The organism is Phyllobacterium sp. 01N428, from assembly GCF_056399405.1.
Genome location: NZ_JBFTRH010000011.1, coordinates 1 through 53,978 on the forward strand (window position 1 = coordinate 1; position 53,978 = coordinate 53,978).

A 53,978-nucleotide genomic window follows, 5' to 3' on the forward strand; every position below is an offset into this window, starting at 1 on the left:
GACGTGACGGGTGTTGTGACGCTGCCGGAAGGCACGGAAATGGTCATGCCCGGCGACAACATCGCAGTCGATGTGACGCTGATCGTGCCGATCGCCATGGAAGAGAAGCTCCGCTTCGCTATCCGTGAAGGCGGCCGCACCGTTGGTGCCGGCATCGTCTCGTCGATCATTGAGTAAAATTAAGGTTTTATGCAGAGGCGCCTGTTACATGGCGTCTCCGCTAAACAAGGAAAAGATGAAATGAACGGTCAAAACATCCGCATTCGCCTCAAGGCGTTTGATCATCGGATCCTTGACGATTCGACGCGGGAAATCGTGTCGACTGCCAAGCGTACCGGTGCCAACGTGCGCGGACCGATCCCGCTTCCTACACGGATCGAGAAGTTCACTGTTAACCGGTCGCCGCACATCGACAAGAAGAGCCGCGAACAGTTCGAGATGCGCACTCATAAGCGTCTTCTCGATATCGTAGACCCAACGCCGCAGACCGTAGACGCGCTGATGAAGCTCGATCTCTCCGCTGGTGTTGATGTCGAGATCAAGCTGTAAGGCTTGAGGACGGAAGGACGAACCGATGCGTTCAGGTGTAATTGCACAGAAGCTGGGCATGACTCGCGTCTATAACGACGCAGGTGAGCATGTGCCGGTGACAGTACTCCGGATGGAGAATTGTCAGGTTGTGGCTCAGCGTACAGTCGAGAAGAATGGCTACACTGCCGTTCAGCTCGGTGTTGGTCTGGCCAAGGTTAAGAATACGACGAAGGGCCTGCGCGGCCATTTCGCGACTGCCTCGGTCGAGCCGAAGGCCAAGGTCGCGGAGTTCCGCGTCTCTGCCGATAATCTGCTTGATGTCGGCGTCGAGATCACTGCGGAGCATTACGTTGCCGGCCAGAAGGTCGACGTGACCGGTACTTCGATCGGCAAGGGTTTTGCCGGTTCGATGAAGCGGCACAACTTCGGCGGTCACCGCGCTTCGCACGGTAACTCCGTTACCCACCGGGCACACGGTTCAACTGGTCAGCGCCAGGATCCGGGCAAGGTGTTCAAGGGCAAGAAGATGGCCGGTCACATGGGTCAGACCCGCGTGACGACGCAGAATATCGAAGTCGTTTCGACCGATCTCGATCGCGGGCTCATTCTGGTTCGTGGTGCGGTTCCGGGTTCGAAGGGTGCTTGGATCCTGGTACGCGATGCCGTCAAGGTAGCGCTGCCGGACAACGCTCCGAAGCCGGCTGGTCTCCGCCAGGCAGCAAACGCGACAGCCGCTGTGTCTGATGCAGAAGTGGCGCAGACAACTGAGGGAGCCGAATAATGGACCTTTCGATTACAACACTTGAAGGCAAGGACGCCGGCAAGGTGGAACTCTCCGAGGAGATTTTCGGCCTTGAACCGCGCGACGACATCCTTCAGCGCATGGTCCGTTACCAGCTCGCCAAGAAGCAGCAGGGAACGCACAAGGCAAAGGGCCGTTCGGAAATCGCACGCACCGGCGCCAAGATGTACAAGCAGAAGGGTACGGGCCGCGCCCGTCACCATTCGGCACGTGCACCGCAGTTCCGCGGCGGCGGCAAGGCTCATGGTCCGGTTGTTCACAGCCACGAACATGCATTGCCGAAGAAGGTCCGCGCGCTTGCGCTTCGTCATGCCCTGTCTGCCAAGGTCAAGGCTTCCGACCTGATCATCGTCGATGATCTGGCCGCAGCCGAAGGCAAGACCAAGGTTCTTGTTTCGCAGTTCGCCAAGCTTGGCCTCGAAAATGCGCTTCTCATCGGCGGTGCCGAGATCGATGCGAATTTCCGTCGCGCTGCTTCGAACATTCCGAACATCGACGTCCTGCCGATCCAGGGCATCAATGTTTACGACATCCTGCGCCGCGGCAAGCTCGTGCTTTCCAAGGCAGCGGTTGAAGCTCTCGAGGAGCGTTTCAAATGACTGATCTTCGCCATTACGACGTGATCGTCAGCCCGGTCATCACCGAGAAGTCGACCCTGGTTTCTGAAAACAACCAGGTCGTCTTCAACGTAGCCCGCAAGGCAACGAAGCCGGAAATCAAGGCCGCAGTCGAAGCGCTGTTCCGCGTGAAGGTCACTGCAGTCAATACAGCTGTGCGCAAAGGCAAGGTGAAGCGGTTCCGCGGCATCGTCGGGCGCCAGAGTGATGTCAAGAAAGCAGTCGTGACGCTCGCCGAAGGGCAGTCGATCGATGTTTCGACTGGTCTCTGAGGGGCAGTGGAGTAAAGACAATGGCACTCAAGAATTATAATCCAACCACACCAAGTCAGCGTCAGCTGGTGATCGTGGACCGTTCGGAGCTCTACAAGGGCAAGCCTGTAAAGGCTTTGACCGAAGGTCTCGTATCGAAGGGTGGTCGCAACAACACGGGTCGCGTCACTGCACGCTACCAGGGTGGCGGGCACAAGCGCACCTATCGCTTCGTCGACTTCAAGCGTCGCAAGCATGACGTCGCTGCCAAGGTTGAACGGCTTGAATACGATCCGAACCGGACCGCATTCATCGCGCTCATCCGTTACGAAGATGGCGAGCTGAGCTATATCCTGGCGCCGCAGCGCCTGGCCGTTGGCGACAGCGTCATCGCCGGTGCGCAGACCGACGTCAAGCCGGGCAATGCAATGCCCCTGTCGGCAATCCCGGTCGGCACCATCATCCACAATGTGGAGATGAAGCCGGGCAAGGGTGGCCAGATCGCCCGTTCGGCTGGCACCTATGCACAGCTCGTCGGCCGCGACCAGGGCATGGCGATCCTTCGCCTGAACTCGGGTGAACAGCGCCTCGTTCACGGCTCGTGCTTTGCAACGGTCGGTGCGGTTTCGAACCCGGACCATGGCAATATCAGCCTCGGCAAGGCAGGTCGCAGCCGCTGGCTGGGCAAGCGCCCGCATGTTCGCGGCGTCGCCATGAACCCGGTCGATCACCCGCACGGTGGTGGTGAAGGTCGTACGTCCGGTGGTCGTCATCCGGTTTCTCCGTGGGGCAAGCCCACGAAGGGCAAGAAGACGCGCTCCAACAAGTCGACGGACAAGTTCATCGCTCGTTCGCGTCATCAGCGCAAGAAGTAAGAGAGGTAGTCTGAAATGGCTCGTTCAGTTTGGAAAGGCCCGTTCATCGATGGCTATCTTCTCAAGAAGGCTGAGAAGGTACGTGAGGGCGGTCGCAGCGAAGTTATCAAGATCTGGAGCCGTCGCTCCACGATCCTGCCGCAGTTCGTCGGTCTGACGTTCGGCGTCTACAACGGTAACAAGCATGTTCCCGTTTCGGTCAACGAAGAGATGATCGGACACAAGTTTGGTGAATTCGCTCCGACGCGGACCTATTACGGTCACGGCGCGGACAAGAAGGCGAAGAGGAAATAACGATGGGCAAGGCTAAGGCTCCGCGCCAGCTTAAGGACAATGAGGCGAAAGCCGTTGCCCGCACGCTCCGCATCAGCCCTCAGAAGCTTAATCTGGTGGCTGCAATGATCCGCGGCAAGAAGGTCAACGCCGCTCTTGCCGATCTGGAATTTTCGCGCAAGCGGATTGCAGGCACGGTGAAAAAGACTCTCGAATCGGCTATCGCCAACGCGGAAAACAACCATGACCTGGATGTTGATGCTCTGGTTGTCGCCGAAGCCTATGTAGGCAAGTCAATCGTGATGAAGCGCTTCCATGTTCGTGGTCGCGGTCGTGCAAGCCGGATCGAGAAGCCGTTCTCGCATCTGACGATCGTCGTTCGCGAAGCACAGGAAAAAGGGGAGGCCGCATAATGGGCCAGAAGATTAATCCGGTTGGCTTCCGCCTCGGTATCAATCGGACCTGGGATTCGCGTTGGTATGCGAATACGGGTGAATACGGCAAGCTGCTGCATGAAGACCTGAAGATCCGCAAGTATCTGATGGACGAACTGAAGCAGGCTGCGATCTCCAAGGTTGTGATCGAGCGTCCGCACAAGAAGTGCCGCGTGACGATCCATGCCGCCCGTCCGGGCCTGATCATCGGCAAGAAGGGCGCCGATATCGAGAAGCTGCGTCGCAAGTTGTCAGAAATGACCAATGCCGATGCCGCGCTCAATATCGTCGAAGTCCGCAAGCCTGAGACTGACGCAACGCTCGTTGCCCAGTCGATCGCTCAGCAGCTCGAGCGCCGCGTTGCATTCCGCCGTGCCATGAAGCGCGCCGTTCAGTCGGCCATGCGTCTTGGTGCTGAAGGCATTCGTATCAATTGCTCGGGTCGCCTCGGCGGCGCGGAAATTGCGCGTATGGAATGGTACCGTGAAGGCCGCGTGCCTTTGCACACCCTTCGTGCCGATATCGATTACGGAACTGCTGAAGCTCACACTGCTTATGGCATTTGCGGCGTCAAGGTCTGGGTCTTCAAGGGCGAAATCCTTGAGCACGATCCCATGGCTTCCGAGCGCCGTGCTGTCGAGGGTGATAGCCATCAGGGTTCGAACCGTCGCCGCGAAAACGCTTAATTAGCGTCTTTCCGGATCGTGAATTTTGGAGTAGAGAACAATGCTGCAGCCTAAGCGCACAAAGTTCCGCAAGCAGTTCAAGGGCCGTATCCACGGCGCGTCGAAGGGCGGTACGGATCTTAATTTTGGTGCTTTCGGCCTGAAGGCCCTCGAGCCGAACCGCGTTACGGCGCGTGAGATCGAAGCCGCTCGCCGTGCAATTACCCGTCACATGAAGCGTGCCGGTCGTGTTTGGATCCGGGTTTTCCCGGATGTTCCGGTCACATCGAAGCCTACCGAAGTCCGTATGGGTAAGGGCAAGGGTTCGGTCGATTATTGGGCAGCCCGCGTCGCACCAGGCCGCGTCATGTTCGAGCTCGACGGCGTTTCGGAAGAGCTTGCCCGTGAGGCACTGCGTCTCGGCGCGGCCAAGCTTTCGGTCAAGACGCGCTTTATTCAGCGCATCGCAGAATAAGGGGTGGATGTTATGAAATCCGCAGAAGTCCGGGCGATGAGCCTCGATCAGTTGAATGAAGAATTGGGTTCCCTGAAGAAAGAGCAGTTCAACCTGCGCTTCCAGAAGGCAACCGGCCAGTTGGAAAAAACCGCTCGCGTCCGGCAGATCCGCCGTGATATTGCGCGCATCAAGACTGTCGCCCGCCAGAAAGCGGTCGAGAGCAAGGCTTAAGGAAGAAAACCATGCCTAAACGCATTCTGCAGGGCGTTGTCGTGAGCGACAAAAACGACAAGACCGTTGTGGTCAAGGTCGAGCGGCGCTATTCGCACCCGCTCCTCCAGAAGACTGTGCGCCAGTCGAAGAAGTACAAGGCGCATGACGAGAATAACCAGTTCAAGGTCGGCGACGCGGTTTCCATCGAGGAATCCAAGCCGATTTCGAAAGACAAGCGTTGGGTTGTCGTAACGGACGCCCCGGCGAGCTAATTATCTGTATGTAAGTACGCAACAATCGCGAGGGGCAAGGAAAGCCCAGTCCGGTTGAACAAGAAGAAGGCGGCTAGTCATGATTCAGATGCAAACAAACCTCGACGTGGCGGATAATTCCGGCGCACGTCGTGTCATGTGCATCAAGGTGCTGGGCGGTTCGAAGCGGAAATATGCTTCGGTCGGCGACATCATTGTCGTTTCGATCAAGGAAGCAATTCCGCGCGGCCGCGTTAAAAAAGGTGACGTGATGAAGGCAGTGGTTGTTCGCACTGCCAAGGACATCCGCCGCCCGGACGGTAGCGTTATTCGTTTCGACAAGAACGCAGCCGTTTTGATCGACAACAAGAAAGAGCCTATCGGCACACGTATCTTCGGACCGGTTCCGCGCGAACTTCGCGCAAAAAGCCACATGAAGATCATCTCGCTGGCTCCAGAAGTTTTGTAAGGAGCAGACGATGCAGAAGATCCGTAAAGGCGACCGCGTTGTCGTTCTGGCTGGTAAGGACAAGGGCCGTACCGGCGAAGTAATCAAAGTTTTGCCGAAGGATGAGCAGGCGCTCGTTCGCGGCGTCAATGTTGTCAAGCGTCACCAGAAGCAGACACAGAACCAGGAAGCCGGCATCATTTCGAAAGAAGCGCCGCTCCATCTGTCGAACCTCGCGATCGCCGACCCCAAGGATGGCAAGCCGACCCGTGTTGGCTTCAAGGTCCTCGAAGACGGCAAGAAGGTACGTGTAGCAAAGCGTTCAGGAGATCTGATCGATGGCTGATGCAAAAATCGAACCCCGCTTGAAGAAGCAGTACCAGGACGTGGTACGCAAGGCTCTTCTCGAGCAGTTCAAATATGACAACGAGATGCAGATCCCGCGCATCACCAAGGTTGTTCTCAACATGGGCGTTGGTGAAGCTACTGCTGACTCCAAGAAGCCAACGGTCGCAGCTGAAGATCTGGCATTGATTGCCGGTCAGAAGCCGGTTATTACGCGTGCGCGCAATTCGATCGCTACCTTCAAGGTTCGTGAGAATATGCCGATCGGAACGAAGGTCACCCTTCGCAAAGAGCGCATGTATGAATTCCTGGATCGCCTGATCACGATCGCGCTGCCGCGCGTTCGAGATTTCCGCGGTCTGAATCCAAAGAGCTTTGACGGTCGTGGCAATTTCGCCATGGGCATCAAGGAGCACATTGTGTTCCCGGAAATCAACTACGACAAGGTTGATCAGATCTGGGGCATGGACATCATCGTTTGTACGACTGCAAAGACGGATGATGAAGCACGCGCATTGCTGCGCGCCTTCAACTTCCCCTTCCGGCAGTAACGGCAAGCGTAGCGAGGTATTAGAAATGGCTAAGACGAGCGCAGTCGAAAAGAACAAGCGCCGTGGTCTTCTGGTGAAGCGTTTCGCTGCAAAGCGCGCGCGCCTGAAGGCTATTGTGATGAACCAGTCGCTGCCGCTGGATGAGCGCTTCCGCGCCACCATTCAGCTGGCAGAACTGCCACGCAATTCCACCAAGGTCCGTATCCGCAATCGTTGCGAAGTTTCGGGCCGTCCGCGCGGTTACTACCGCAAGCTTAAAATGTCGCGTATCGCATTGCGCCAGCTGGGTTCGTCCGGCCAGGTGCCCGGCGTCGTGAAGTCGAGCTGGTAAGGGAGCAAACAGATGTCTGTAAATGATCCTCTCGGCGATATGCTGACCCGCATCCGCAACGCGACGATGCGCAAGAAGGGCAAGGTTTCGACCCCTGCCTCTAAGCTTCGCGCCCGCGTTCTGGATGTTCTTCAGTCCGAAGGCTATATCCGCGGATACAGCCAGGTTGATTTCGAAAACGGCAAGTCCGAGATCGAAATCGAGCTGAAGTATTTTGAGAACGTACCGGTAATTCGCGAGATTACCCGTATTTCGAAGCCCGGCCGTCGCGTTTACGTTTCGGTCAAGTCGATCCCGCAGGTTGCAAACGGCCTTGGTATTTCGATCCTGTCGACGCCGAAGGGCGTGATGGCGGATCACGAGGCACGTGAACAGAATGTTGGTGGCGAGTTGCTCTGCCGCATATTCTAATGCGTGGGCTGTAAACAGGAAGAAACGGACAGGTTGAAAAATGTCTCGTATCGGTAAAAAACCCGTGGCAGTCCCGCAGGGCGTAACAGCCAGCGTAGACGGCCAGACCATCAAGGCCAAGGGCCCGAAGGGGGAACTCTCCTTCGTCGCCAATGACGACATTGTGGTCAAGTTCGAGGATGGCGCGGTAAGCGTCAATCCGCGTGACAATACGAAGCTCGCACGCTCGAAGTGGGGCATGAGCCGCACGATGGTCGTCAACATCTTCACGGGTGTTAAGGACGGCTTCGAAAAGCGTCTCGAGATCAGCGGCGTCGGCTATCGTGCGGCAATGCAGGGCAAGAACCTGCAGCTGTCGCTCGGCTTTAGTCATGAAGTGGTCTACGAAGTGCCAGCCGGCATCACTGTTGCCGTACCGAAGCCGACGGAAATCGTCGTGACCGGTATCGACAAGCAGCAGGTCGGCCAGGTCGCTGCCGAGATCCGCGAATATCGTGGTCCGGAACCCTACAAGGGCAAGGGCGTCAAGTACGCGGGCGAGAAGATCGTTCGCAAAGAAGGCAAGAAGAAGTAAGGAATTCGTGTCATGGCATCGCCGAAAGAAATCATTCAGCGTCGCGCTGCGCGTGTTCGCCGCCAGCTCAAGGCGGTTGCCGGTGACCGTCCGCGGCTCAGCGTCCACCGTTCTTCAAAGAATATCTATGCGCAGGTCATCGATGACGCGCGTGGACATACGATTGCATCCGCATCTACCCTCGAAGCTGACCTCAAGGGCAAGCTGAAGACCGGTGCAGATTCGGATGCAGCAGCCCTCATCGGCAAGCTCGTCGCCGAGCGCGCCGTCAAGGCTGGCATCAAGGAAGTTGTCTTCGACCGTGGCGCCTATATTTACCACGGCCGCGTGAAGGCGCTTGCCGAAGCTGCTCGCGAAGCTGGCCTTAGCTTCTAAGGTCAGACTTTAAAAAACCATTCGTGCTACCGGAAAAGAAAAAGGAATTAGGAGCATGGCACAGGAAAAGAGAAGCCGCGAAGATCGCGGCCGCAACGAAGAGCGCGATAGCGAATTCGTTGACAAGCTGGTCCATATCAACCGTGTTGCCAAGGTCGTCAAGGGCGGCCGGCGTTTCGGTTTTGCTGCTCTCGTCGTCGTTGGCGACCAGAAGGGCCGCGTAGGCTTCGGTCATGGCAAGGCACGCGAAGTGCCGGAAGCCATCCGCAAGGCAACCGAGTCCGCCAAGCGTGAGATGATCTTCGTACCGCTTCGTTCGGGCCGTACGCTGCATCACGATGTCGAAGGCCGTCATGGCGCCGGCAAGGTTCTGCTGCGTGCAGCAACGGCAGGTACCGGCATCATCGCCGGTGGTCCGATGCGCGCCGTCTTCGAAACGCTCGGCGTTCAGGACGTTGTCGCCAAGTCGCTCGGTTCGTCGAACCCCTACAACATGGTTCGCGCGACGTTTGATGCCCTCAAGCATCAGATGCATCCGAAGGACATCGCTGCACAGCGCGGTATCAAGTATTCGACACTGCAGGCTCGCCGCCGCGACGTGGTCGGTTCGGAAGAATAGGCCAGGAACTGGCGCAGCGGGGCAGGGGCCGTTGGCTCCGCCCACTGTAGACAAAGGACAAAGTCATGGTTGAGAAAAAGAAGGGTAAGACGGTTACGGTCGAACAGATCGGTAGCCCTATCCGCCGTCCGGTTGAACAGCGCGCAACGCTCGTCGGCCTGGGCCTCAATAAGATGCATCGCCGCAGCACGCTTGAAGATACGCCTTCGGTGCGTGGCATGATTGCCAAGGTTCAACATCTCGTCCGCGTCGTGGACGAGGCTTGATACCGGAGATATTCAGATGAAACTCAATGAACTGAGTGAAAACACAGGCGCCACCAAGGCTCGCAAGCGCGTTGGCCGTGGTATCGGTTCCGGTTCCGGCAAGACTGCCGGTCGCGGTGTGAAGGGTCAGAAGTCGCGTTCGGGCGTTGCCATCAACGGTTTCGAAGGCGGCCAGATGCCAATCTATCGCCGCTTGCCGAAGCGCGGTTTCACCAACATCTTCGCCAAGAGCTTCAACGTCGTTTCGGTCGGCCGTATCCAGGCTGCCATCGATGCCAAGAAGCTCGATGCGAAGGCGTCGATCACCATCGAGACCCTCAAGGCTGCCGGCGTCATCCGCCGCGCCAAGGATGGCGTTCGCCTTCTGGCCGATGGTGACATCAAGACGGCGGTCACGCTCGAAGTGGCCGGCGCCTCGAAGGCTGCGATCGAAAAGATCGAGAAGGCCGGCGGTACCGTCAAGCTTCCGGCAGCCCCTGCTGCTGCAGAATAAAATCTGACTATTCGAGCGGCGATCTCCTGATCGCCGCTTGTACCTTTTATCAAGGGCACATATCTGGGTAGAGCCGCCGATTCCCGTTCGGGTGGCGAGGCCCCGTCGGGCACAGACCGGAGACTATAATGGCTTCAGCCGCAGAACAGCTCGCGTCAAATCTTAATTTCTCTGCTTTCTCGAAGGCTGAAGAGCTCAAGAAGCGCATTTGGTTTACTCTTGGCGCATTGCTGGTCTACCGTCTCGGTACCTACATTCCGCTGCCGGGCATCAATCTTGCCGCTTACGCACAGGCATTCAATCACCAGGCGCAGGGCATCCTCGGGATGTTCAATATGTTCGCCGGTGGTGCCGTCGCCCGTATGGCGATCTTTGCCCTCGGCATCATGCCTTATATTTCCGCCTCGATCATCGTGCAGCTGATGACGTCGGTCGTACCGGCGCTGGAGCAGCTGAAGAAGGATGGCGAGCAGGGCCGCAAGGTCATCAACCAGTATACCCGCTACGGCACGGTGCTGCTCGCAACCGTCCAGGCCTATGCGATCGCAGTCGGCCTGCAGGGCAGCCAGGGAATTGTGACCAATCCTGGTCCGTTCTTCCTGTTCTCGACCGTCATCACGCTCGTCGGCGGCACCATGTTCCTGATGTGGCTTGGCGAACAGATCACTGCCCGGGGTATCGGTAACGGCATTTCGCTGATCATTTTCTCGGGCATCGTCGCCAACCTGCCGCAGGCAATTTCCGGAACGCTGGAACTCGGCCGTACCGGCGCTCTGTCGACCACGGTCATCCTTGCGATCATCGTCCTGACGATTGCCGTCATCGGCATCATCGTCTTCGTCGAGCGCGCACAGCGGCGCCTGCTGATCCAGTATCCGAAGCGTCAGGTCGGCAACCGCATGTTCCAGGGCGACACGTCGCATCTGCCGCTGAAGCTCAACACCGCCGGCGTCATTCCGCCGATCTTTGCCTCATCGCTGCTGCTTCTGCCTGCAACGATCGCCGGCTTCGCGCAGAGCCACAATCTGCCGGCATGGGCAACGACGGTGCTGTCGTCGCTCGGCCATGGCCAGCCGATGTACATGGCGCTCTATGCGGCGATGATCGTGTTCTTTGCCTTCTTCTATACGGCGCTCGTCTTCAATCCGAAGGACACCGCCGACCAGTTGAAGAAGCATTCCGGTTTCATTCCCGGCATTCGCCCCGGCGAGCGTACGGCTGAATATATCGATTACGTCCTGACGCGTATCACGGTTCTTGGCGCTATCTATCTTGTCATCATCTGCATGCTGCCAGAATTCCTGATTTCGTGGGCGGGTGTTCCTTTCTATCTCGGCGGTACGTCGCTGTTGATTGTCGTGAGCGTGACGCTCGATACGGTTGCACAGATCCAGGGTCACCTGATTGCGCATCAGTATGAAGGGCTGATCAAGAAGTCGAAGCTCCGTGGGGGGAAACGCAACAGATGAGATTAATACTTCTCGGACCACCGGGGGCAGGTAAGGGAACTCAGTCTCAGCGCTTGGTAGAAAAACTAGGGATTCCACAGCTCTCGACGGGCGACATGCTGCGCGAGGCGGTGAAGGCCGGAACCGAAGTTGGCCTGAAGGCCAAAGCGGTCATGGATGCCGGGAACCTCGTTTCCGACGAGATCGTCAATGCGATCGTCTCCGAACGCATCGACCAGCCGGATGCGGTCAAGGGGTTCATCCTCGATGGCTATCCGCGCACGCTGGTACAGGCGGATGCGGTTGAAGACATGCTTGCGGCCAAGGGGCTCGATCTGGATTGCGTGATCGAGCTTGAAGTGGACGACAATGTTCTCGTCGAGCGTATTTCCGGAAGATACTCCTGCGCCAAGTGCGGGACCGGTTATCACGACACCAACAAGAAGCCGCATGTTGCCGGCGTCTGCGACAAGTGCGGATCGACCGAGTTCAAGCGCCGGCCGGACGACAATGCCGAGACGGTACGCACGCGCCTCGAAGCATACTACAAGCAGACCTCGCCGTTGATTGGCTACTACTATGCCAAGGGCAAGTTGAAGAAGGTCGATGGCATGGCCGACATGGAAGATGTCACCGCGTCGATCGAAAAAATTCTGTCGGATTTATAGATCTGACATAATTTCATCGAAGGAGTTGACTTTTTGCGGCGATTCCTTCAAGTACGGCGCAAATTCGCTTGGATATGAAGCGGTCGGCGCCGATCCGGTAAAGCAGGTTCGGGGCTGATCGTTTATGTTTGTCCCGGATATAAGTTTTCATCCCGCCATCTGGCTGCCGTGTTGGCACTCCAGCTCTGCCGGTCAACAAGGAGAATAGACGTGGCACGTATCGCTGGCGTCAACATCCCGACGAACAAGCGCGTTGTAATTGCGCTTCAGTACATTCACGGGATTGGTCAAAAGTTTGCGCAGGAAATCGTCGAGAAGGTCGGCATTCCTGCAGAGCGTCGCGTCAACCAGTTGACCGATGCGGAAGTTTTGCAGATTCGCGAAACGATCGACCGCGATTACCAGGTTGAAGGTGATCTGCGTCGTGAAGTTTCGATGAACATCAAGCGTCTGATGGATCTGGGCTGCTATCGCGGTCTGCGTCATCGCCGCTCGCTGCCGGTTCGTGGCCAGCGCACGCATACCAATGCGCGTACCCGCAAGGGTCCTGCCAAGGCAATCGCCGGCAAGAAGAAGTAAGTTCATGCCGGCGCGATTGCTCGCGCCGGCTCTGCCTTTGGCAGATGCAGTGCTGGTTTCGCACTTTAAATGAAACCACGGTGGAGCCTCTGGAAATACGGAGGCGTCGAGATCAACTGAAAGGACTACCATGGCCAAGGAAGCCACGCGCGTTCGCCGCCGCGAGCGCAAGAATATTTCGTCGGGCGTTGCCCACGTCAATTCGACATTCAACAATACGATGATCACCATCACGGACGCACAGGGCAATGCGATTGCCTGGTCTTCCGCAGGTGCGCAGGGTTTCAAGGGTTCGCGCAAGTCGACCCCCTTCGCTGCACAGATGGCCGCTGAAGATTGTGCCAAGAAGGCACAGGAACATGGCATGCGTTCGCTCGAAGTCGAGGTCTGCGGACCTGGTTCCGGCCGTGAATCGGCTCTGCGCGCGCTCCAGGCTGCTGGTTTCACGATTACGTCGATCCGCGACGTAACGCCGATCCCGCACAATGGCTGCCGTCCGCGCAAGCGTCGCCGCGTGTAATCTTCGCGACAGGATTTTGACCGCATGAGCTGGGTTTCCAGCTCCTCTGCGGTTTCCACGCCTCAATGCCACGATTGGATGGTGGTAAAGGCAAGGATAGGGAAAAGCTAAATGATCCAGAAGAACTGGCAAGAACTTATCAAGCCGAACAAGGTCGAGTTTCAGACCTCCGGCTCGAAGACCAAGGCAACGGTCGTCGCCGAACCGCTCGAGCGCGGTTATGGCCTGACGCTCGGCAATGCCCTGCGCCGCGTGCTTTTGTCCTCGCTGCGCGGCGCTGCCGTGACGGCGGTACAGATCGACGGCGTTCTGCATGAATTCTCGTCGATTCCGGGCGTTCGCGAGGATGTCACGGATATCGTCCTCAACATCAAGGAAATCGCAATCCACATGGAGAGCGATGGTCCGAAGCGCATGGTCGTGCGCAAGGAAGGCCCGGGCGTCGTTACGGCTGGTGACATCCAGACCGTTGGCGACATCGAGATCCTCAACCCGGAACACGTCATCTGCACGCTCGACGAAGGCGCTGAAATCCGGATGGAATTCACCGTCAACACCGGCAAGGGTTACGTGCCTGCCGACCGTAACCGCGCTGAAGACGCGCCGATCGGGCTCATCCCGGTCGACAGCCTCTATTCGCCGGTACGCAAGGTTTCGTACAAGATCGAGAACACCCGTGAAGGTCAGGTTCTCGACTACGACAAGCTGATCCTTTCGATCGAAACCGATGGCTCGATCTCCGGTGAAGATGCGGTTGCCTATGCAGCGCGCATCCTGCAGGACCAGCTTGCGATCTTCGTCAATTTCGACGAGCCGCAGAAGGAAGTTCAGCAGGAACAGGTCACTGAACTTGCGTTCAATCCGGCCCTTCTCAAGAAGGTCGATGAACTCGAGCTTTCGGTACGTTCGGCAAACTGCCTCAAGAATGATAACATCGTCTACATTGGCGATCTCATTCAGAAGACAGAAGCAGAAATGCTGCGCACCCCGAACTTCGGCCGCAAGTCGCTGAACGAAATCAAGGAAGTTCTGGCTTCCATGGGTCTCCATCTTGGCATGGAAGTACCGTCGTGGCCGCCGGAGAACATCGAAGATCTCGCGAAGCGCTACGAAGACCAGTATTAAGAACCCGGGCAGATCGCCCGACAGTCTAAAGCCCGGGCAGTGAGCCCGAACAAAGAAACTAAGGAGAAGGCTCATGCGCCACGGTAATTCAGGCCGCAAGCTTAACCGGACTGCCAGCCACCGCAAGGCGATGTTTGCCAATATGGCCGCATCGTTGATCGAGCATGAGCAGATCGTGACAACGCTGCCCAAGGCCAAGGAAATTCGTCCCATCGTTGAAAAGCTTGTCACGCTCGGCAAGCGTGGTGACCTGCACGCTCGTCGTCAGGCTATCTCGGCTATCCGCGATGCCAAGCTCGTTGCCAAGCTGTTCGATACGCTTGCACCGCGCTATGGCCAGCGCAACGGTGGTTACATCCGCATCATGAAGGCAGGCTTCCGCACCGGTGACAATGCACCGCTCGCAGTTGTCGAATTCGTTGATCGCGACACCAGCGCCAAGGGTTCCAAGGACCTGGCTCGCGTTGCTGCCGAGCAGGCCAACGAAGCTGAAGCAGCGTAAGCACACCGCTTGCTAGCTATGGCAGTTTGATTTGGGGGCCTCGTGCCCCCTTTTCGCGTTAGGTGCTGCCGGCGAAGGCACGGCGATCGCCGCGATGGGTACGGAGATTGGCGACGCTACAGCGGGCGCCTGTCGGAAAGCCCTTTACAAGCTTCGACGCGTTGTCAAACCTGCATCGTCGGAAAAACATTCCACACGTTGCAGAAATCGGGCGCGATATGATCCCGATCAGGGAGTTCCTTGGTTATGACACGCTTTGTAATTGGCCCTGACGTAGCCTTGCATCTTGCGGAGATCGACGCGGCAATCCCTGCGAAACATAAGCTGGTCGCGCCAACGCTTTTAAGGTCGCAAGTTCTGGCGCTGCTTTTTGAAGCCGTTAGACGTGGGGATATCGATCGCAACGCCGCCAACGCAAAACTTGACTATCTTCGGGCGCTGAAGCTCCGTCTGCTCGGTGATCGGGTTCTACAGCGCGTCGCTTGGGACATTGCCAGGCAACTGGATTGGCCTGACACTTATCAGGCAGAATATCTCGCCTTGACCCGGCTTCAGGCCGATGCCTTCATCACGCTGGACCGTGATCTTGTGCGGACAGCACGGATCATCGTCCCCGTGGCGTCAATCGAAGACCTCCTCAACGCACCCGACTGATCATTGTAGGAACGACCACAGGCCACCGTCGTGCAAGGCTCTTTCGCGTTCGTGTGCCAGGCTCCGGGTAACCCTTTTACGTACTTGTGTTGATGGACCCCGCCCGGCAATCTGCCCTCGGTCTACTCCGAGGGAGGGTTCGATGAACGACGGCCGGAAAGCATTTCAAGTAACAATCAGGCATTTGCAACGCAGCGCGGCTGCGTTGGCTGCGTTCGCGGCGGCTGGTATGCTGTTGCTGACGCTTCTTGTCGGAACCGCATATGCGCAGCAGCCGACAGCGGCCCAGCAAAACGCCATCAAGTCCAACTGCCGCAACGATTTCATGGCGCAATGTTCGGGCGTGCAGCCTGGAGGGCAGGCCGCCCTCTCATGTCTGCAACAGCATAGTTCGTCGCTCTCATCTGCCTGCAAGAGTGCGGTTGCGGCGATCGGCGGATCAAGTGCTCCCGCGGCAGGAGCGACGACAGCCGCGCCCGCTGCGACCGCGCCTGCTGCGGCAGCGCCCGCTGCCAAGGCCTTCACCCCGCGCGAGGAAATGGCGATCGCCCGGCAGGAATGCGGACCGGACTTCCGTGCATTCTGTCGATCGGTAGCGCTCGGTGGCGGTCGGGGAATTGCCTGTCTGCGGGAGAACATGGCGCGGCTTTCGCCCGGATGCCAGAAGGTGCTGAGCGCCCGCTAGCGATCGGCCAGCGCAAGCTTCATCCCCAGCACGACGAATGCGCCGGCAAAACTCCGGCGCAGCCAGGTCAATATGCGTGGCCTGGCGATGACCTGATTGCGTACCGACGCAGCAAATAGCCCATAGAGCACGAAGACGACGAACGTCATCAACATGAACACGCTGCTCAGCCAAAGCATGCGCAGCAGCGGATGCGGTTCGTTCGCGCTGACGAATTGCGGCAGGAAGGCGAGGAAGAAGATCGACAGTTTCGGGTTGAGGATGTTGATCAGGATCGCCTTCAGCGTAATTCCCGCCATCGAACTCTGACCGCCATCGGCATCGATCTTGAGCGAGCCGTTCTCGCGCAGCGCGTTCCACGCCATATAGAGCAGATAGGCGACGCCCAGATACTTGAAGGTGTGAAACGCTACGGCGCTGGTGTGCAGGATGGCCGCCAACCCGCCGATTGCGGCCGCCATATGCGGTACAATGCCGATCGTGCAGCCGAATGCGGCAGCGACACTCGCCCAGGCGCCGCGGGAAAGGCCGGTTGCCAGAGTATAGACCACGCCCGTGCCCGGCGAAACGACGATGATGAATGATGTAATGAGGAATTCGAGACCCACTTGTGTGCTCCTTTTGTGTCTCGACCGATACTGGAGCAAGCCGAACGTGGCGTCTTGAACGAGATTGCAAGGTCAGGCGTATGACGCCGCGTAGGCACCCGGAGAGACCCCGAATTTGCGAGTAAAGAGGCGGGTCATGTGGCTCTGGTCAGCGAAGCCACTGGCCGCTGCGGCTTCCGCAAGGCCGATGCGCTGAGCGATAAGGTGCCGCGCGAGGTCGAGCCGGCGTTGCATCAAATAGGCGTGCGGTGAAAGACCCGTGGCCTTGACGAACCCGCGAAGCACTTGAAAGCGGCTGATACCACAGATGTCGGCGAGATCGGCAAGGCTGATATTTCTCGCAGGATCGTCATCGATCTTCGCCTTGGCGCGCAGGACGGGGGCAGGGAGCCCGTCCCGGACCCTTGTGCGCTCATGATTCATGCCCTCGAGAAGGCGTAAGAGCAGTTCGTCGCATAGGAGCTTGCTGCTCCCGTCGCCGGTCGCAGTAAGGGCTTTGAACAGGCTGACGAACGGCACAGCAAATCGCGCATCATCGATCACCGGAAGCGTGAACTCAAAATCGCCATCCAGACCCTCGTCGAGCTCGCTTGTGGCTTCGGCAATGACGGACGGATCAAAATAGAGCATGCGCCAGCTGCGCCCAGCATCGCCGATCGGCATCCCGTCATGGATCTCACCGGGATTGACCGTGATCATGTTGCCGGCCCCAGCTTCCACCATGCCGCGGCCGCTCGCGGATTTCTGTGCGCCTTGCTCGATGAGGCCGAAACCGTATTGCTCGTGAAAGTGACGCGGAAAGGCATGGGCCGTGGAAGCAGCTACAGCTTCAACCCCGGCAATATGACTAAGGTAGATATGGAACTCGCCCTTTGCCATGCTCGTCTCGCTTTGACCGCCAGTGTCACGGCCGCATTTTCTTCTACGCCAAATCGCCGATCTGCAGAAGCGGCAATTTGCGCGGGGCAAGCGCACCCTTGCGTCTCAAATTTGCTTTGTTTCTTCGCTGGTATTCGGCTCTAAAAGCGCCACATTGGTCGAGAGTTTGACTGATTCATCACTTCAGGAGATCGCCATGAGTTCCAAGGTTGCCGCCTCGGCGCGGACCCTCATTCTCTGCACAGCACTGCTTTCCGGCACTGTAGCGCCCGTTTTCGCACAGACGGCGGCAGACACGACCAGGCAGCTTCCGGCGACGCGAAGTGACATGCAGCTTTCCTTCGCGCCTTTGGTCAAGCAGACGGCGGGCGCTGTGGTGAATGTTTATGCCGCCCACGCCGTTCAAAGCCGCTCGCCTTTCGCAGGCGATCCATTTTTCGAGCAGTTTTTCGGCGGTCAGTTCAATGGGCCGCCGCGCGTCCAGTCCGCGCTCGGTTCTGGCGTCATTGCCGATGCTTCCGGCATCATCGTGACCAACAACCACGTGATCCGCGATGCCGATACAGTGAAGGTTGCGCTGTCGGACGGCCGCGAATTCGACTCCAAGGTGCTGCTGAAGGATGAATCGACGGATCTCGCCATCCTCAAGATCGAAGCGGGCGAAGCATTGCCATCGCTTCAACTGGCCGATTCCGACAAGGTGGAGGTTGGTGACCTCGTTCTCGCGATCGGCAATCCGTTCGGCGTCGGCCAGACGGTAACCAGCGGCATAGTCTCGGCGCAGGCGCGGACGCGCGTCGGCATTTCCGATTTCGACTTCTTTATCCAGACCGACGCCGCGATCAATCCGGGTAATTCCGGCGGCGCCCTCATCGACATGAGCGGCAAGCTTATCGGCATCAACACGGCGATCTTCTCACGTTCAGGTGGCTCGATCGGTATCGGATTTGCTATTCCTTCCAATATGGTACGCGCCGTTGTTGAGACGGCCAAGGGCGGCGCGGATACCTTCGAGCGGCCCTATATCGGCGCTGCCTTCCAGAACGTGACGCCGGATGTCGCCGAGAGCCTCGGCATGAAGCAGCCCTATGGCGCGCTTGTGACTGCGGTTACCAAGGATAGCCCGGCCGAAAAGGGTGGACTGCTGGTCGGTGACGTCGTCCTCTCCGTCGACGGCGTGCGCATCGAGAATCCGGACGGTCTCGGCTATCGCCTGACGACGGCGGGTATCGGCAAGAGTGTAAAGTTCGACGTGCTCAGCCGCGCCAAGGAAAAGACCGTCACCGTCGCGCTAGAAAAGCCGCGGCCGGATTCTGCCGACAACCAGATGCTGATCCAGGGACGCAATCCCCTGTCCGGCGCGCATGTGATCAAACTCTCGCCGAGCAGCGCGTCACGCCTCGACCTTCCATCGGATACGGAGGGTGTGGCAATCGACAAGGTGTTTCCAAACACGCCGGCGGCGCGCATCGGCTTGCAACCCGGCGATATTGTCCGCGGGGTCAACGGCGCGGAGATTGCGAGCGTCTCCGACCTCAGCAAAGCGATGTCAGCGAAGCCGACGCTTTGGCGCTTCGATTTCGAGCGCGGCGGTGCCATAATCCGCCAGGTCATTCGCTGATACGGAAAAAGGAAACATGGCGGATCTCTTTTCAGTCGGCGAGGATCCGGCATTGGACAAAAGCCGGCCGCTTGCGGATCGCTTGAGGCCGAAAACATTGCAGGAAGTAACCGGCCAGGAACATCTTACCGGGCCGGAGGGTGCGTTGACGCGCATGATCGAATCCGGTTCGCTTGGCTCGATGATCTTCTGGGGGCCGCCGGGTACGGGCAAGACGACGGTGGCGCGGCTCCTCGCCAATGAAACCGATCTGGCGTTCGAGCAGATTTCGGCGATATTCTCGGGCGTCGCCGACCTGAAGAAAGTCTTCGACGCGGCACGTGCGCGCAAAATGTCCGGGCGGCGCACGCTGCTCTTCGTCGACGAAATTCATCGTTTCAACCGCGCACAACAGGATTCCTTTCTGCCTGTCATGGAGGACGGGACAATCGTGCTTGTCGGCGCGACCACTGAGAACCCGTCGTTCGAGCTTAACGCCGCTCTCCTGTCGCGTGCCCGCGTCCTGGTGTTTCACCCGCATGACGAGGCAAGCCTTGCCGCCCTGATGCAGCGGGCGGAGATTCATGAGGGCCGCGAGCTTCCGCTGACGGAGGAAGCGCGCGCCAGCCTGGTGCGTATGGCCGATGGCGATGGCCGGGCAATTCTAACGCTTGCCGAGGAAGTGTGGCGGGCGGCACGCGACGGCGAAACCTTCGATGCGGAACGGGTCCAGCAGATCGTGCAGCGGCGTGCGCCCGTCTATGACAAGGGGCAGGACGGCCATTATAATCTGATCTCCGCGCTGCACAAATCGGTGCGGGGCTCCGATCCGGATGCCGCTCTCTATTATCTCTGCCGTATGTTCGATGCCGGGGAAGATCCGCTCTATATCGGGCGCCGGCTGGTGCGGATGGCGAGCGAGGATATCGGGCTTGCGGACCCGCAGGCGCTGGCGATCTGCAATGCAGCCAAGGACGCCTACGATTATCTCGGCTCACCCGAGGGCGAACTGGCGCTGGCTGAAGCCTGCGTCTATCTGGCGACCGCGCCGAAATCCAACGCCATCTACACCGCCTATAAGGCGGCGATGCAGGCGGCCAAGCAACATGGCTCCCTCGTGCCGCCCAAGCATATCCTCAACGCGCCGACGAAACTGATGAAGGGCGAGGGTTACGGCAAGGGCTATGCCTATGACCACGATCAGCCCGACGCCTTTTCGGGTCAGAACTATTTCCCCGAAGCCCTTGGCCGCCAGACCTTTTACGACCCGCCGGAGCGCGGGTTCGAACGGGAGTTGCGCAAGCGCATCGATTATTGGAACAAGCTGCGCAAGGAACGCGGCGAGGAGTGAATACAAAAAGGGCCGCTGAAGAGCGGCCCTTGATCGTTTCATGTCAGTCTTTTCAAGCGGCTTCCGGCTTGCGCGGGAAGGGCGTGACATTTGCGGTATCGTCGTCGAGCTTCAGGCCACCGGCCTTGAGCAACGAGGTAAAGCGGCCATTCTGGCGTGCAAGCTCGTCGAAGCTGCCCTTCTCGACGACTTCGCCCTGATCCATGAAGAGCACGAGGTCGGCATCACGGACCGTCGAAAGACGGTGAGCGATGATGAAGGTGGTGCGGTTCTGGCAGAGCTTGTCGACTGCAACCTTGACGCGGGCCTCGGTCTCGACGTCGAGCGCGCTCGTCGCCTCGTCAAGGACCAGTATGGGCGCATCTTTAAGGATGGCGCGGGCGATGGCGACACGCTGGCGCTCACCACCGGAAAGCTGCGAACCGCGCTCGCCGACGACGGTGCCGTAACCCGCCGACTTGGAGAGGATGAAATCGCTCGCATCGGCTGCTTCCGCTGCGGCCAAAACGTCTTCGTCGCTCGCCTTCGGACGGCCGACGCGAATATTGTCCTCGATCGAGCGGTTGAACATGCCGGCATCCTGGAACACGGTCGCGATGGCATTGCGCAGCGAGCGACGGCTGATCGTCCTCGTATCGATATTGTCGACGAGGATGCGGCCTTCCTTTGGATCGTAAACCCGCTGCAGGAGATTGATCAGGGTCGTCTTGCCGGCGCCGGTCGGGCCGACGATGGCAACCGTCTGGCCAGCCTTGGCCTTGAAGGAGACGTGCTTCAGACCCTGTGTCGAATTGGCGAAGGCGAAGGAAACATCCTCGAACTCCACATCGCCTTTAACATTGTCGATGTCATGCGCCGACTTGGACTCGACTTCATAAGCTGCCGAAGCTTCCATCTCGAAGAAGTCTTCGAGCTTGGCGCGTGCCGCAAAGATCTGGTTGACGAAGGCGCTCAGCTGGTCGAGGCGGCCGATGAGGAGGGCGGCAAAGCCGGTAAAGGCAACGACTTGCCCGACATTCATCTCGCCGTGGGCGACGAAGTAGGAGCCGAGAAACAAGACGACGATCATCGAAATGGTAGCGGCCATGCGGTTGATGCCGCTGGCAAGGGCCCACCAGTTGAGGACCGGATACTGCGAGTCGAGGAGTTGCTTCGCATAGGTCTGGAGCGCACGGGTCTCCTCGTCTATGCGGTTATAGCTCTGCAACACGGAAATATTGCCCATCGAGTCGGTGACGTGGCTGAACGCCTTGATATGATGACGCTCAACCTGCGCCTGACCATCCTTGGTCTTGGCGGTGACAACGCGGCTGACGATGACATAGACGACGCCGAGCACAGCGAGAACCGAAGCAAGACGCCAATCCTGGGCCAAGGCCAGCGGTATGAGGCCAACCAGGGCGACCATCGTAGCAAGGTGCGTGCGCATGAATTCCAGCCACAGGCCGAACAGCGTCTCGATGGCGCGCAACAGCGTGTGCATGGAATTGGACGTGCCGCGCTGATGATGCCAGGACAGCGGCATGCTGATGACGCGATTATAGGATTCGGTCAGCACAGCAAGCTTGCGCCTATGCGCCAGCCGATCTGCCTCGCGGGACACCAGTACGTTTGCGCCGATATGAAACAGGCCGACGGCGGCAAGCTGCGTCAGCGGAAACAAAACGTCCGCTTTCATAGAGATTGCATAGATGACTCGGCCCACAAGAACAGGCTCGATCAGCATGGTTAAGGCCAAGGCGATGTTGACGACACAGATGAATACTGTCGCGCCTTTCTCTTCGCCAAGATATTGGAGCGATTTCCAATAGATACCTAACAATGACACTTTGCCACTCCGCTTGCTTGGGGACGCTACTCGCGCGCAGATTTGACTCTGCATCAGACTCTTGTGCACCGCAATATTCAACACCTGAAAGTCTTCGTAGTTTCAAGCTCCAGGCAGGAACAATTTTCTACGTCGCGTAACGTCCCGTGAAGATTCAACCATTTGAGTTTGCAAAATAAAGAAGCGCGCCTGAATGTAATATGAACGAAATTATACTTGTGGTTTAGGTAGCGTTTTGCCCGCTGTGCGGCGGGTAATCGCATGAGCCTCGCAATATGGCTCGCAACAGTTGCCGCATAGTGTTATGCGCATGCCTGAAAGGTCAGGTTTATGGCAGTTGTAGAACAAAAAACAGTCGATACAGGTGAGGCGGAGATGCGCCTCGACCGATGGTTCAAGGTGCATTATCCGGGGCTCGGCTTCGGCCATTTGCAGAAATTGCTGCGGTCGGGGCAGATCAGGGTCGACGGGTCGCGGGCAAAGTCGGACACCCGCCTGCAGGCGGGTCAGAGCGTGCGAATTCCGCCTTTGCCAGTCGATTCAAAGGCCGAGGGCAACCTTACCGGCAAAAGCATACGCGGCCGTGAGGATGGCGACGTCCTGTCGCAAATGTTGCTATACGAAGACCCCAAGGTATTCGTGTTCAACAAGCCGGCGGGGCTCGCGGTCCAGGGTGGCTCCGGCGTCAATCGCCATGTGGACGACATGCTCGGAGCCTGGCGGAACAAGAAGGGCGAAAAGCCGCGTCTCGTGCATCGGCTCGACCGGGATACCTCCGGCGTTCTCGTCGTTGCAAGGACCCGCGGCGCCGCGCAGGCTCTCACCGCTGCGTTCCGCGAGCGCGACACCAAGAAGACCTATTGGGCATTGGTGAAGGGCGTGCCGCGCAAGCGCGAGGACAAGATCACCACCTGGCTGGTGAAGGAGGCGACAGTCGATGGTGACCGAATGCGTATCGCCAAGCATGGTGAGCCGGATTCCGACCATGCCGTTTCCTACTACCGCGTCATTGAATCGGCGGGACAGGTGCTGACTTGGCTCGAGATGGAGCCATATACGGGACGAACGCACCAGTTGCGCGTTCACGCCGCCCATATCGGCTGCCCTATCATCGGGGATCCGAAGTATTTCGAGGCGGATACGAACTGGTCGTTCCCGGGCGGGATTCAAAATCGCCTGCATCTTCATGCGCGGCGCATCCGCGTTCCCAATCCATCGGGTGGGATAATCGATGTCACAGCGCCCTTGCCGCCGCACATGGTGCAATCCTGGAACCTGCTCGGCTTTGACGAGGCCGATGCGGACGAAGAGATGTAAGCGGCTTGCCCGCGCATTCTCTCGCGCCTATATCCGCCGAAACGAATTGAACATCAATGGGTAACGACATGCGCAACGATCTCTTCAACCTCGATGCGAAAGAGGGGCTTTCCGATCCCGATCCGGTTCGGCGCGCCCAGATACAGTCGAAACTGCCACTGCCGAAGCGGTTCTACAAGGACGCGCAGGTCGCTGAGTGCGACGGCAGGTTCGTCGTCGAACTCGACGGTCGCAGGGTCAAGACGCCGGCGCGCCAGGACCTGGCCCTGCCGACACAGGCCGCCGCGCAATTGGTAGCGGACGAGTTTGCGGCGCAGGAAAAGGAAATCGATCCAGCGCGGATGCCGGCAACGCGCATCGCCAACACGGCAATCGATGGGATCGTGCAGGATCCGCAGGCGGTGCTCGAGGATGTGCTGCGCTTTGCTGCGTCGGATATGCTCTGCTATCGCGCCGGTTCGCCCGAGCGGCTTGTGGCACGTCAGACCGAACTTTGGGATCCGCTGGTCGACTGGGCCGGGGCCAGCCTCGGCGCGCGCTTCATGCTCGCGGAAGGTGTCATGCATATCGAACAGCCGCGCGAGGCACTCGCCGCTTTCAGCGTGCATCTCTTGCAGTTCAGCGATCCCTTCGCTATCGCCGCCCTCCACACGATCACGACGCTGACGGGTTCTGCCATTCTTGCGCTGGCCGTCGCCAAGGGTGAAATCTCAGGTGCGGAAGCCTGGAAGCTTGCTCATGTGGACGAGGACTGGACGATCGAGCACTGGGGCGAAGATGCGGAAGCGAGCGAGCGCCGGGCCATTCGCGAGCGGGAAATGATAGCGGCCGTCCAAATGCTGGAAGCTGTCGGAAGCTGATTGGTCCAAGACAGGGCAATAAAAAACCCCGGCGAAAGCCGGGGTTTTTCGTTGTTATATCAGGTGCTTACACCGAGTAGTACATGTCGTACTCGACCGGATGCGGGGTCATCTCGAAACGCATGACCTCGGCCATCTTCAGTTCGATGAAAGAATCGATCTGATCGTCGTCGAAGACACCGCCGGCCTTGAGGAAGCCGCGATCCTTGTCGAGGCTCTGCAGGGCCTCGCGCAGGCTGCCGCAAACAGTCGGAATCTTCTTCAGTTCCTTGGCCGGCAGGTCATAAAGATCCTTGTCCATCGGCTGGCCGGGATGAATCTTGTTCTTGATGCCGTCGAGACCAGCCATCAGCATGGCGCTGAAAGCGAGGTAAGGATTGGCCGAAGGATCGGGGAAACGGATTTCCACGCGCTTCGACTTCGGCGACGAGCCGAAGGGGATGCGGCAGGAAGCCGAACGGTTGCGGGCGGAGTAGGCCAGCAGAACCGGCGCCTCGTAGCCCGGTACCAGGCGCTTGTACGAGTTGGTCGACGGGTTGGTGAAAGCGTTGATTGCCTTGGCATGCTTGATGATGCCGCCGATGAAGAACAGGCAGTTCTCGGAAAGACCGGCATATTCATTGCCGGCGAATGTCGGCTTGCCGTCCCTCCAGATCGACATGTGGACGTGCATGCCCGAGCCGTTGTCGCCGAAAACCGGCTTCGGCATGAAGGTCGCGGTCTTGCCATAGGCATTGGCAACCTGGTGCACGACGTACTTATAGATCAGCATCTTGTCGGCGTTGCGGGTGAGCGCATCGAACTTGACGCCGAGCTCGTGCTGGGCAGCCGCCACTTCGTGGTGGTGCTTTTCAACGCGCACGCCCATTTCGGTGAGGACGGTCAGCATTTCCGAGCGCATGTCCTGACAGGAATCGATCGGCGGGACCGGGAAATAGCCGCCCTTGATGCGCGGGCGGTGGCCGAGATTGCCGGTCTCGTAGTCGGTGTCGTCGTTCGACGGCAGTTCGGTCGAGTCGAGCTTGAACCCTGTGTTGTAGGGATCGGCCTTGTACTTGACGTCGTCAAAGACGAAGAATTCGGCTTCCGGACCGACGAAGATGGTGTCGCCTACGCCCTGCGCCTTCATGTAGGCCTCGGCCTTCTTGGCGGTGCCGCGCGGGTCGCGATTATAGGCTTCGCCGGAAATCGGGTCGAGGATGTCGCACAGGATGACCATTGTCGACTGGGCGAAGAACGGGTCCATGTGAACCGTGTCAGTGTCGGGCATCAGTACCATGTCGGACTCATTGATGGCCTTCCAGCCGGCAATCGAGGAACCGTCGAACATGACGCCATCGGCGAACATGTCTTCATCGACTTCTGCAATATCCATCGTCACGTGCTGCAGCTTGCCCTTGGGGTCGGTGAAACGAAGGTCAAGGAACTTCACATCGTTGTCCTTGATCTGTTTCAGGATGTCTTTGGCGGTGGTCATGTTTTTTCCTCACTCGGTGACGATGATTGGGTTTGCCGGCCCGAACGTGCCAGCAGATGGGAGAGTTAGCTTTAGATTGCGTCGATGCCGGACTCGCCTGTCCGGATACGCACGACTTCCTCGATGTTGGAGACGAATATCTTGCCATCGCCGATGCGGCCGGTTTGCGCGGCCTTGCGGATCGCCTCGATGGCGGCCTCGACGGAATCGTCGCCGAGAACGATCTCGACCTTCACTTTCGGCAGGAAATCGACGACGTACTCGGCGCCGCGATAGAGTTCCGTATGGCCCTTCTGGCGGCCGAAGCCCTTTGCTTCGGTAACGGTAATGCCTTGAAGCCCCACTTCCTGCAGTGCCTCTTTCACCTCATCCAGCTTGAATGGTTTGATGATGGCTTCGATTTTCTTCATCAGAGAATAATCTCCCTATGTACACAAAACGAGCCTCTTGCCCGCTTGCCTCAACAAAAGCAGGAACTATGCCAATTCGGCGGCGTAGTCACAAATATCGACGTTACGGCGTAGAGGGCGGCGCATTTGTCCCCGCCGCGTTATTCCAACGTACGATAACCTCGAAAAAGGGCCGAGGGTCCAGATTAAAAAATAAGCAAACTGCATAAAAATTATGCGGTAATCCGAGGTGCGAGTGCCGGCTTACTGCTTGATCCGCTGTGCGAGTGCTTGAGCTGCCTGCGGAGCGCGCACTTTGCCTTCATGGATGAAATAAACAAACACGTCGCGTTGGCGCTTATGCGCCTTCTCGTCGGGAGCGGCAAGCGGCAGATCCTCGGGTACGTTGCCCTTTGCCCAGTCCTTGGCGCGGTCGGCCCATTTGTCGAGGGCTTCCGTCGGATAGGCTGTCTCGACTGCATCGTCACCTTTCTGCAAACGCGCATAGACGAAATCCGCGGTCACATCGGCGATTTCGGGATATTCGAAGTGCTCGGCGTAAACCACTGCAACGTTCTTCTTGCGGGCAAGCGCAATGAAATCCGGATCGACGAAGGAGGGGTTGCGGACTTCCACGGCATGGCGGAGCGCGTGCCCCGCTTCCTTTTCCGGCAGAAGATCGAGGAACGCGCCGAAATCCTCGGCGTTGAATTTTTTCGTCGGCGCGAATTGCCAGACGAGCGGGCCGAGCCTGTCACCGAGTTCGACCACTCCGGACTTGCAGAAAAATTCGATGGATTCACCGGCTTCCGCCAGCACCCCCCGATTGGTGACGAAGCGATGGCCCTTGACCGAGAAGATAAAACCATCCGGCACCTGCGAGGCCCATTTGGCGAAAGTCGCCGGCTTTTGCGTGCTGTAGTAGGTGCTGTTGATCTCGATGGTCTGAAGGTGCTGGCCGGCATACTCCAGTTCCTTGGTCTTCGACAGACCCTTCGGATAGAAGGTGCCGCGCCAGGGTTCGAAGATCCATCCGCCGATGCCGGTGCGCACGGTTCCGCTGTCGGTCATTTATTCTCCTCCCGCTATGCCAATACGAAAAACCCACCACGGTCGTGGCGGGTTCTTGATCACTCGGCGGCGGCCTGCGCTTTGTGGCCGGGACGCCGGTTCAGAAGTTCCTTGAGGAAATGACCGGTATAGGAGCGATCGACCTCGATAATGTCCTCGGGACGTCCGACCGCAACGATCTCGCCGCCGCCGTCGCCGCCATGCGGCCCAAGATCGATCACCCAGTCCGCAGTCTTGATCACTTCGAGGTTGTGCTCGATGACCACCACCGTATTGCCCTGGTCGACCAGTTCGTGCAGCACTTCGAGGAGCTTCGCCACGTCGTGGAAGTGCAGGCCGGTCGTCGGCTCGTCGAGGATGTAGAGCGTGCGGCCGGTAGCCTTGCGCGACAGTTCCTTGGCGAGCTTGATGCGTTGCGCCTCGCCGCCGGAAAGCGTGTTGGCTTGCTGTCCCACATGAATATAACCGAGGCCGACCTTGGCCAGGGTTTGCAACTTGTCGCGAACGGCCGGAACGGCGGCGAAGAACTCCGCGCCTTCCTCGACCGTCATATCGAGCACGTCGGCAATCGACTTGCCCTTGAACAATACTTCGAGCGTTTCGCGATTGTAGCGCTTGCCGTGACAGACGTCGCAGGTGACATAGACGTCGGGCAGAAAGTGCATTTCGATCTTGATGACGCCATCGCCCTGGCAGGCTTCGCAGCGCCCGCCCTTGACGTTGAAGGAAAAGCGGCCGGGCTGGTAACCGCGGGCTTTCGCCTCGGGAAGCCCCGCAAACCAGTCGCGGATGGGCGTGAACGCACCGGTATAGGTCGCCGGATTTGAGCGCGGCGTGCGACCGATGGGAGACTGGTCGATATCGATCACCTTGTCGAGATATTCGAGTCCGTCGATGCGATCGTGCTCCGCCGGGTGCTCCCGCGAACCCATGATGCGCCGCGACGCAGCCTTGAAAAGTGTTTCAATGAGGAAGGTCGACTTGCCGCCGCCCGACACGCCCGTCACCGCCGTAAAGGTGCCGAGCGGGATTTCCGCCGAAACATTCTTGAGATTGTTGCCGCGTGCGCCAACGACCTTGATGCGCTTCTTGTTCAGCTTGCGCCGCTCTGATGGCACGGCTACTTCGATCGCGCCGGAAAGGTATTTGCCGGTCAGCGATTTTGGGTTCGCCATGATGTCGGCGGGCGTTCCCTGGGCGATGATTTCGCCGCCATGGATACCAGCAGCCGGTCCGATGTCGACGACATAATCAGCTGTCAGGATCGCGTCTTCATCATGTTCGACGACGATCACCGTGTTGCCGAGATCCCGCAGGTGACGCAGCGTCTTCAACAATTGTTCGTTGTCGCGCTGGTGCAGGCCAATGGACGGCTCATCGAGGACGTAAAGCACGCCCGTCAGGCCGGAGCCTATTTGCGAGGCGAGCCGGATACGCTGGCTCTCGCCGCCCGACAAGGTGCCGGAATTGCGCGATAGCGCGAGATAATCGAGGCCGACATCGTTCAGAAAGCGCAGGCGCTCGCGGATCTCCTTGAGAATGCGCGCGGCAATCTCGGTCTGCTTTTCGTTAAACGTCTTGTCGATGTCGCGGAACCAGGCGTCGGCATGGCGGATGGACTTCTCGGTGACCTCGCCGATGTGCAATCCGCCGATCTTGACGGCCAGTGCCTCGGGCTTCAGCCGGTAGCCGTTGCAGGCCGGGCAGGGGGTGCCGGACATGAAGCGTTCGATTTCCTCACGCGACCAGGCGGAATCCGTTTCCTTCCAGCGACGCTCGAGGTTTGGAATGACGCCCTCGAAAGGCTTGGTCGTGCGGTACGACCGCAGACCGTCATCATAGGCGAACTGGACTTCGCGGTTGCCGGTGCCATAGAGGATGGCTTTTTGGGCCTCTTCGCTCAAATCGCTCCAACGGTCGCCAAGCTTGAAGCCATAGGCTGCGCCGAGCGCGTCCAGCGTCTGGTTGTAGTAGGGCGAGCTCGACTTCGACCACGGGGAGATGGCTCCGTTCTTGAGGGTCACATTCTCATCAGGCACGATCATGGTCGGATCGATGGCCTTTTGCGTGCCGAGTCCATCGCAGGTCGGGCAGGCGCCGAATGGATTGTTGAACGAGAACAGCCGCGGCTCGATCTCGGGAATTGTAAATCCCGAAACCGGGCAGGCAAATTTTTCCGAGAACATGAGCCGTTCATGGGTCTCGTTCTTGGACTTGTTGGCGGATTCACTCGCCGTCTCGTCCGCCGGCAACGGCTTGTCGGCAAATTCCGCAATCGCGATGCCGTCGGCGAGTTTCAGGCAGGTCTCGAGACTGTCGGCAAGGCGCGCCGACATGTCCGGGCGCACGACGATACGATCGACCACAACGTCGATATCGTGCTTGTATTTCTTGTCGAGCGCAGGGACATCGGCGATTTCATAAAAGATGCCGTCCACCTTGACGCGCTGGAAGCCGCGTTTCTGCAGGTCCGCCAGTTCCTTGCGGTACTCACCCTTACGGCCGCGGACGATCGGCGCGAGAATGAAAAGGCGCGTGCCTTCCTCAAGCGCCAGGACGCGATCGACCATCTGGCTGACCGTCTGGCTTTCAATCGGCAGCCCCGTTGCCGGCGAATAGGGAATACCGACGCGCGCGAACAGCAGGCGCAGATAATCATAGATTTCCGTAACCGTGCCGACCGTGGAACGCGGATTGCGGCTGGTTGTCTTCTGCTCGATCGAGATAGCCGGCGACAGGCCATCGATCTGGTCGACGTCCGGCTTCTGCATCATTTCAAGGAATTGCCGCGCATAGGCCGACAGGCTCTCGACATAGCGACGCTGTCCCTCCGCATAGATCGTGTCGAAGGCGAGCGACGACTTCCCCGATCCGGACAGCCCCGTCATGACAATCAGCTTGTCGCGCGGCAGATCGAGGTCAATATTCTTCAAGTTGTGTTCGCGAGCACCGCGAATGGAAATATACTTCTGATCGCTCATGAGTCTTGCCTTTGAGGCACGCCGTTTGGAAGGAGGGATTGCTCTCAGGCGAGAGACTTTCCCTTATTTAGAAAGTCTTTGGCGATTTGCGAGATCAAACCCGGTCGGAATCACCATAGCCATGTTGACATTGCTAGGGCAAGTGATAGAACAAAAATAGAACAAAGGGCAAGAGACTTGCCGATCGTCGCAAAGCGCTTCGCGATGAAAGTGCATTGTCCGGCATCCTGGCGACAGGTTGCACAACAATCATATGCCAAACCTCCTGACAGATTTGGCAGGAGCCTGTCAGTTGGATGGCGAAGCGGGAAATGCGCGGGCTGTATATTGTGGATAGCGGTAATGAATTGCCCGCCGTCCGTGCTCGTTCTGTATGATGGCCGAAATTTTTAGAACAGGGTTGATGGAGTTCATATCATGGCAGGCAGTGTCAACAAGGTCATTCTGGTAGGCAATCTTGGCGCTGACCCGGAAGTGCGGCGGCTCGGTTCGGGCGATCCTGTCGTCAATCTGCGCATCGCCACCTCGGAAAGCTGGCGCGACAAGAACAGCGGCGAGCGCAAGGAAAAGACCGAGTGGCATAGCGTCGTCATCTTCAACGACAATCTCGCTAAGGTCGCTGAGCAATATTTGAAGAAGGGCATGAAGGTCTATCTTGAAGGCGCCCTGCAGACACGCAAATGGCAGGACCAGACCGGCAATGACCGCTACTCGACCGAGGTCGTGCTGCAGAAGTTCCGCGGCGAACTCCAGATGCTGGATTCGCGCGGCGAGGGCGGTGGCCGGTCCTTCGACAACAATTCGGCGCGCGGGCAGGTTTCCGACAATGATTATGGCTCCGACTTCGGGCGTTCCAACGCCTCGTCGTCGAGCAGTTCCTCCAGTTCCGGCGGGAATTTCTCGCGCGATCTCGACGACGAAATCCCGTTCTGAGGAACGCATCGACCCGCAGGGGGGGAACACAGTTCAGATGAAGACAGTTCCTCAACGATAGTGCAGACTGCAATCAACTGAGCTTTTTCCCTATCTTTGGCCGCTTTGGCTTGTTCCCTTTGGCCCCGAAAGTGACATTCGCTGCTTCGAGGCCTGTAGAGCTTAAAAAAAGAGGCTCGGTATTGATCCGAGCCTCGTGCCATTACGGGGAAATGTGCACGGACAAATTCTGCAATGATTTCCGCAAGATAGAAATAGATCAGGCGCTCGGTAAATCGAACTACGACCAAGGGCCCGGGAGTGACCGACCTTAGTCCCAACCGATGCCGCCGGCCGTCGGCCCGTCGTATCACTGACAAGTTGCAATGCTAGGTTGCTTTGAGCCTCCTGGAAAGCTCTGAGGTGTGGCGGCATGGCGACAGTATTGGCTTTCCATGCGTGGTATAGATTGTTCGATGTAGTTGGGATTAGCGCAACATTCGGGGGCGTCGCAGTTTTCCCGATTTTCGTTTGAATGTTGCCGGTACACCCTGGGGGACCTCATGGCTGTTCGAACGCTTCTTTTCTCTTCAGTCGCAGCGATTTTGACGACATCGGCGGCGTATGCAGCCGATGCGGTTGTCGTCGCTGAGCCCGAGCCCGTCGAATATGTGCGCGTATGCGATGCCTACGGCAAGGGTTTCTTCTATCTTCCAGGCACGGAGACTTGCCTGAAGGTGAACGGCTATCTGCGCGTTGATGTCGCCGGCGGCGATGATCCCTATACCGGCGGCCACATCGGGGGAGACGATGACACCTGGTATGCGCGCACGCGCGCCGAAATCCGTTTCGACGCCCGTTCCGAAACCGAGCTTGGCACGCTGCGTTCCTTTGCCGATACCCGCTTCCAATTCACCAACGGCAGTGACGGCGGCGCCTCGCTGCATCAGGGCTATATTGAACTCGGCGGCTTCCAGATCGGCGTGAATGACGTCCTTTTCGGCTCCTGGCTGGGCTATGCGGGCGAGGCGATCATTCAGGATGACGTGATCCAATATGGCTCCGACAGCCTTTCCAGCAATCAGGTCAGCTATACGTTCAAGGGAGGCAATGGTTTTTCCGCGATTGTCGCTGCCGAGCAAGGCGAGGAATTCAACGGCTACGATTACGTCATCGACGATTACATGCCGCATGTGCTCGCCGGCGTGAAACTCCAGCAGGGCTGGGGCCAGATCGGCGCCGTCGTCGGCTATGATTCCGTGCAGGACGATGTCGGCGTAAAGGCTCGCCTCGACGTCAGCCTTACCGACTCCATATCGGCATGGATCATGGCGGGATATCAATCCGACTACGATTCAGATTCCTTCAACACGAACCAGAACCGCAATTGGTACGGTCTGTGGGAGGGTGATTGGGCCGGGTGGGGCGGCTTTGCGGTAAAAGTCACCGAAAAGGCGACCATCAACGGCCAGGCGGCTTATGAAGAGCAGGGCACATGGGCTCTTGCCCTCAACGTCAACTACGAACTTGTGCCCGGCTTCATCATCAGGCCTGAAATCGACTACACCAAGTTTGGCGGGGCCCGCAAGGAACAGGCGGAGAGCGAGTTCGGCGACGATGACGCGATCGGCGGTATTGTCCGCTTCCAGCGTAACTTCTAGATCCGCCTACGGAAAGTTACCGTAACGTACTTTTTTTAGCCGATCCAACGTGTAGGTTGTAGCTTGCGTGCGTGTGCTTGCACGCTTGGGGCCCGAACTTTCTGCATGTGGGAGGAGGCCGTTATGGCCGAAAAAATGAACCCCGCGGTGGTTGACCATCTGCCGTCGTTTATTCCTGTGCCTGGACACAGCGACTGGCTCTTCAACGCCGTCGTTGTCTTTCTGCTCATCGTGGTGCTGGTCGTCGGCAATCTCTATTTTCAGCTTCACGCAGTGCCGGAGCGCATGGCGCACCGCACGAGCAAGGTGCAGATCGAGATCGTCGCCGTGCTGGCGTTGATTTCGCTGTTTACCCACAATCACATCTACTGGATCATTGGCCTGCTGCTCGCGATGATCGAGTTTCCCGACTTTTCGACGCCGATGAGTTCAATCGCCCAATCGTTGGAGCGCATCTCGGGCCGTGAGAGTTCGGCGCTTACAGACGAAGATGCTGCTGCTACCGACGCCGAGAAAATCGCCGGCAAAGGCGAGGGGATCTGAGCCATGTTCGAGTTGCTGCTCTGCTCGATGCTCACCGTGTTTCCCGACTACCTTTTTCGCCGCTATGTCCAGGGCAAGCGCATCGGCCGCGAGATTACGCTCTATACGATGTGGTATGAACTGCGCTGGGGCATAACCGCCTGCCTGCTGCTGACGGTCCTCCTGATTACGACGATTTTCTACTTTCACCCGACAACGAACAACGTCACCGCCATTTTCCGCACCGTCACGATCCTGCCCGAGACCAGTGGGCGCGTCGCCGAAGTCTATGTGACCAACAATGAGACTGTAACGGCGGGTGCGCCGCTGTTCCGGCTTGACAGCTCGGAGCAGGAAGCCGCCAAGGAAACAGCGCAACGCGGCATTGCCGAGGTTGACGCGGCCTCTGCGGTGGCCAAAACCGAACTTGCGGGCGCGGACGGCATGATCCAGCAAGCGCAGGGCGCGCTCCAGCAGGCCATCGACGAACTCAATACGAAGCAGGAGATCATGCGGCGCAACGCCAATGTGGTCGCCCCGCGTGAGATCGAGCGCCTGCAGGTCGTCGTGGATGGCCGCAAAGGCGCCGTCGATGCCGCTGTCGCCAACAAGGAGACGCTGCAGGCGCGCATCGCCGCGCTGCTGCCCGCGCAGAGATCGAGTGCCGAGGCTGCATTGGCGCAGGCGCAGGTCGAGCTCGACAAGATGATCGTGCGCGCCGGCGTCGCGGGGACCGTCCACCAGTTCACATTGCGGCCTGGAGATTTCGTCAATTCGCTCCTGCGTCCGGCCGGGATCCTCGTGCCAACCGAGGCCGGCCGCGTTGCTCTCATTGCCGGCTTCAACCAGATTGAAGCGCAGGTCATGAAGCCCGGGATGATCGCCGAGGCGACCTGCATCGGCAAGCCCTTCACCATCATTCCCATGGTGGTCACCCAGGTGCAGGACGTGATTGCCGCCGGCCAGTTGCGTCCGACCGATCAACTGATCGACGTTCAGCAGATCGCCCAGCCAGGAACTTTGACCGTCTTTCTCGAACCGATATTTGCGGGTGCCCTGGAAGGCATTCCTCCCGGAAGCAGTTGCATCGCCAATGCCTACACCAGCAATCACGCAGCTCTCGAATCAAAGGATCTTGGCACGCTGCATCGCTTTTTCCTGCATGGCGTCGATGCGGTCGGGCTTGTCCATGCGGCGATCCTGCGGATTCAGGCCATATTGCTGCCGGTTCAGGTATTGGTGTTCTCGGGACATTGACGCGGCCCATGACGTGTGGAACGAGGTGCCGAGCTTCTCGTGAAAACGGTCCCGATGTTTCGCATGCCTGAACAAAATACCCGGCTGTGGCTGGTCGAGCCGCGCGCATAGCGATGCCAGCAGATTTCGCGGTCTATGCCGGACTGTTCGCCATTGCTTTTGCGGCCGCAACCATCCTGCCAATGCAGTCGGAGGCGGCACTGGCCGGACTCCTGCTCAGCAATGCCTACCCGCCCGCCGGTCTGATTGCGGTGGCGAGTGCCGGAAATATTTTGGGCTCGGTCGTCAACTGGGGTCTTGGACGCGGTATCGATCGCTTTCGCGACCGCACGTGGTTTCCGGCGAACAGCGCGCAGCTCGACCGCGCCGCATCATGGTATCGACGCTTTGGGCGCTGGACGCTGCTTTTGAGCTGGATGCCGATCGTCGGCGATCCGCTGACGGTGGTTGCCGGTGTTCTGCGCGAACCCCTTGCCAGTTTCGTCATCCTGGTGGCGATAGCAAAGATCGGCCGCTACCTCGCCGTCCTTGGCCTGACGACCGGATTGTCATAGGCCGGCATTTGCCTTGCGGATCACGGGTGCATGCGGGCGCCCTTGGTGATCTTGTCGACCAGCTTCTTGTCGGCGCGCATGGCAATTCCTACGACCTTCGCATCCGAAGGCGCGAATTTCGCAAAGATGGCGCGATTTGCTGCGTCATGACCGGTCGAGAACATTTCCTCGACATAGAGGCAGGTGCGGACATCGCGTTCGAGCGAGCGACGATGGATCGTGGAAATCGTTGCGTGGTCGGCCGCAAGGACGATGACGGGCTGAATTGATAAGGAATTGTAGATATTGCCGTCGCGGTCGCGATAGGGCTCGCCGATCACGTTTGGCGTCTCTGCAACGATGCCGCTCATCAGGAAAGCAGTAACATTCAGCGTCTGCCAAGGGGCAAGGTCATCGCGCAGAACAATTGCAATTTTCGTGTCGAACATAAATATACTAGCCTTTGCAGGTTCGGGTTGAGCGGATGAACAATGTTCTAGGGGAAGCGGCCGCAGAGCGTCTTGGACGTTTGTGCGAACCATCGCTGGAGGACGCGATCGTTGCGGCGCCCTCCAATCCGGGGCTCGAAAGGATCGAGGCGCGTTTTGCCGCCAATGCCTATGAACTGCATCGGCATGATACCTATGCGATCGGCCTGACGCTGCACGGCGTGCAATCCTTCTGGTATCGCGGTGAGCGCCGATGCAGCCTTCCCGGCAACGTCATCGTCCTGCATCCGGACGAGATGCATGATGGCGGGGCGGGGACCGAGGTCGGCCTGCGGTATCGCATGCTCTATCTGGAACCCTCATTGGCACTGGATTCGCTTGGTCCTGCTAGTTCGCTGCCATTCGTGCGCGATCCGGTGCTTAGCGATCCGATGATCGCGGCGGCGCTTTCCGCAGCGCTTGATAATCTCGATGAGGAGCTGGACGAGCTTCTTGTCGATGATGTCATCTCGCGGTTGGCGCAGGGACTGTCGCGCGTCGCCCGGCAATCGCCCAAGCCGACCGACAAACTTGCGGTAAGGCAGGTGGCACTTGTTCGCGATTATCTTGAGGCGCACGCCTTGCGTCTTGTAAGATCGGATGAGCTTGAGGCAATAAGTGGCCTTGATCGCTATGCTTTATCGAGGCAATTCAGGGCGGTGTACGCGACCAGCCCGCATCGTTTCCTGCTCATGCGCCGTCTGCAGCGTGCCCGCGACATGATAAGGATGGGCGAGCCTCTTGCGGAGATCGCCGCCGATACTGGCTTCAGCGACCAGAGCCACCTCAACCGGCAGTTCAAGAAGGCGTTTGGCGTAAAACCGGGCCGCTGGGCCGCACTGGTTGGTTCGAACGCATAATTGTAGTTCGCCGGGCCCTCTGCTAGACAGGCATGCGGTTTGTCCAGCGGAGCCAACGATGACGGAAGATCAGACTCCAGTGCAGCACCGTATCGTCGTTGTCGGCGGTGGTTTTGGCGGGCTCGAGACCGTCTACAATCTTCGCGGTGTCGATGTTGCTATCACTGTCGTAGACCAGCGCAACCACCATCTTTTCCAGCCCTTGCTCTATCAGGTGGCAACGTCGACCCTCGCAACATCCGAGATCGCCTGGCCGATCCGGCATCTGTTGCGGCGCTACAAGAATGTCTTGACGCTGCTTGGCAGCGTGGAAGCCGTGGATACGGCCGCCAAGACGGTGATTACGGCGGATGGCGACGTTATTCCCTATGACACGCTCGTGCTCGCTACCGGCGCCCGCCATGCCTATTTCGGCCATGACGACTGGGAGCCATTTGCGCCCGGCCTGAAGACGCTGGAGGACGCGACCGCGATCCGGCGGCGCATTCTTACGGCTTTTGAGATGGCCGAGCGCGAGCCTGATCCGCAAAAACGGGCACAATATCTGACGTTCGTCATCATCGGCGGCGGGCCGACCGGCGTCGAAATTGCCGGGACAATTGCTGACCTTGCCCGCGACACGCTGAAGGGCGATTTCAGGGAGATCGACCCAGCCAGCGCGCGAGTCGTGCTGATTGAAGGCGGGAGCCGCGTGCTTGGCGCCTTCAAGGAAGACATGTCCGCCTATGCCAAGATGGCGCTGGAAAAGCTCGGCGTGACCGTCCATCTCGGCAATCCGGTTACCGCGTGCCATGCAGACGGGGTCGAATTCGCCGGCCAGACGCTGCGTGCCCGCACGATTATCTGGGCGGCGGGCGTGCAGGCATCGCCCGCTGCCAAATGGCTGGGCGTTCCGGCCGATCGCGCCGGGCGGGTCGTCGTCAATCCAGATCTCACCGTGCCGGGCCACCCTGAGATTTTCGTGATCGGCGATACCGCAACGGTGGCGAATGGCGACAAGGGCACGGTGCCGGGCATCGCACCTGCCGCCAAGCAACAGGGCAAGCACATAGCAAAGACAATCAAGGCGAGGCTTGCGGGCGACAATGCGCCGAAGCCCTTCGTCTACCATCACGCCGGCGATCTCGCGACCATCGGCAAGCGCGCCGCGGTGACCGATTTCGGCTGGTTCAAGCTCAAGGGCTATCTCGCCTGGTGGCTATGGGGCCTCGCCCACATCTACTACCTGATCGGTGTGCGCAATCGCCTCGCCGTGGCGCTGAGCTGGCTGTGGATATCGGTGAGCGGCGTGCGCAGCGCCAGGCTGATCACGCAGCGCGATGCCGCGGAGGAAGACAAGTCAGCGTAGCTTGAGCCAAGGTCAGCCCTGGACGAGCGTCCGTATCCCATCGGCCACGAACTGGACCGCGAGGGCGGCCAGGATGACGCCGAGCAGGCGGGTCAGGATCGAGCGGCCGGTTTCGCCAAGGAAGCGGTCGACGCGTTCGGCGAGCAGAAAGACCACGTAACAGGCGGCTATACAGACCAGAATAATGCCGATGAGGGCAACGCGCGACGTTGGCTCGGAAAGCGTGCCGGCAAGTAGGATGGTCGCCGAGATGGCGCCGGGACCGGCAATGAGCGGGATCGCCAGCGGGAAGGCGGCAACATTGCGGATGTGATCCTTGGTGATGGCAACCTCGGCGCTCTTTTCCTTGCGCTCGGTGCGGCGCTCGAAGATCATTTCGAAGGCGATCCAGAACAGCAGCAGACCACCGGCCACACGGAAGGCGCCAAGCGTGATGCCGAACAGCGCGAGAATCTGCGCGCCGGCGACGGCGAATATGGTGAGGATACCGAAGGCGATGATGCTTGCTCTCAATCCGACCTGGCTGCGTTCACTGCGGTTCATGCCGCGCGTGAGCGCCAGAAACAGCGGCGCCAGCCCCGGAGGATCGATGGTCACCATCAGGGTGACTAGGGCATTGAGAATGGTGTCGTAGAACGCCACGATTTTGCTTTTCTTCTCGGTTAAGAGCCCAGCCAACCTACCGGATTCAATATCCAACGTCGAGAAACATGCGATTTCACGCCCAACAATTTCATCGCATGAGAAAATCTCTTCTATCCATTTGATATCAAATGGTTTTCTGCTGTGAATTCTGACCCCGTTTGTTGGCTTTTCGCGATGAAAGCCGCTATAAGATCAAAGATTGATTCCATACGAAAGATGAGTGCCTCGTGTCTGACCTAACTCCACCATCCGGACCTGAAGACGATAAATCCGGGCCCAGTTCCGGTATCGAGCCGATTTCCATCATCGAGGAAATGCAGCGTTCCTATCTCGATTACGCCATGAGCGTGATCGTCAGCCGGGCTTTGCCCGATGTTCGCGATGGTCTGAAGCCGGTGCACAGGCGTATCCTGCACGCGATGAACGAGATGGGCCTGTCCTGGAACAGATCGTACCGCAAGTCGGCCGGTGTCGTCGGTGAGGTGATGGGTAAGTTCCATCCGCACGGTGACGCCTCGATCTATGACGCGCTCGTCCGCATGGCGCAGGATTGGTCGCTGCGCGACCCGCTCGTCGACGGCCAGGGCAATTTCGGCTCGATCGACGGCGATTCACCGGCGGCGATGCGGTACACCGAATGTCGCCTCGAAAAGGTCACGGAATCGCTTCTCGAGGACATCGACAAGGAGACGGTCGATTTCCAGGACAATTATGACGGCCGCGAGCAGGAGCCGACGGTACTGCCGGCGCGCTTCCCCAATCTTCTGGTCAATGGTTCCGGCGGTATCGCCGTCGGCATGGCGACGAACGTGCCGCCGCACAACCTTTCCGAGGTAATCAACGGCTGTATCGCGCTTATCGACAATCCGGCGATCGAATTGCCGGAACTGATGGAAATTATTCCAGGTCCGGATTTCCCGACCGGCGGTCTTGTCCTTGGCCGTTCCGGCATTTATTCGGCTTACAGCACTGGCCGCGGCTCGATCCTGATGCGCGGCAGGGTTGCCATCGAAAGCATGCGCGGTGACCGCGAGGCGATCATCATTACCGAGGTTCCCTATCAGGTGAACAAGGCGGCGATGATCGAGAAGATGGCCGATCTGGTGCGCGAAAAGCGCATCGAGGGCATTTCCGACATTCGCGACGAATCCGACCGCGACGGCTACCGTGTCGTTGTCGAATTGAAGCGCGATGCGGTGGCGGATGTCATCCTAAACCAGCTTTATCGCTTCACGCCGCTGCAGACCTCGTTTGGCGCCAATATGGTGGCGCTCAATGGCGGCAAGCCCGGCCTTCTCAACCTGCTCGACATTCTGCGCGCATTCGTCAGTTTCCGCGAGGAAGTCGTCAGCCGCCGTACCAAGTATCTGCTGCGCAAGGCCCGTGACCGGGCACATGTGTTGGTGGGTCTTGCGATTGCCGTCGCGAACATAGATGAGATCATAGCGCTGATCCGTCGCGCTCCGGACCCGGCTACGGCCCGCGACCAGTTGATGGAGCGCCGCTGGCCTGCAAGCGAGGTCGCGCCGCTGATCCTGCTCATTGCCGATCCGCGCCACAAGCTTAATGACGACAACACCTACAACCTCTCTGAAGAGCAGGCGCGTGCCATTCTCGATCTGCGCCTGCAGCGCCTGACGGCGCTCGGCCGTGACGAAATCGCTGACGAACTCAACAAGATCGGCGTCGAAATCAAGGATTATCTGGAGATCCTGGCCTCGCGTCTGCGGATCATGGGTATTGTCAAGGACGAGCTCGCCGCGATCCGCGACGAATTCGGCACGCCCCGCCGCGCCGAACTTACCGAAGGCGGCGCCGACATGGACGATGAAGATCTCATCGCCCGTGAAGACATGGTCGTCACTGTCAGCCATGCCGGCTATATCAAGCGTGTACCGCTTGCGACCTATCGCGCGCAGCGCCGCGGTGGCAAGGGGCGCTCGGGCGTCACCATGAAGGATGAGGATTCGGTTACGCGCCTGTTCGTGGCCAACACGCATACGCCGGTCCTTTTCTTCTCGTCGCGCGGCATCGTCTACAAGGAAAAGGTCTGGCGCTTGCCGATCGGCACGCCGCAGTCGCGCGGCAAGGCCCTGATCAACATGCTGCCGCTCGAACAGGGTGAGCGCATAACGACGATCATGCCGCTGCCGGAAGACGAATCCAGCTGGGCCAACCTCGATGTGATGTTCGCAACCACACGCGGCACGGTTCGCCGCAACAAGCTGTCGGATTTCATCCAGGTCAACCGCAACGGCAAGATCGCCATGAAGCTCGACGAGGAGGGCGATGAAATCCTCAGCGTCGATACATGCGACGAGTTTGACGACGTGCTGCTCACGGCCGCCGGCGGTCAGTGCATTCGCTTCCCGGTTACGGACGTGCGGGTTTTCGCCGGCCGCAATTCCATCGGCGTGCGCGGCATGAATCTGGCCAATGGCGACAAGATCATCTCCATGTCGATCCTCGGCCATGTCGATGCGAGCCCGGCAGAACGCTCGGCCTATCTCAAACAGGCAGCGGCGGAACGCCGTGCGCAAGGCGCCGATGATGTGGAGGAGATCAATCTCGTCGGCGAAGAGGCGACAGACATTGCCGACCTCGCGCCCGAGCGCTACGCCGAACTGCGCGAACGCGAGCAAACCGTTCTGACCGTGAGCGAATACGGCTACGGCAAACGGTCGTCGTCCTATGAATTCCGTGTTTCCGGCCGCGGCGGCAAGGGCATCCGCGCAACTGATACGTCCAAGACCGACGAAATCGGCAAGCTGGTCTCGTTGTTCCCGGTGGAGTCTTCGGATCAGATCCTGCTCGTTTCCGATGGCGGCCAGCTCATCCGCGTGCCGGTCAACGGTATCCGCATTGCCGGACGCTCGACAAAGGGCGTCACTATCTTCAATACGGCGGATGGTGAAAAGGTGGTGTCGGTCGAGCGGATTTCCGAGACGGAGACCGACGAAGTCGAGACCGAAGCAACTGCGGAAGGCGAGGTCTCAGTACCGGAAGCCCCGGACGGCGCGGAGCCGAATTAAGGCTCAGGCAGGTCGGAACTTAAATGTCGCGGCGATGGTGATAAACACCAAAGCGGGTGGTTCTAACAGGAGCTTCCCGCTTTTTGCTTTCTTCCACGATCATCACAATCGCCGAAACGACCATTGCAACCATCATGGCAATGCTGAGAAGAATAAACATCAATCTGTCCCTTTGCTCCCTGGCCAACTTATGGATAGTAACGTGCTGACTTCGAAATGGTTTCATGCGAGCGTCTCACGCATAGTTGAACGCGCATGAATGCTTGCTGATTTATGTGTTCATCTATCGTTCATCTGGATCGTGCGAGCCATTGAAAGCTCCAAGCAAAACCGATAGGAACCGGTCATGACAATCGCGATCTATGCCGGATCCTTCGATCCGATCACCAATGGCCACATGGATGTCCTGCAGGGCTCGCTGCGGCTTGCGGACAAGGTCTATGTCGCAATCGGGGTTCATCCGGGGAAGGCGCCTCTGTTTTCCTTCGACGAGCGGATGGACCTCGTCAAGCGTGTCTCGGCCGAGGTGTTCGGCAAGGACGGTGAGCGGATCGAAGTCATTTCCTTTGACGGTCTGGTGATCGACGCGGCACGCAAATTCGGCGCATCGCTGCTCGTTCGCGGATTGCGCGATGGCACGGACCTCGATTACGAAATGCAGATGGCGGGCATGAACGGTAAGATGGCGCCGGAATTGCAGACCGTGTTTCTTCCGGCGGACGCGGCGGTGCGCACCATTACCGCCACATTGGTTCGCCAGATTGCAGCGATGGGCGGCGACGTCCGGCACTTCGTTCCCGCGCTTGTCGCTGATGCGCTTGCGACCAAATTCAAACCCTGACCAAGTCACTGATCCCGGAGAGATTTTTCATGACCTTTACTCGTAGAGCCCTCATTGCGGCTGCAGTTTCATCGCTTACGTTTGCGACGCTGAACCCCGGCTTTGCCGACGACGCCAATACGATGACGATCAAGCTCAAGGACGGCGACGTCAAGGTCGAGTTGTTGCCCAAGCTCGCACCGAAGCATGTCGAGCAGATCAAGGCGCTCGCCAAGGAAGGTGCTTATGACAATGTCGTATTCCACCGCGTCATTCCAGGATTCATGGCCCAGACCGGCGACGTTCAGTACGGCAATGCCGAAAAGGGCTTCAATGCGCAGGCCGCCGGCACCGGTGGCTCGACGCGGCCCGACCTTCCCGCAGAGTTCTCCAAGGAACCTTTCGTGCGCGGCGTGGTCGGTATGGCGCGCTCGCAGAACCCCAACTCTGCAAATTCGCAGTTGTTCATCATGTTCACCGAATACCCCTCGCTCAACGGGCAGTATACAGTCGTCGGCAAGGTCACGAGCGGCATGGAATATGTCGACAAGATCAAGAAGGGTTCGGAAGCAAACAATGGCGCCGTAGAGAATCCCGACAGGATGATCAAAGTTACCGTCGGCGCCGGCAAATAATTCATATCACAGGAGATTGGCGAAAATGGCTTATAAAGATCCCGAAAACACGATCCTGCTCGAAACGACCAAAGGCAATGTCGTCATCGAGCTCTACCCGGACCTTGCGCCGGAACACGTCAAGCGCATCAAGGAACTCGCACGCGAAGGCGCTTATGACGGCGTCGTCTTCCACCGCGTGATCGACGGCTTCATGGCGCAGACCGGTGACGTCAAGTTCGGCAAGAAGGGTGGCGCTTCGTTCAATCCTTCGCGCGCCGGCATGGGCGGTTCGGACAAGCCAGATCTCAAGGCTGAATTTTCCAACACCAACCATGGCCGCGGCGCATGCTCGATGGCGCGTGCGCAAAACCCGAATTCCGCCAACTCGCAGTTCTTTATCTGCTTCGACGATGCCGGCTTCCTGAACCGTCAGTACACGGTTTGGGGCCAGGTCATCGAAGGCATGGACAATGTCGACAAGATCAAGCGCGGCGAACCCGTGCAGGATCCGGATTCGATCGTTTCGATGCGCGTTGCTGCGGACGTTGAGTAAGATCGTTTCGTTGCATCATGCGTGTTGATCTTTTCGATTTCGATCTGCCGGAAGAGAACATCGCATTGAGACCAGCAGAGCCGCGCGATTCAGCGCGGCTTTTGCTTGTAAAGGCGGATGGCTCGGACCTTGGCGAGGATACCGTGCGCAATCTTGGCAATTATCTGCGTGAAGGCGACGCGCTCGTTTTCAATGATACCAAGGTGATACCAGCGCAACTTGAAGGCTTTCGCGAGCGCGAGGGGGTGCGCGCGCAGATCGGCGCAACCTTGCACATGCGCACCGGCCCCGACCGCTGGAAGGCGTTTTTGCGCCCGGCAAAGCGTATCAAGGAAGGTGAGCGGATCGATTTCGGCCACGGCAATAATGCGTGCTTGCTCGGCTCGCTGCAGGCAACGGTGGCCGAGAAGGGCGAGGCGGGCGAAGCCCTGCTTGTTTTCGATTTCAGCGGAGCCGATTTGGACCAGGCCATCGCCGCGGTCGGGCATATCCCGCTGCCACCCTATATCGCCTCGAAGCGGGCCGACGACAGCCGCGACCGCGACGATTACCAGACCGTCTATGCTCGCGAGGAAGGCGCTGTCGCCGCCCCGACGGCCGGTCTGCATTTTACGCCCGGTCTCCTTGACGATCTGAAGCAAAGCGGCATCGAGGAACATTTCGTGACGCTGCATGTCGGGGCAGGGACGTTTCTCCCCGTAAAGGCCGACGATACGTCCGAACACAAGATGCATGCCGAAATCGGCCATGTCGACCAGGCGACTGCCGATGCGCTCAATGCGGTCAGGGCGCGTGGGGGGCGGATCGTCAGCGTCGGTACGACGTCGCTGCGGCTTCTCGAAAGCGCAACGGGCGAAGACGGGATCGTTCGCGCGTGGTCAGGAGCGACCGACATATTCATTACGCCAGGCTATAGGTTCCGGGCCGTCGACATGCTGATGACCAATTTTCATTTGCCACGCTCGACGCTGTTCATGCTCGTTTCGGCCTTCAGCGGCATGGATCGCATGCGGGCCGCCTATGAATATGCAATCGAAAATCACTACCGCTTCTATTCCTATGGCGATGCAAGCCTGTTATGGCGATCAGAATGACCAGCACCAATTTTGAATTCAAACTCATTGCCAGCGATGGCAAGGCGCGACGCGGCGCGATCACCATGCCGCGCGGCACGATCCGCACCCCCGCATTCATGCCGGTGGGAACCGGCGGCACCGTCAAGGCGATGTATATGGACCAGGTGCGCGAGCTTGGCGCCGACATCATCCTTGGCAATACCTATCACCTGATGCTGCGCCCGAGCGCCGAGCGCGTTGCGCGGCTTGGCGGGCTGCACGAATTCGCCAGATGGCCGGGACCGATCCTGACGGATTCCGGCGGGTTTCAGGTGATGTCGCTGGCGCAACTGCGCAAGCTGACCGAAAACGGCGTCACCTTCCGCTCGCATATCGATGGCAGCGCCCACGAGATGAGCCCGGAGCGCTCGATCGAAATTCAGGGTCTGCTCGATTCCGATATCCAGATGCAACTCGATGAATGCGTTGCGCTGCCTTCGACGCCGAAGGACATCGAGCGGGCCATGGAACTGTCGCTGCGCTGGGCCGAACGGTGCAACAGCGCATTCGGCAACCAGCCAGGGAAAGCCATGTTCGGGATCGTGCAGGGCGGTGATGTGGCCGATCTGCGTGTTCGTTCGGCGCAGGCGCTCAAGGCCATGGACCTCAAGGGCTATGCCGTGGGCGGTCTTGCCGTCGGTGAGCCGCAAGAGGTCATGCTCGATATGCTCGACATTACCTGTCCGGAACTGCCGGCGGAAAAGCCGCGCTATCTGATGGGCGTCGGCACGCCTGACGATATTCTGAAGTCTGTGGCGCGCGGCATTGATATGTTCGATTGCGTGATGCCGACGCGGGCAGGCCGGCACGGTCTCGCCTTTACCCGTCGCGGCAAGGTTAATCTGCGCAATGCCCGGCATGCGGATGATCCGCGGCCGCTCGACGAAGAATCATCCTGTCCTGCGGCACGTGACTACAGCCGCGCCTATCTGCACCATCTCGTAAAATCGGGTGAAGCGCTTGGCGGCATGCTGCTGACATGGAACAATCTCGCCTATTACCAGCAACTCATGCAGGGCATACGCGGTGCGATCGAGACTGGAACCTATGTCCCGTTCTGTGAAGCGACGCAGGCCGAATGGGCGAAGGGGGATCTTCTAGCTTACTCATAATCGAGATCAAGCGACGGCCGGCGTTTCCACGGGCGCGGGGTCCGCAGGTTCGAAGAGATTTTTGAGGCGGTCGATCGCGGCGATCTGTTCAGCCCGATCGAGAACATTCATCTCGAACAGCTTGAGGCTGCGCAGACCCTCGATGGTCAGGAAAACCATCATCGCCAGCATTGGGTCGGCTGCGTTTTCACGCATGCGCTGCAGCAACTGCTTGTTGTAGCGGCGGATCGGCTCGAGAAAGCCCGGATCGTTGGCGATGGCGGCAAGAATACCAGAGGGTTCGGGCTCGTTGCAGACAAATTCGGCACGGTACACGGCGATCACGGCAAGAACGACGCTGTTCGGGCCGAAGTTGCGGGAAGCCTCTTCACGGCGAAGTGATTGGTCAAATTCCGAGACGTGCTGCTCTACCAGACCTTCGAGCAGTTTGGCCTTGGTTGGAAACGTATAAAGCAGTCCACCCTTCGAAAGTCCCGCTCGCTTGGCCACAGCATCAAGTGAAAGATTCACCGGTCCCACTTCCTTGGTGATCTCGGCTGCCGCCTGCAGGATCTTGTCTCTTGTCGTTGGGATGTCCGCCACCATTCTGAAACTTTCGTCGTAGGGTTGTTGCCAAAACAATATTGACATTACCGTCCAGACGGTACAGTACTTCGCCCGCGGTAATCAAGTCCGCGTAAATCAATCCCCGTAAGAAAGGCTGGCAGACATATTTGCTGGCCATTGTTTTGTTTCGGAGCAGTCTCCTCATGATCAAGCGGTTCCTACTTCCCGTTATCATCCTCGTCCTGGTCGTTTTGCTGGGCGTCGGGCTGGTCGGATTCAATCTGTTCCGTGACAAGGCAATCAAGGATTTCTTTGCAACGATGCAGCAGCCGGCTGCGCCGGTTTCGACCTACACGGTCGAGCCGACATCATGGACGCCGGAAATCGAGGCAATCGGCACGGTAAGCGCTATCCAGGGCGTCGAACTCTCCGTCGAGGTTGCCGGCATCGTCAAGGATATCCCGTTCACAGCGAATCAGGTCATCCAAAAGGGCGCTCCGCTGCTCCAGCTCGACGACGCGATCGAAAAGGCCGATATCGTGGCTGCACAAGCACAGAATGTGCTTATGGACCAGACGCTCGAGCGCGCCCGCACGCTGAATACGCGTGGTGTGGGTGCCGTGTCCAACGTCGACGAGGCCCAGGCGGCGTCGCTCGCGAAAAAGGCCGAGATCGCCAAGCTGCAGGCCGTCATGGACCAGAAGCTCATCAAGGCGCCGTTTACCGGCACCGTCGGTATTCCGCGCATCGAGCTTGGTCAGTATCTCGCACCCGGCACTGTAGTCGTGAGCTTGCAGGACCTTTCGACAATGCGCGTCGATTTCACCGTTCCCGAGCAGACCTTGAGCCAGCTCAAAGTCGGCCAGCCAATCCGGCTCGGCCTGACCGATAGTGAAATCAACATCAAGGGTGAAATTACGGCAATTGAGCCGCGCATCGATCCCGCGACGCGTCTTGTTTCGGTTCGCGCCAAGGTCGACAATTCCGAAGGCAAGCTGCGCCCCGGCCAGTTCGCACAGGTCCGCGTCGGACTGCCGAAGGAAGACAATGTTCTGACCTTGCCGCAGACGGCGCTCGTTTCCAGTCTTTACGGCGACTACGTGTTCGTTGTCCGTCCGGCCGAACAGAAGCCCGAGGAAAAGAAGCCGACCGAACAGCAGCAGCCCGGCGCCGCATCCGCCGAGACGGCAAAGCCAGCCGACGAAAAGGCAAAGGAAGAGCCCAAGCTTGTTGTCGCTCAGGTATTCGTGACGCCCGGACGCCGATCCGGCTTGAATGTCGAGATTACCAAGGGTCTTAAGCCCGGCGACATCGTCGTCACCGCCGGCCAGAACCGCCTCAACCCCGGTGCTGCCGTCAAGATTGCCAACGATGTCAATCCCGCCAACACCAAAGACGCAGGGCTGCCCACAAAATGAACTTCTCAGAAATCTTCATTCGCCGTCCGGTCCTTTCGACGGTCGTTGCTCTGATGATCATTCTGCTCGGCGCGCAGGGGCTCGTGAACCTTTCGGTTCGCGAATATCCGAAGGTCGAGGAAACGGTTATCACGATCAAGACCGCTTATGCGGGTGCCAGTGCCGACCTTATGCAGGGCTTCATTTCGGCGCCAATCGCCAAGGCCGTGACCACGACGGAAAACATCGACTACGTAACGTCCTCGTCGGGTCCGTCATCGAGTACGGTTACCGTGCAGATGAAACTCGGCGCCGATCCCGACGCCGCGCTTACCGAAGTTATCTCGAAGGTCAACCAGGTGCGCGGTGATCTGCCGGCTGAGGCTGACGACCCGGTTATCACCAAGGGCACGGGCCAGGACTTCGCGACGATGTACCTCGCAGTACAGAATCCGAACATGACCAGCGAGCAGATCACCGAATATCTGGAGCGCGTTATCCAGCCGCGCATGTCCACGATTCAGGGCGTGGCCGATGCGCAGATTCTCGGCGGCCAGGTGTTCTCGATGCGCGTCTGGATCGACCCGATCAAGCTCGCGGCTCGCAAGACGACGGCATCGGAAGTGCTGACGGCGATCAACCAGTCGAACTTCCTGTCGGCGCCGGGCAAGGTCGAAAACCTCTATACGGCCTCACCAATCACGTTGAAGACGACGTTGCAGACGCCGGAAGCCTTCGGCGCAATGCCGATCAAATCCGACGGCGACAATATTGTGCGCCTCAGGGATGTGGCGCGCATCGAGCTTGGTGCCGTCAACAAGGATACGATTGTGACCTTCAACGGGTCCAGCGGCACCTTCCTTGGCGTCTTCCCGACGCCCGCTGCAAATCCGATCGATATGACAGCGGCGGTCCGCGCCGAACTGCCATCGATCCAGGCAACCCTGCCTGACGGGATGTCGATTGTCCTGCTTTATGACGCGACGGAACAGATCAGTTCCTCCATCCACGAGGTGTTCAAGACCATCGGCGAGGCGGTTCTTATCGTCGTCCTGGTGATCCTCCTGTTCCTCGGCTCGTTCAGGTCGGTCATCATCCCGGTCGTCACCATTCCGATCTCGCTTGTCGGCGTGTGCTTCTTCCTGTTCATCCTTGGCTATTCGATCAACCTTCTGTCACTGCTCGCAATGGTTCTCGCGATCGGCCTCGTCGTCGACGACGCGATCGTGGTGCTGGAGAATATCCACCGCCATATCGAGGAGGGTCTCCGGCCGGTCGATGCCGCACTGAAGGGCATGAAGGAAATCACCGGTCCGATTGTGGCCATGACCATCACGCTCGCCGCGGTGTTTGCGCCGCTCGGCTTTACCGGTGGTCTGACGGGTGCGCTGTTCCGCGAGTTCGCTTTCACGCTCGCGGGTGCCGTTATCATCTCTGGCGTTGCGGCCCTAACCGTTTCGCCGATGATGTGCGCGCTTCTGTTGAAGCCGGGCAATCACAGCCGTTTCCAGCGGATTGTCGATAATACTTTCGGTTGGCTGGAGCGCGCCTATGAACGCCGCGTCGCCGGGTCGCTGAATTTCCGTTTCCTGACGCTGTTCATCGTCATCGCACTGGTCTCGCTGACCGGCTTCCTCTTTACCAAGACCTCATCGGAGCTTGCTCCCGAAGAGGATTCGGGCGCCCTGTTTGCGATCGTCAACGCACCTCAATATGCGACTTCGGACTACACCAAGCTCTATGCCGATCAGATCGATGCGCTGACCAAGGACCTGCCGGAACTCAAGGCCCGGTTCAACATCCTCGGTCTCGGCACGACGAATTCGGCCTTCGCTATCTGGGTGTTCAAGGACTGGACCCAGCGCGAAAAGTCGCAAAAGCAGCTTCAGCAGGAACTGCAGGGAATGATCAGCCCGATTGCAGGTGCCGAAGCCTTCATCTTCGCGCCGCCGACATTGCCCGGTACGGGCGGTGGTCTGCCGATCTCGGTCGTCATTCAGTCTACCGGACCGGCCGACAAGGTCTACGAGGTGGCCGAGGAGATCAAGAAGCAGGCACAGGCATCGGGTCAGTTCATCATCGTCCAGAACTCGCTGTCGTTCAATGCGCCGCAGGTGACAGTCACGATCGATCGCGACCGTGCTTCGGCCCTTGGCGTACCCGTCAGCGATATTGGCCAGACGCTCGGCCTGCTCGTCGGTGGCGGCAAAATCTCGAAGTTTGACCGCGATTCCAACAGCTATGACATTATTCCTCAAGTGCCGCAGGATTACCGGGCCAATCCGGAAAGCCTCGGCCAGTACTTCGTCAAGAGCGCGTCGGGCGAAATGGTGCCGTTGTCGGCGGTAATCAAGATCACCGAGAATGCGTCACCGGCGGCGATCGAACAGTTCAACCAGCTGAATTCGGCGACGATTTCCGCGCTGCCCATGCCTGGCGTCACGACAGGCCAGGGATTGCAGACGATCATCGATACGGCTCGCCCGTTGATGCCGGATGGGTTCTTCATGGACTATTCGGGTCAGTCGCGACTCGAGATCGAGCAGGGCAGCACGATCCTGATCGCGTTTGTTCTCGCCGTGGTGGTTATCTATCTCGTCCTTGCGGCGCAGTTCGAAAGCTTCCGCGACCCGTTCATCATCATGATGTCGGTGCCGTTGTCGATCTTCGGCGCGATCGTCCCGCTCAATCTCGGGCTCGGAACGCTCAATATCTATACGCAGGTCGGCCTGATCACGCTTGTCGGGCTCATAACCAAGCACGGCATTCTCATGGTCGAGTTCGCCAACCAGCAGCGCGAACTGCACGGCATATCGCGTCATGACGCCATCATCCTTGCGGCGAAGACACGACTTCGTCCCATTCTGATGACGACGGCGGCGATGGCGCTTGGTGTCATTCCGCTGATCACGGCAACCGGCGCTGGTGCTGCGGCGCGTTACTCGATCGGTCTCGTGATCTTCTCCGGCATCATCGTCGGAACGATCTTCACGCTCTTTGTTGTGCCGATGTTCTATACGTTCATCTCGCGCAAGGACGTGGCTGTCGAATCCGGGAAAACGCCGGACGCCCAGCCTGAGTTCGGACGAGCCTGACGGACTTATATTTAGAAATGGAAAGGCCCCCGAACGGCAGCGTTCGGGGGCCTTTTCTTTTGATCGCTTCGGTCAGGCGCGTTTGAAGGCGCGCAATATGACGAGAAGGATGATTGCGCCGATGGCGGCTGCGATGATGGCGCCGAGAATGCCGCCGCCAAGGGAAATGTTGAGGGCAGGAAACAGGTAGCCGGCAATAAAGGCGCCGATCACGCCGACGACAAGGTCGCCAACGAGGCCGAAGCCGCCGCCCCGGACAAGCTGGCTCGCGAGCCAGCCAGCAATCAAGCCCACCAGAAGAAAGATAAGAAGACCTTCTGCACCCATCTTGGAATCTCCATGAACCGGTTTCGTTATGATGGTTCGCCAGCCCCTGGATGCTTCAGTCCATGCTTGGCAGGAGAATCACCTGCCCGATGCTACGACGGCAATCGATCTTTGCACAACGAATCTTGCCAACGTGGTAACCGGCATCATGGACACGCAAAAATACCGGCCGCGGACTGCCACGGCCGGTATGTTTTCAAATTTGCAAGCGTTCTTACTGAACGGTCGTTGCAGCCGGCTTGGCAGGTACCTTCTTCGTGGTGGTCTTGTGAACCTTCTTCACGTGATGCTTTGGCATGACCTTCTGCGTCGAGGTCGAGGCGGTTGTGCTGGCTGCGGCGGCTGCATAAGCGCCTGAGCTCAGGACGGGAGCCGAGACGGCGAGGGCGACAGCGAGACCGAGAGCAGTGTAGAGGGACTTTTTCATGGCATCAGTTTCCTTTTGAAGCGGGCTTCGTGGATGCGGTCAATCGTCGACCGGCCGCACCCCAAGCAGCCTCAACGCCTGGGCGTAATCTCTAATTCCCTGCGCCTGCTTGTTGCTCGCGCAGAAATTAGCCGCCTGCTTTTGAAGTGCTTTCGCCTTGGCCGCCCGTTTGGCCTCGGCATGTTCGGTGAGTGCGTGTTGAGTCTGTAGCTGAAGTTTGCCGCACAACTCTGTGCGGGTAAGCGTCTCGTCGGCGTTCGACTGTCCGGCCGAGGCGGAGAGGACGATCCCCCCGGCGAGGATGGCGGTCGAAATGGCAGTGAAGGAGTTGAAGAAAGCCATTGCGGTGTACCAGCATCCATTCTGCAAACAGTTGAAACCGACGCACCCTTTATCGGGCAGCACTGTTGCCCCGTTTTTTCTCGTTCGTGGTGTTTTGTTTCTGGAATGTTTCTGAAGCCACAATCCCGAAAATTTGCGTGGCTTTTCGGCCGCAACCGCGCGTAAGACTCGAAGTGCAATGTCAGGTCGGAAGGACTTTGGGAATAGAACATGAAATCCGAGCCGCACATACTGATTGTCGACGACGACGATGCGATCCGCGATCTCCTGCATGAGTTCCTCAAGAAGCGCGGCATGCAGGTCTCGGTGGCTCGTGACGGCGAGGAGATGCAGGCGGTCATGGCGCGCAGTCCCATCGATATCCTTATCCTCGACGTGATGCTGCCCGGCAAAAGCGGTATGGAAATCTGCCGCGAGATCAGGATGCATTCGCGTGTGCCGATCATCATGCTGACGGCGATTGCCGAAACCACGGATCGCGTTGTCGGGCTGGAGATGGGTGCCGACGATTATGTCTCCAAGCCATTCGATCCACGGGAATTGCTGGCGCGGGTGCGGGCGGTGCTGCGCCGACTCGAGACGCCCGGAGCAGACCGGCGCGCAGAACCCAAGATTTACAAGTTCGCTGGCTGGAGCATGGATTGTTCGCGCCGGCGCCTCGTTTCGCCAGATGAGGTGAGGGTGGAACTTACGACAGGCGAGTTCAATCTGCTTGAGGCGCTGGTGAAGAGTTCGCAGCGCATGCTCAGCCGCGATCAGTTGCAGGAACTGGCCGGAAGCAGCACCGCCTATGGCTATGATCGCAGCGTCGACATTCTCATCAGCCGGCTAAGGCGCAAGATGGAAGACGATTCGCGATCCCCAAAGCTGATCTTGACTATCCGGGGCGGCGGTTATCAATTCGTGCCGGAAGTCACTGCCGAATGAACCGCTATCTGCCCCAGTCACTGCCAAGCTGGATATTGCTTGTCCTGATCGCCGGGCTTTTGACGTCGCAAGTCGCAACCCTTTCTATTGTTGCGCGCGACCGGGCAGAAAATACTGAAATCCTTGAGTTTTTCCGGCTGAACGAACGGGCTCATACGCTGGCTAAAGTGTTTTCCGCAGTACCGTCGGCGCAGCGCAAGCAGCTTGTCACCGCCTTTTCGAATTCAGCCAATACAATGAGCCTGTCTGCCGAGCCGGTCGTCAAGTCGGCCATTGCCGCCGACGACAGCCTGGCGGAACTGGAAGACGTTCTTGTCGCGCAGCTCCAGGAGTTCGGCGTGACCGATGCCCGCATCGGCCGGGTGCTCGCACAGGTTCCGACTGGACAACTTGCCAATACCAACGCGCCGGACGATCCCGATGCCGGCCTTATCGAGCGTCAACTCTCGGATATTGCCGAGGACTTGAGCCAAAGCGACGGTCTCGCCGCCTCGATACGTTTCAACGATGGGCAATGGCTGAACTTCGTCACGCCCATCACACCGCCCCATCCGATATTTTCGGGTCAGTCATTGCCGCTCTTCGGCGGCGTTGCCGCGGCGGTCATCGGCATGTCGATATGGGCGACGCGGCGGCTCACTGCACCTTATCGTGCCCTTGAGCGGGCCGTGAAGCGCATTGGCGAGGATGTGAAGGCGCCGCCGCTGCCGGTGATCGGCAGCAGCGAATACAAATCGGCGGCGAGGGCCGTTAACACCATGCAGGCCCAGTTGCGCGCCTACGTAGCGGACCGCGAGCAGCTTGCGGCGGCACTTGCCCATGATCTGCGCACGCCCTTGACCCGCATCCGGCTGCGGCTCGAATTGCTGCGAAACGCACCGGTTCGCCAGCAGATTGCCCATGATCTCAATGATATCGAAGGGATAGCCCGGTCGGTCATAGACTTTGCCAGCTATGAGATCGTCGACGAGGCGCCCGAGAAAATCGACTTCTGGTCGCTCGTCGATGCGATTGCCGACAACTATCCGCGAGTCTCGTTCGAAACGCCGGTCTCACGCGCATTTATCTGTTCGGGGCGTCCCATGGCGCTGCGCCGATGCGTGACCAATCTTATCGAC

64 protein-coding genes and 1 pseudogene (1 of these 65 running past the window's edge) are annotated in these 53,978 nt (G+C 58.8%); 51 read left to right on the forward strand and 14 right to left on the reverse strand.

Annotated features, from left to right (window positions below):
• The 30 genes and pseudogenes from AC1DNI_RS21550 to AC1DNI_RS21695 form a co-directional block, all read left to right on the forward strand.
• The coding region (locus AC1DNI_RS21550; protein WP_477693480.1) for an EF-Tu C-terminal domain-related protein at window positions 1-177 on the forward strand (177 nt) is incomplete at its 5' end.
• Window positions 178-240: 63 nt separating this feature from the next.
• Window positions 241-549, forward strand: a complete 309-nt coding sequence (gene rpsJ / locus AC1DNI_RS21555) for a 30S ribosomal protein S10 (RefSeq protein WP_008124902.1) — start codon at window positions 241-243, stop codon at window positions 547-549.
• A gap of 25 nt (window positions 550-574) precedes the next feature.
• Window positions 575-1,312 carry a 50S ribosomal protein L3 gene (rplC, locus tag AC1DNI_RS21560; protein ID WP_027233161.1) on the forward strand — a complete coding sequence of 246 codons (738 nt, stop codon included), beginning with the start codon at window positions 575-577 and terminating at the stop codon, window positions 1,310-1,312.
• Complete coding sequence (rplD, locus tag AC1DNI_RS21565) at window positions 1,312-1,932, forward strand: 50S ribosomal protein L4 (protein ID WP_027233162.1); 621 nt, start codon at window positions 1,312-1,314, stop codon at window positions 1,930-1,932. The genes rplC and rplD overlap by 1 nt, the downstream gene beginning before the upstream one ends.
• On the forward strand, window positions 1,929-2,222 hold the full coding sequence (locus AC1DNI_RS21570) for a 50S ribosomal protein L23 (protein WP_027233163.1): 294 nt from the start codon (window positions 1,929-1,931) through the stop codon (window positions 2,220-2,222). The genes rplD and AC1DNI_RS21570 overlap by 4 nt, the downstream gene beginning before the upstream one ends.
• A 20-nt stretch (window positions 2,223-2,242) precedes the next feature.
• Entirely contained in the window at window positions 2,243-3,076 is an 834-nt protein-coding gene (gene rplB, locus AC1DNI_RS21575) for a 50S ribosomal protein L2 (protein ID WP_027233164.1), read from the forward strand.
• Between the two features lie 15 nt (window positions 3,077-3,091).
• A complete protein-coding gene (gene rpsS, locus AC1DNI_RS21580; RefSeq protein WP_008124912.1) occupies window positions 3,092-3,370 on the forward strand; it encodes a 30S ribosomal protein S19 in 279 nt (92 codons plus the stop codon).
• Window positions 3,371-3,372: 2 nt separating this feature from the next.
• Window positions 3,373-3,762, forward strand: a complete 390-nt coding sequence (gene rplV / locus AC1DNI_RS21585) for a 50S ribosomal protein L22 (RefSeq protein ID WP_027233165.1) — start codon at window positions 3,373-3,375, stop codon at window positions 3,760-3,762.
• The gene (rpsC, locus tag AC1DNI_RS21590; RefSeq protein ID WP_027233166.1) at window positions 3,762-4,469 is read left to right on the forward strand and encodes a 30S ribosomal protein S3; all 708 of its coding nucleotides are present in this window, start codon (window positions 3,762-3,764) and stop codon (window positions 4,467-4,469) included. Before rplV ends, rpsC begins: the two co-directional genes overlap by 1 nt.
• 40 nt (window positions 4,470-4,509) lie before the next feature.
• On the forward strand, window positions 4,510-4,923 hold the full coding sequence (gene rplP, locus AC1DNI_RS21595) for a 50S ribosomal protein L16 (RefSeq protein ID WP_027233167.1): 414 nt from the start codon (window positions 4,510-4,512) through the stop codon (window positions 4,921-4,923).
• Window positions 4,924-4,935: 12 nt separating this feature from the next.
• Window positions 4,936-5,136: a 50S ribosomal protein L29 gene (gene rpmC / locus AC1DNI_RS21600; RefSeq protein ID WP_027233168.1), complete on the forward strand. Its 201-nt coding sequence runs from the start codon at window positions 4,936-4,938 to the stop codon at window positions 5,134-5,136.
• Between the two features lie 11 nt (window positions 5,137-5,147).
• Window positions 5,148-5,390: a 30S ribosomal protein S17 gene (rpsQ, locus tag AC1DNI_RS21605; RefSeq protein ID WP_027233169.1), complete on the forward strand. Its 243-nt coding sequence runs from the start codon at window positions 5,148-5,150 to the stop codon at window positions 5,388-5,390.
• Between the two features lie 79 nt (window positions 5,391-5,469).
• Window positions 5,470-5,838 carry a 50S ribosomal protein L14 gene (gene rplN, locus AC1DNI_RS21610; RefSeq protein WP_027233170.1) on the forward strand — a complete coding sequence of 123 codons (369 nt, stop codon included), beginning with the start codon at window positions 5,470-5,472 and terminating at the stop codon, window positions 5,836-5,838.
• 10 nt (window positions 5,839-5,848) lie between these two features.
• Window positions 5,849-6,163, forward strand: a complete 315-nt coding sequence (gene rplX, locus AC1DNI_RS21615) for a 50S ribosomal protein L24 (protein WP_027233171.1) — start codon at window positions 5,849-5,851, stop codon at window positions 6,161-6,163.
• Window positions 6,156-6,713: a 50S ribosomal protein L5 gene (gene rplE / locus AC1DNI_RS21620; protein WP_027233172.1), complete on the forward strand. Its 558-nt coding sequence runs from the start codon at window positions 6,156-6,158 to the stop codon at window positions 6,711-6,713. Before rplX ends, rplE begins: the two co-directional genes overlap by 8 nt.
• A gap of 25 nt (window positions 6,714-6,738) precedes the next feature.
• Window positions 6,739-7,044, forward strand: coding sequence for a 30S ribosomal protein S14 (gene rpsN / locus AC1DNI_RS21625; protein WP_027233173.1), 306 nt, complete (start codon window positions 6,739-6,741; stop codon window positions 7,042-7,044).
• A gap of 12 nt (window positions 7,045-7,056) precedes the next feature.
• Window positions 7,057-7,455 (forward strand): 30S ribosomal protein S8, encoded by a 399-nt coding sequence (gene rpsH / locus AC1DNI_RS21630; protein ID WP_027233174.1) that lies wholly within the window; start codon window positions 7,057-7,059, stop codon window positions 7,453-7,455.
• 40 nt (window positions 7,456-7,495) lie between these two features.
• Entirely contained in the window at window positions 7,496-8,029 is a 534-nt protein-coding gene (gene rplF / locus AC1DNI_RS21635) for a 50S ribosomal protein L6 (protein ID WP_027233175.1), read from the forward strand.
• Window positions 8,030-8,041: 12 nt separating this feature from the next.
• Window positions 8,042-8,404 (forward strand): 50S ribosomal protein L18, encoded by a 363-nt coding sequence (rplR, locus tag AC1DNI_RS21640; protein WP_027233176.1) that lies wholly within the window; start codon window positions 8,042-8,044, stop codon window positions 8,402-8,404.
• A gap of 55 nt (window positions 8,405-8,459) precedes the next feature.
• Complete coding sequence (gene rpsE / locus AC1DNI_RS21645; protein WP_091922984.1) at window positions 8,460-9,023, forward strand: 30S ribosomal protein S5; 564 nt, start codon at window positions 8,460-8,462, stop codon at window positions 9,021-9,023.
• 65 nt (window positions 9,024-9,088) lie between these two features.
• Window positions 9,089-9,289, forward strand: a complete 201-nt coding sequence (gene rpmD, locus AC1DNI_RS21650; RefSeq protein WP_027233178.1) for a 50S ribosomal protein L30 — start codon at window positions 9,089-9,091, stop codon at window positions 9,287-9,289.
• 16 nt (window positions 9,290-9,305) lie between these two features.
• A complete protein-coding gene (rplO, locus tag AC1DNI_RS21655; RefSeq protein ID WP_477693384.1) occupies window positions 9,306-9,782 on the forward strand; it encodes a 50S ribosomal protein L15 in 477 nt (158 codons plus the stop codon).
• Between the two features lie 128 nt (window positions 9,783-9,910).
• The gene (gene secY / locus AC1DNI_RS21660) at window positions 9,911-11,251 is read left to right on the forward strand and encodes a preprotein translocase subunit SecY (RefSeq protein WP_027233180.1); all 1,341 of its coding nucleotides are present in this window, start codon (window positions 9,911-9,913) and stop codon (window positions 11,249-11,251) included.
• Window positions 11,248-11,898 carry an adenylate kinase gene (locus AC1DNI_RS21665; protein WP_477693385.1) on the forward strand — a complete coding sequence of 217 codons (651 nt, stop codon included), beginning with the start codon at window positions 11,248-11,250 and terminating at the stop codon, window positions 11,896-11,898. The genes secY and AC1DNI_RS21665 overlap by 4 nt, the downstream gene beginning before the upstream one ends.
• Window positions 11,899-12,108: 210 nt before the next feature.
• Complete coding sequence (rpsM, locus tag AC1DNI_RS21670; RefSeq protein ID WP_027233182.1) at window positions 12,109-12,477, forward strand: 30S ribosomal protein S13; 369 nt, start codon at window positions 12,109-12,111, stop codon at window positions 12,475-12,477.
• A gap of 130 nt (window positions 12,478-12,607) precedes the next feature.
• Complete coding sequence (gene rpsK, locus AC1DNI_RS21675) at window positions 12,608-12,997, forward strand: 30S ribosomal protein S11 (protein WP_008124952.1); 390 nt, start codon at window positions 12,608-12,610, stop codon at window positions 12,995-12,997.
• A gap of 111 nt (window positions 12,998-13,108) precedes the next feature.
• Window positions 13,109-14,122: a DNA-directed RNA polymerase subunit alpha gene (locus AC1DNI_RS21680; RefSeq protein ID WP_027233183.1), complete on the forward strand. Its 1,014-nt coding sequence runs from the start codon at window positions 13,109-13,111 to the stop codon at window positions 14,120-14,122.
• Window positions 14,123-14,195: 73 nt separating this feature from the next.
• Window positions 14,196-14,624, forward strand: coding sequence for a 50S ribosomal protein L17 (gene rplQ, locus AC1DNI_RS21685; RefSeq protein ID WP_027233184.1), 429 nt, complete (start codon window positions 14,196-14,198; stop codon window positions 14,622-14,624).
• 246 nt (window positions 14,625-14,870) lie between these two features.
• Window positions 14,871-15,278: a type II toxin-antitoxin system VapC family toxin gene (locus tag AC1DNI_RS21690; protein WP_477693386.1), complete on the forward strand. Its 408-nt coding sequence runs from the start codon at window positions 14,871-14,873 to the stop codon at window positions 15,276-15,278.
• A gap of 265 nt (window positions 15,279-15,543) precedes the next feature.
• A pseudogene (locus AC1DNI_RS21695) lies at window positions 15,544-15,963 on the forward strand (hypothetical protein); the annotation flags it as partial.
• On the opposite strand, the gene AC1DNI_RS21700 reads toward AC1DNI_RS21695, so the two are convergent.
• Together AC1DNI_RS21700 and AC1DNI_RS21705 are read right to left on the reverse strand one after the other, a co-directional pair.
• Window positions 15,960-16,571 carry a LysE family translocator gene (locus AC1DNI_RS21700; RefSeq protein ID WP_027233186.1) on the reverse strand — a complete coding sequence of 204 codons (612 nt, stop codon included), beginning with the start codon at window positions 16,569-16,571 and terminating at the stop codon, window positions 15,960-15,962. The pseudogene AC1DNI_RS21695 and the gene AC1DNI_RS21700 overlap by 4 nt on opposite strands.
• 72 nt (window positions 16,572-16,643) lie before the next feature.
• Entirely contained in the window at window positions 16,644-17,450 is an 807-nt protein-coding gene (locus tag AC1DNI_RS21705) for an AraC family transcriptional regulator (RefSeq protein WP_477693387.1), read from the reverse strand.
• Window positions 17,451-17,646: 196 nt separating this feature from the next.
• Here AC1DNI_RS21705 and AC1DNI_RS21710 point away from each other — a divergent pair, with 196 nt between their 5' ends.
• Both AC1DNI_RS21710 and AC1DNI_RS21715 read left to right on the forward strand, forming a co-directional pair.
• On the forward strand, window positions 17,647-19,071 hold the full coding sequence (locus tag AC1DNI_RS21710; RefSeq protein WP_228018270.1) for a DegQ family serine endoprotease: 1,425 nt from the start codon (window positions 17,647-17,649) through the stop codon (window positions 19,069-19,071).
• Window positions 19,072-19,087: 16 nt separating this feature from the next.
• Window positions 19,088-20,401: a replication-associated recombination protein A gene (locus AC1DNI_RS21715; RefSeq protein ID WP_477693388.1), complete on the forward strand. Its 1,314-nt coding sequence runs from the start codon at window positions 19,088-19,090 to the stop codon at window positions 20,399-20,401.
• A gap of 52 nt (window positions 20,402-20,453) precedes the next feature.
• Here AC1DNI_RS21715 and AC1DNI_RS21720 read toward each other — a convergent pair whose 3' ends face one another.
• On the reverse strand, window positions 20,454-22,229 hold the full coding sequence (locus tag AC1DNI_RS21720) for a glucan ABC transporter ATP-binding protein/ permease (RefSeq protein ID WP_027233190.1): 1,776 nt from the start codon (window positions 22,227-22,229) through the stop codon (window positions 20,454-20,456).
• A 330-nt stretch (window positions 22,230-22,559) separates the two neighbouring features.
• Between AC1DNI_RS21720 and AC1DNI_RS21725 the strand changes: the two genes are divergently transcribed.
• Together AC1DNI_RS21725 and AC1DNI_RS21730 are read left to right on the forward strand one after the other, a co-directional pair.
• The gene (locus AC1DNI_RS21725; RefSeq protein ID WP_477693389.1) at window positions 22,560-23,546 is read left to right on the forward strand and encodes an RluA family pseudouridine synthase; all 987 of its coding nucleotides are present in this window, start codon (window positions 22,560-22,562) and stop codon (window positions 23,544-23,546) included.
• Between the two features lie 68 nt (window positions 23,547-23,614).
• Window positions 23,615-24,406 carry an ATP12 family chaperone protein gene (locus tag AC1DNI_RS21730; protein ID WP_477693390.1) on the forward strand — a complete coding sequence of 264 codons (792 nt, stop codon included), beginning with the start codon at window positions 23,615-23,617 and terminating at the stop codon, window positions 24,404-24,406.
• A 67-nt stretch (window positions 24,407-24,473) separates the two neighbouring features.
• Here AC1DNI_RS21730 and glnA read toward each other — a convergent pair whose 3' ends face one another.
• The 4 genes from glnA to uvrA all read right to left on the reverse strand — a co-directional run bounded on the left by glnA (window position 24,474) and on the right by uvrA (window position 30,324).
• Entirely contained in the window at window positions 24,474-25,883 is a 1,410-nt protein-coding gene (gene glnA / locus AC1DNI_RS21735) for a type I glutamate--ammonia ligase (RefSeq protein ID WP_027233193.1), read from the reverse strand.
• A gap of 71 nt (window positions 25,884-25,954) precedes the next feature.
• Window positions 25,955-26,293: a P-II family nitrogen regulator gene (locus AC1DNI_RS21740; protein WP_027233194.1), complete on the reverse strand. Its 339-nt coding sequence runs from the start codon at window positions 26,291-26,293 to the stop codon at window positions 25,955-25,957.
• Window positions 26,294-26,536: 243 nt separating this feature from the next.
• A complete protein-coding gene (locus AC1DNI_RS21745) occupies window positions 26,537-27,343 on the reverse strand; it encodes a DUF72 domain-containing protein (protein WP_477693391.1) in 807 nt (268 codons plus the stop codon).
• 59 nt (window positions 27,344-27,402) lie between these two features.
• A complete protein-coding gene (uvrA, locus tag AC1DNI_RS21750; RefSeq protein ID WP_477693392.1) occupies window positions 27,403-30,324 on the reverse strand; it encodes an excinuclease ABC subunit UvrA in 2,922 nt (973 codons plus the stop codon).
• A gap of 417 nt (window positions 30,325-30,741) precedes the next feature.
• Here uvrA and AC1DNI_RS21755 point away from each other — a divergent pair, with 417 nt between their 5' ends.
• The 5 genes from AC1DNI_RS21755 (at window position 30,742) to AC1DNI_RS21775 (ending at window position 35,230) form a co-directional block, all read left to right on the forward strand.
• Window positions 30,742-31,257 (forward strand): single-stranded DNA-binding protein, encoded by a 516-nt coding sequence (locus tag AC1DNI_RS21755; protein ID WP_091922962.1) that lies wholly within the window; start codon window positions 30,742-30,744, stop codon window positions 31,255-31,257.
• 542 nt (window positions 31,258-31,799) lie between these two features.
• Entirely contained in the window at window positions 31,800-32,897 is a 1,098-nt protein-coding gene (locus AC1DNI_RS21760; RefSeq protein WP_477693393.1) for a porin, read from the forward strand.
• 123 nt (window positions 32,898-33,020) lie between these two features.
• Window positions 33,021-33,440 carry a hypothetical protein gene (locus AC1DNI_RS21765; RefSeq protein ID WP_027233218.1) on the forward strand — a complete coding sequence of 140 codons (420 nt, stop codon included), beginning with the start codon at window positions 33,021-33,023 and terminating at the stop codon, window positions 33,438-33,440.
• Between the two features lie 3 nt (window positions 33,441-33,443).
• Window positions 33,444-34,676: an HlyD family secretion protein gene (locus AC1DNI_RS21770; protein ID WP_477693394.1), complete on the forward strand. Its 1,233-nt coding sequence runs from the start codon at window positions 33,444-33,446 to the stop codon at window positions 34,674-34,676.
• Between the two features lie 113 nt (window positions 34,677-34,789).
• Window positions 34,790-35,230 carry a YqaA family protein gene (locus AC1DNI_RS21775; RefSeq protein WP_477693395.1) on the forward strand — a complete coding sequence of 147 codons (441 nt, stop codon included), beginning with the start codon at window positions 34,790-34,792 and terminating at the stop codon, window positions 35,228-35,230.
• Between the two features lie 20 nt (window positions 35,231-35,250).
• Here the strand turns inward: AC1DNI_RS21775 and AC1DNI_RS21780 are convergent, their stop codons facing one another.
• Complete coding sequence (locus tag AC1DNI_RS21780) at window positions 35,251-35,658, reverse strand: DUF2000 family protein (RefSeq protein WP_477693396.1); 408 nt, start codon at window positions 35,656-35,658, stop codon at window positions 35,251-35,253.
• Between the two features lie 35 nt (window positions 35,659-35,693).
• Between AC1DNI_RS21780 and AC1DNI_RS21785 the strand changes: the two genes are divergently transcribed.
• A complete protein-coding gene (locus AC1DNI_RS21785; RefSeq protein ID WP_477693397.1) occupies window positions 35,694-36,557 on the forward strand; it encodes an AraC family transcriptional regulator in 864 nt (287 codons plus the stop codon).
• Between the two features lie 58 nt (window positions 36,558-36,615).
• A complete protein-coding gene (locus tag AC1DNI_RS21790) occupies window positions 36,616-37,905 on the forward strand; it encodes an NAD(P)/FAD-dependent oxidoreductase (RefSeq protein ID WP_477693398.1) in 1,290 nt (429 codons plus the stop codon).
• Window positions 37,906-37,917: 12 nt separating this feature from the next.
• Here AC1DNI_RS21790 and AC1DNI_RS21795 read toward each other — a convergent pair whose 3' ends face one another.
• Complete coding sequence (locus AC1DNI_RS21795) at window positions 37,918-38,547, reverse strand: MarC family protein (RefSeq protein WP_027233224.1); 630 nt, start codon at window positions 38,545-38,547, stop codon at window positions 37,918-37,920.
• A 317-nt stretch (window positions 38,548-38,864) separates the two neighbouring features.
• Between AC1DNI_RS21795 and gyrA the strand changes: the two genes are divergently transcribed.
• Complete coding sequence (gyrA, locus tag AC1DNI_RS21800) at window positions 38,865-41,582, forward strand: DNA gyrase subunit A (protein WP_477693481.1); 2,718 nt, start codon at window positions 38,865-38,867, stop codon at window positions 41,580-41,582.
• Window positions 41,583-41,601: 19 nt separating this feature from the next.
• Here gyrA and AC1DNI_RS21805 read toward each other — a convergent pair whose 3' ends face one another.
• Window positions 41,602-41,742: a hypothetical protein gene (locus AC1DNI_RS21805; protein WP_153667373.1), complete on the reverse strand. Its 141-nt coding sequence runs from the start codon at window positions 41,740-41,742 to the stop codon at window positions 41,602-41,604.
• A gap of 186 nt (window positions 41,743-41,928) precedes the next feature.
• Between AC1DNI_RS21805 and coaD the strand changes: the two genes are divergently transcribed.
• Genes coaD through tgt form a run of 5 tightly spaced genes read left to right on the forward strand, consistent with a single transcriptional unit; the run spans window position 41,929 to window position 45,799 of the window.
• Window positions 41,929-42,423 (forward strand): pantetheine-phosphate adenylyltransferase, encoded by a 495-nt coding sequence (gene coaD / locus AC1DNI_RS21810; protein ID WP_477693399.1) that lies wholly within the window; start codon window positions 41,929-41,931, stop codon window positions 42,421-42,423.
• A gap of 29 nt (window positions 42,424-42,452) precedes the next feature.
• A complete protein-coding gene (locus tag AC1DNI_RS21815) occupies window positions 42,453-43,037 on the forward strand; it encodes a peptidylprolyl isomerase (protein WP_477693400.1) in 585 nt (194 codons plus the stop codon).
• A gap of 25 nt (window positions 43,038-43,062) precedes the next feature.
• Window positions 43,063-43,572 (forward strand): peptidylprolyl isomerase, encoded by a 510-nt coding sequence (locus AC1DNI_RS21820; RefSeq protein ID WP_477693401.1) that lies wholly within the window; start codon window positions 43,063-43,065, stop codon window positions 43,570-43,572.
• Window positions 43,573-43,589: 17 nt separating this feature from the next.
• On the forward strand, window positions 43,590-44,666 hold the full coding sequence (gene queA, locus AC1DNI_RS21825; protein ID WP_477693402.1) for a tRNA preQ1(34) S-adenosylmethionine ribosyltransferase-isomerase QueA: 1,077 nt from the start codon (window positions 43,590-43,592) through the stop codon (window positions 44,664-44,666).
• Window positions 44,663-45,799 carry a tRNA guanosine(34) transglycosylase Tgt gene (gene tgt, locus AC1DNI_RS21830; RefSeq protein ID WP_477693403.1) on the forward strand — a complete coding sequence of 379 codons (1,137 nt, stop codon included), beginning with the start codon at window positions 44,663-44,665 and terminating at the stop codon, window positions 45,797-45,799. Before queA ends, tgt begins: the two co-directional genes overlap by 4 nt.
• 6 nt (window positions 45,800-45,805) lie before the next feature.
• Here tgt and AC1DNI_RS21835 read toward each other — a convergent pair whose 3' ends face one another.
• The gene (locus AC1DNI_RS21835) at window positions 45,806-46,384 is read right to left on the reverse strand and encodes a TetR/AcrR family transcriptional regulator (protein WP_027233230.1); all 579 of its coding nucleotides are present in this window, start codon (window positions 46,382-46,384) and stop codon (window positions 45,806-45,808) included.
• Window positions 46,385-46,548: 164 nt separating this feature from the next.
• Here AC1DNI_RS21835 and AC1DNI_RS21840 point away from each other — a divergent pair, with 164 nt between their 5' ends.
• The gene (locus AC1DNI_RS21840) at window positions 46,549-47,763 is read left to right on the forward strand and encodes an efflux RND transporter periplasmic adaptor subunit (protein WP_228018283.1); all 1,215 of its coding nucleotides are present in this window, start codon (window positions 46,549-46,551) and stop codon (window positions 47,761-47,763) included.
• Entirely contained in the window at window positions 47,760-50,837 is a 3,078-nt protein-coding gene (locus tag AC1DNI_RS21845; protein WP_477693404.1) for an efflux RND transporter permease subunit, read from the forward strand. The genes AC1DNI_RS21840 and AC1DNI_RS21845 overlap by 4 nt, the downstream gene beginning before the upstream one ends.
• Window positions 50,838-50,909: 72 nt before the next feature.
• Here the strand turns inward: AC1DNI_RS21845 and AC1DNI_RS21850 are convergent, their stop codons facing one another.
• The 3 genes from AC1DNI_RS21850 to AC1DNI_RS21860 all read right to left on the reverse strand — a co-directional run bounded on the left by AC1DNI_RS21850 (window position 50,910) and on the right by AC1DNI_RS21860 (window position 51,933).
• Window positions 50,910-51,164: a GlsB/YeaQ/YmgE family stress response membrane protein gene (locus AC1DNI_RS21850; protein WP_027233233.1), complete on the reverse strand. Its 255-nt coding sequence runs from the start codon at window positions 51,162-51,164 to the stop codon at window positions 50,910-50,912.
• Window positions 51,165-51,378: 214 nt separating this feature from the next.
• Window positions 51,379-51,591: a hypothetical protein gene (locus AC1DNI_RS21855; protein WP_027233234.1), complete on the reverse strand. Its 213-nt coding sequence runs from the start codon at window positions 51,589-51,591 to the stop codon at window positions 51,379-51,381.
• A 39-nt stretch (window positions 51,592-51,630) separates the two neighbouring features.
• Window positions 51,631-51,933 carry a hypothetical protein gene (locus AC1DNI_RS21860; RefSeq protein ID WP_477693405.1) on the reverse strand — a complete coding sequence of 101 codons (303 nt, stop codon included), beginning with the start codon at window positions 51,931-51,933 and terminating at the stop codon, window positions 51,631-51,633.
• Window positions 51,934-52,143: 210 nt separating this feature from the next.
• Between AC1DNI_RS21860 and AC1DNI_RS21865 the strand changes: the two genes are divergently transcribed.
• Window positions 52,144-52,860, forward strand: a complete 717-nt coding sequence (locus AC1DNI_RS21865; RefSeq protein ID WP_113280496.1) for a response regulator — start codon at window positions 52,144-52,146, stop codon at window positions 52,858-52,860.
• A protein-coding gene (locus AC1DNI_RS21870; RefSeq protein WP_477693406.1) for a sensor histidine kinase crosses the window boundary here: on the forward strand, window positions 52,857-53,978 show its 5' portion. The gene runs 288 nt beyond the window's last position; 1,122 of the gene's 1,410 nt are visible here — the first part of the coding sequence; its start codon is at window positions 52,857-52,859; its stop codon lies off the right edge, out of view. Before AC1DNI_RS21865 ends, AC1DNI_RS21870 begins: the two co-directional genes overlap by 4 nt.

Bases quoted from the DNA above. Each gene is read 5' to 3' on its own strand.
- rpsJ (WP_008124902.1), top strand. From the start codon at position 241: ATGAACGGTCAAAACATCCGCATTCGCCTCAAGGCGTTTGATCATCGG.
- rplC (WP_027233161.1), top strand. From the start codon at position 575: ATGCGTTCAGGTGTAATTGCACAGAAGCTGGGCATGACTCGCGTCTAT.
- rplD (WP_027233162.1), top strand. From the start codon at position 1,312: ATGGACCTTTCGATTACAACACTTGAAGGCAAGGACGCCGGCAAGGTG.
- AC1DNI_RS21570 (WP_027233163.1), top strand. From the start codon at position 1,929: ATGACTGATCTTCGCCATTACGACGTGATCGTCAGCCCGGTCATCACC.
- rplB (WP_027233164.1), top strand. From the start codon at position 2,243: ATGGCACTCAAGAATTATAATCCAACCACACCAAGTCAGCGTCAGCTG.
- rpsS (WP_008124912.1), top strand. From the start codon at position 3,092: ATGGCTCGTTCAGTTTGGAAAGGCCCGTTCATCGATGGCTATCTTCTC.
- rplV (WP_027233165.1), top strand. From the start codon at position 3,373: ATGGGCAAGGCTAAGGCTCCGCGCCAGCTTAAGGACAATGAGGCGAAA.
- rpsC (WP_027233166.1), top strand. From the start codon at position 3,762: ATGGGCCAGAAGATTAATCCGGTTGGCTTCCGCCTCGGTATCAATCGG.
- rplP (WP_027233167.1), top strand. From the start codon at position 4,510: ATGCTGCAGCCTAAGCGCACAAAGTTCCGCAAGCAGTTCAAGGGCCGT.
- rpmC (WP_027233168.1), top strand. From the start codon at position 4,936: ATGAAATCCGCAGAAGTCCGGGCGATGAGCCTCGATCAGTTGAATGAA.
- rpsQ (WP_027233169.1), top strand. From the start codon at position 5,148: ATGCCTAAACGCATTCTGCAGGGCGTTGTCGTGAGCGACAAAAACGAC.
- rplN (WP_027233170.1), top strand. From the start codon at position 5,470: ATGATTCAGATGCAAACAAACCTCGACGTGGCGGATAATTCCGGCGCA.
- rplX (WP_027233171.1), top strand. From the start codon at position 5,849: ATGCAGAAGATCCGTAAAGGCGACCGCGTTGTCGTTCTGGCTGGTAAG.
- rplE (WP_027233172.1), top strand. From the start codon at position 6,156: ATGGCTGATGCAAAAATCGAACCCCGCTTGAAGAAGCAGTACCAGGAC.
- rpsN (WP_027233173.1), top strand. From the start codon at position 6,739: ATGGCTAAGACGAGCGCAGTCGAAAAGAACAAGCGCCGTGGTCTTCTG.
- rpsH (WP_027233174.1), top strand. From the start codon at position 7,057: ATGTCTGTAAATGATCCTCTCGGCGATATGCTGACCCGCATCCGCAAC.
- rplF (WP_027233175.1), top strand. From the start codon at position 7,496: ATGTCTCGTATCGGTAAAAAACCCGTGGCAGTCCCGCAGGGCGTAACA.
- rplR (WP_027233176.1), top strand. From the start codon at position 8,042: ATGGCATCGCCGAAAGAAATCATTCAGCGTCGCGCTGCGCGTGTTCGC.
- rpsE (WP_091922984.1), top strand. From the start codon at position 8,460: ATGGCACAGGAAAAGAGAAGCCGCGAAGATCGCGGCCGCAACGAAGAG.
- rpmD (WP_027233178.1), top strand. From the start codon at position 9,089: ATGGTTGAGAAAAAGAAGGGTAAGACGGTTACGGTCGAACAGATCGGT.
- rplO (WP_477693384.1), top strand. From the start codon at position 9,306: ATGAAACTCAATGAACTGAGTGAAAACACAGGCGCCACCAAGGCTCGC.
- secY (WP_027233180.1), top strand. From the start codon at position 9,911: ATGGCTTCAGCCGCAGAACAGCTCGCGTCAAATCTTAATTTCTCTGCT.
- AC1DNI_RS21665 (WP_477693385.1), top strand. From the start codon at position 11,248: ATGAGATTAATACTTCTCGGACCACCGGGGGCAGGTAAGGGAACTCAG.
- rpsK (WP_008124952.1), top strand. From the start codon at position 12,608: ATGGCCAAGGAAGCCACGCGCGTTCGCCGCCGCGAGCGCAAGAATATT.
- AC1DNI_RS21680 (WP_027233183.1), top strand. From the start codon at position 13,109: ATGATCCAGAAGAACTGGCAAGAACTTATCAAGCCGAACAAGGTCGAG.
- rplQ (WP_027233184.1), top strand. From the start codon at position 14,196: ATGCGCCACGGTAATTCAGGCCGCAAGCTTAACCGGACTGCCAGCCAC.
- AC1DNI_RS21690 (WP_477693386.1), top strand. From the start codon at position 14,871: ATGACACGCTTTGTAATTGGCCCTGACGTAGCCTTGCATCTTGCGGAG.
- AC1DNI_RS21705 (WP_477693387.1), bottom strand. From the start codon at position 17,450: ATGGCAAAGGGCGAGTTCCATATCTACCTTAGTCATATTGCCGGGGTT.
- AC1DNI_RS21710 (WP_228018270.1), top strand. From the start codon at position 17,647: ATGAGTTCCAAGGTTGCCGCCTCGGCGCGGACCCTCATTCTCTGCACA.
- AC1DNI_RS21715 (WP_477693388.1), top strand. From the start codon at position 19,088: ATGGCGGATCTCTTTTCAGTCGGCGAGGATCCGGCATTGGACAAAAGC.
- AC1DNI_RS21725 (WP_477693389.1), top strand. From the start codon at position 22,560: ATGGCAGTTGTAGAACAAAAAACAGTCGATACAGGTGAGGCGGAGATG.
- AC1DNI_RS21730 (WP_477693390.1), top strand. From the start codon at position 23,615: ATGCGCAACGATCTCTTCAACCTCGATGCGAAAGAGGGGCTTTCCGAT.
- glnA (WP_027233193.1), bottom strand. From the start codon at position 25,883: ATGACCACCGCCAAAGACATCCTGAAACAGATCAAGGACAACGATGTG.
- AC1DNI_RS21740 (WP_027233194.1), bottom strand. From the start codon at position 26,293: ATGAAGAAAATCGAAGCCATCATCAAACCATTCAAGCTGGATGAGGTG.
- AC1DNI_RS21745 (WP_477693391.1), bottom strand. From the start codon at position 27,343: ATGACCGACAGCGGAACCGTGCGCACCGGCATCGGCGGATGGATCTTC.
- uvrA (WP_477693392.1), bottom strand. From the start codon at position 30,324: ATGAGCGATCAGAAGTATATTTCCATTCGCGGTGCTCGCGAACACAAC.
- AC1DNI_RS21755 (WP_091922962.1), top strand. From the start codon at position 30,742: ATGGCAGGCAGTGTCAACAAGGTCATTCTGGTAGGCAATCTTGGCGCT.
- AC1DNI_RS21760 (WP_477693393.1), top strand. From the start codon at position 31,800: ATGGCTGTTCGAACGCTTCTTTTCTCTTCAGTCGCAGCGATTTTGACG.
- AC1DNI_RS21765 (WP_027233218.1), top strand. From the start codon at position 33,021: ATGGCCGAAAAAATGAACCCCGCGGTGGTTGACCATCTGCCGTCGTTT.
- AC1DNI_RS21770 (WP_477693394.1), top strand. From the start codon at position 33,444: ATGTTCGAGTTGCTGCTCTGCTCGATGCTCACCGTGTTTCCCGACTAC.
- AC1DNI_RS21775 (WP_477693395.1), top strand. From the start codon at position 34,790: ATGCCAGCAGATTTCGCGGTCTATGCCGGACTGTTCGCCATTGCTTTT.
- AC1DNI_RS21780 (WP_477693396.1), bottom strand. From the start codon at position 35,658: ATGTTCGACACGAAAATTGCAATTGTTCTGCGCGATGACCTTGCCCCT.
- AC1DNI_RS21785 (WP_477693397.1), top strand. From the start codon at position 35,694: ATGAACAATGTTCTAGGGGAAGCGGCCGCAGAGCGTCTTGGACGTTTG.
- AC1DNI_RS21790 (WP_477693398.1), top strand. From the start codon at position 36,616: ATGACGGAAGATCAGACTCCAGTGCAGCACCGTATCGTCGTTGTCGGC.
- gyrA (WP_477693481.1), top strand. From the start codon at position 38,865: ATGCAGCGTTCCTATCTCGATTACGCCATGAGCGTGATCGTCAGCCGG.
- AC1DNI_RS21805 (WP_153667373.1), bottom strand. From the start codon at position 41,742: ATGTTTATTCTTCTCAGCATTGCCATGATGGTTGCAATGGTCGTTTCG.
- coaD (WP_477693399.1), top strand. From the start codon at position 41,929: ATGACAATCGCGATCTATGCCGGATCCTTCGATCCGATCACCAATGGC.
- AC1DNI_RS21815 (WP_477693400.1), top strand. From the start codon at position 42,453: ATGACCTTTACTCGTAGAGCCCTCATTGCGGCTGCAGTTTCATCGCTT.
- AC1DNI_RS21820 (WP_477693401.1), top strand. From the start codon at position 43,063: ATGGCTTATAAAGATCCCGAAAACACGATCCTGCTCGAAACGACCAAA.
- queA (WP_477693402.1), top strand. From the start codon at position 43,590: ATGCGTGTTGATCTTTTCGATTTCGATCTGCCGGAAGAGAACATCGCA.
- tgt (WP_477693403.1), top strand. From the start codon at position 44,663: ATGACCAGCACCAATTTTGAATTCAAACTCATTGCCAGCGATGGCAAG.
- AC1DNI_RS21835 (WP_027233230.1), bottom strand. From the start codon at position 46,384: ATGGTGGCGGACATCCCAACGACAAGAGACAAGATCCTGCAGGCGGCA.
- AC1DNI_RS21840 (WP_228018283.1), top strand. From the start codon at position 46,549: ATGATCAAGCGGTTCCTACTTCCCGTTATCATCCTCGTCCTGGTCGTT.
- AC1DNI_RS21845 (WP_477693404.1), top strand. From the start codon at position 47,760: ATGAACTTCTCAGAAATCTTCATTCGCCGTCCGGTCCTTTCGACGGTC.
- AC1DNI_RS21850 (WP_027233233.1), bottom strand. From the start codon at position 51,164: ATGGGTGCAGAAGGTCTTCTTATCTTTCTTCTGGTGGGCTTGATTGCT.
- AC1DNI_RS21855 (WP_027233234.1), bottom strand. From the start codon at position 51,591: ATGAAAAAGTCCCTCTACACTGCTCTCGGTCTCGCTGTCGCCCTCGCC.
- AC1DNI_RS21860 (WP_477693405.1), bottom strand. From the start codon at position 51,933: ATGGCTTTCTTCAACTCCTTCACTGCCATTTCGACCGCCATCCTCGCC.
- AC1DNI_RS21865 (WP_113280496.1), top strand. From the start codon at position 52,144: ATGAAATCCGAGCCGCACATACTGATTGTCGACGACGACGATGCGATC.